Below are 57671 nucleotides of genomic sequence, written 5' to 3' on the forward strand. Positions count from 1 at the left end.
GAATTGCGCCATCTGGGCAATGAAGTCACCATTTTCCAACGGTTTGAAAGGATCCTGATTGCGTAGCTGCGCTACCATCAGATCCAGAAACTCCTGTTGCCCTAACTCTGTATTGCGTTTGGTTTCTTTTACTTGTGGCCCCAGTTCTTTATACAGTTCACTGGATTTAATATCATTTACGCTCATAGTCTCAGTTCCGTTTGCTTTTCCTTAACTGCCCTTAGGCATCACCCAGAGCCAGGGTTCGCATTAACATTTGTTTAGACGTATTTACCACTTCCACATTGGTACGGTAAGAACGAGAGGCAGAGATCATATTGGCCATTTCTTCCACCAGATTCACATTGGGGAAAAAAATGTAACCTTCCTGATTCGCCTTAGGATGGTCCGGGCGATACTCGCTACGCAGTGGTGTAGCGCTTTCCACAATACCATCCACCTTCACCCCTACTCCGCTGGAGGCGTCGCTGAAATCGTTCACTAACGCAGAAAACACCGGATGTCGGGCCCGATAGGTTTTCTCCACGCTACTACTCACACTGTTTGCATTGGAAATATTGCTGGCCGTAGTATTTAGACGCAGTGTTTGCGCACTCATACCGCTGGCAGCAATATCAAAGATTCGATACAAAGACATGTTTATTCACCTTTTAATGCGGTTTTGAGAGTTTTAATCTTGCCACTGAGGAACATAAGGCTGGCCTGATACTGCAGCGCATTCTGCAAAAACTGGGATTTTTCGACTTGGGAATCCACCGTATTGCCATCAACAGAAGGTTGCATGGGTGAGCGATACATCAACTCGGCACCATTGATGCTATCGGATGTACGGATGTGTTTCGCATGGGTTGTTTTCATACCGGATGAAATTCCGGTATCCGTCATAGCTTGTTGCATGGCCTGTTTGAAATCGAAATCGCGGGCTTTAAACCCCGGTGTGTCGGCATTGGCCAGGTTATTTGCCAGAATTTCCGCACGCTTGGAGCGTGTGGTCACCGCTGTGGCGTGTACACCCAAATAACTGTCTATATCGAATCGCATCCTATGCTCCAAACTGCGTTCTTACTTCAACCCAAACGGGTTCTCCCGGTTTGATTAGAGCAATCTCTGTGCCACTTTGTATTTGGCATATAATACAGATAGTTACGGCATTTTCTCGAGCTTAAATCGGAACCGGCGGCAACACTTATCCCTGTGAGCGGCAAACGGAGCGCCACGCTATAGCGCAGGGAAGTTAACAAGATCGGAAGTGGCATGTTGAAATCGTCTCTATATCAGCTAATATATGCAGCCTTTACCAACACCAAGGCAATACTTCCATGTGGGACCAACGTTACAGCGTCGAAGAATACATTTACGGCAAAGAGCCCAATGAATTTTTGGCCGAATCGGTAGGAAAAATACCCAAAGGTAAAGTTCTTTGTGTTGCCGAGGGCGAAGGTCGCAATGCGGTATTCCTGGCACAACAGGGTTACAATGTCCTGGCAGTGGATTCCTCGGCAGTCGGTCTGGAAAAAGCTCGTAAACTGGCTCAGGAAAAAGGAGTTGAAATCCAAACCCTGATCTGCGATTTGGCCGAGCTGAAGATTGAACCCGAGAGCTGGGACGGTGTGGTTTCTATTTTTGCCCATGTACCCCCTATGGTACGAAAGGAACTGCATACGAATATCACCAAGGGCTTACGCAGTGGCGGAGTATTGGTACTTGAGGCTTACCGTCCCAAACAACTACAGTATAAAACCGGTGGACCTCCGGTCGAAGAATTGATGATGACGTTGGACGCTCTGCAACAGGAGTTACAAGGATTACATATAGACTACGGTATGGAATTGGATCGAGATATCGTTGAAGGAGCGTTTCATACCGGCAAAGGCGCTGTCGTACAAATTATCGCTACCAAACCCTGAGTCACCAGTTCCTGAATTGTTTGGACTCAGTTCCCACAAGAATTGTGGAAATTCGTCTTTTTCGAGATAGGCGTATCTCGAAGAGTTAATGCTCACGCTTGCAATTCTTTATCAGGGTTATACCGGGTTCCTGCAGACCTTTATTCGGACTACATAACGTTGTAAACTACGCCGATTAAGTTCTTGTCGGTTCGCGCCAAACACACCGTTGCGCATTCCATCTTCTACAACAATTTTCTACAACGACAAAAGGGATTGGGTCTTCGGTATGCAATTTGCTTCTCTTAATTTTCTTGAGCCGCTTAATCTAAAATTATTTTCGTTCTGATTTTGTTTATCGACTGTGGACAGATACCGAAACAGGTTCAGAAAAATCGGAATAGTCCTGAAAAATACTGTTTTAACTGCACCAGTATGAAGATTAATCATTATTAACCAGGGGACATTGACATCCCTACTTATTACCAGTAGCTGACTATAGTGAATACGATAACTGATAACGCCACCGCAAGCCCAACCTCTTCGTTTAATCGAAAACAACTGATAGCTGCCCTGATATTTGCTGCCATCGCCATGGCCGTGGCGACGGTTGTACCCACCGTTTCCATTGCATGGGTCTGTGCCATATTATTGTTCACCATCTACCTGTTCGCCTTTGAGGTGGTGGGAGTGGATGTTGCGGCAACCACCGTCATGATCTTGCTTGGAATCACCACCTTGGCAGCTCCCATCATGGGATTGGATAAAGGTTTGGTAGACCCCAATCACTTGTTTGATGGATTTTCCTCAAATGCTGTCATATCTATCATTGCCGTGATGATCATCGGCGCCGGTCTGGATAAAACCGGCATCATGAGCCAAGTGGCTTCTTTTATCCTTAAAGTCGGTGGCGTTAGTGAAGCCCGAATCATTCCCATCATATCCAGCACAGTTGGAGTAATTTCCTCTTTTATGCAGAACGTGGGCGCTGCAGCCTTGTTTTTACCGGTCGTATCCCGAATTTCTGCACGGTCCGGTTTGCCCATGTCTCGATTGCTCATGCCCATGGGGTTTTGCGCTATTTTGGGCGGAACTCTAACCATGGTGGGTTCCAGTCCGCTGATTCTACTCAACGATTTGATCTTGACCTCCAACCAAGCCTTGCCCGCTGATCAGCAAATGCATACCTGGTCCTTGTTTTCGGTAACTCCCATAGGATTAGCTCTGGTGTCCACAGGCATTATTTATTTTGTGCTGGCGGGTAAATACGTATTGCCAAGCCACACCAATACCGCTGACGGCAGCAGCGCAGCCAACACCATGAGCTATTTCCAACAAGTGTATTCGCTAAACTATGAGCTGTATGAAGTCGTGGTTCCGGAAAACAGCCCAATTATCGGCTCACAGTTGGATGACATTGAACATTCTAATCGAATTCGAGTTATTGCCGAACATACCGGAAGTAATGATTTGCGTATTGGTCCCGGCAGTTTAGCTCGGGATTTGGGCATACAAGCCGGTACTATACTTGGGATACTGGCGGCACCAAAGAATTTAATAGCCTTTGTCGAAAAGTTCGGCTTGGAGCTTAGAAAGGATATCGAAACATTTACCGATGCTTTGGCATCAACAAAAGCGGGTATTGGTGAAATTGTTATCCCGCCCCGCTCCAGTCTCATTGGTAAAAGCGCGCGCGATTTGTGGATGCGGAAAGTCTACGGAATTGCGGTTGTGGCACTACATCGCAACGGAGAAACACTTCGAGAAGGTGATGGTATTCGGGATTTGCCCTTTCAAGCCGGCGATACCCTCATTGTGCATACCAGTTGGGATGCCTTAGCTCGATTAGAAACCGACCGCAACTTTGTGGTCATGACGACGGAATACCCTCACGAAGAATTACGTCCCCATAAAATCGGTTATGCCTTGTTCTTTTTTGGCGTTGCACTGAGCCTGATACTGATGACCGACTTGCGTTTATCCATTGCTCTATTCGTCGGGGCTATCGGTATGATTTTATCAGGTGTTCTCAGTATTGAAGAGGCCTACGATGCCGTCAGTTGGAAAACCGTTTTTCTTCTAGCCTCTCTTATACCCTTGGGCTTGGCTGTGGAAACCAGTGGTACCGCCAAGTGGATTGCTGAACAGGTTTTATTGGTGGTGGGTCACATGCCCATATGGGTCATTCAAACCGCTGTGGCGATACTGGCCACTTTTTTCACCCTGGTTATGTCCAACGTCGGAGCCACCGTACTGTTGGTTCCACTGGCAGTCAATATTGCTATCGGCGCCGGAGCCAGCCCCGCCGTTTTTGCTTTAACCGTCGCAATAGCCACATCGAATTCTTTCTTAATCCCAACCCACCAGGTGAATGCCTTGATCATGGGGCCGGCAGGCTATCGTGTCATTGACTTCATGCGTGCCGGCGGTATCATGACTGTAATGTTTTTAATTGTGGCCATGTCTGTGTTGACCTTACTGTACTAAACACATATATCTACTCAGTGCGTGTGATCATGGGCATCGGCATGGCGTATTCCCTCGCCAGCCGATTCTGACAGTGTCTTGGAATCTTGGTTTTCACTGCCGATCTGGTGTTCATCCTCCAGCACAACTCTGAAATGAATAAATACCAGGATAGTTTCAAACATCTGTTAATATTTCTCAAAACCAAAATCGCATACCGGCAACCCATTGGGTTTCCCGAGTATCTTCTCCGGCAAGCCGGGCAAAATCAGCCGATGATCCAAACGTGCCTTTCCACTGCAAACCAAGATATGGAGCCATTTCCCGGTAGAATTCATAGCGAACTCGAAACCCGGCCTGTATCAGGGATAAACCGGAGCCGATTTGCCGTGTCGCATCGTCCTTGCTCTGCAACACGACCTCAATTGTCGGTTCCAGAACCAGCTTCTGAGTCAGCAACAATTCATAGTCCAATTCCAAATTCAAAGCCACATGCCCGGATTCGCCAACATAGGCATTTGCCTCCACCTCGAACCAATAAGGGGCCAAACCTTGCAAACCCAACGCCAACCTGACTTGCGGATCGTCCCCACTTTCATACTGCAATCCCAATTGTGAGTTCCAAAATGCGGAAACTGCATGTCCCCACAATAAGTCAACATTACCTTCTTCCAACTTGTTTTTGTAAACCTCACCATCTAATTTGAGCACAACTCGATTGTAATCTCCCCCATACCACATTTGTGCATCAAGCTTGGTAGTGCGCACATTATCGTGACGTGCGACCTCCAAGCGGTCAACCCATAATGCGCCCAGCGTATGTTCGTCAGCCAAACGTAACCGCTCTGTTCCCATAAGTGCGTATTTCCCGCTGCCCCTTGAGTACCCCCCTGAATAGGCATGGGGATCACGGGCATCGGGTGGAGCAGAACCGCCTTGCATTCTGCTTTGACCGGATCCTCCCATCCCGGTCACTCCACCATGGTTCATTGATACCCCGTGATCCATATCGTGATCGATTTTATGGTCCTGGTTCTGTGAAGGGTTCCCATGATGCTCGGAATCCTGGTGCGTTCCCTCCATGTTGTGGTGCTCTTGGGACATGGCATCAGCCCCAATTTCTTCTGCAAATACGCCGGCCTGGAATATCGCGACCATTGCAGTAAACAATATAAATCTATTCATACTCTCACCTGTGTATCCTGCTCACTTACGCCACCACAACTTCGCGGAACATTCCCGCATCCATGTGGTAAAGCAAATGACAATGCCATGCCCAACGTCCAATCGCATCCGCAGTGACTAGAAAACTGATTCGCTGTGCCGGTTGAACACTAAGAGTGTGGCGTCGGGCCAGAAAATTGCCTTCAGAGTCTTCTAATTCGCTCCACATTCCGTGTAGATGCATGGGATGAGTCATCATCGTATCGTTATGTAAGATAACCCGCAGTCGTTCACGGTGACGAAAATGTATGGGGGTGGATCTACCGAATTCCAGGCCATCAATAGACCAAGTATATCGCTCCATATTGCCTGTCAGATGTAACTCCACATCTCGCTCCGGTTTCCTCTTGTCCTTAACGCTATCCACCGAACGGATGTCCGCGTACGTGAGCACTTTACGGCCGTTATTCCTCAATCCGATCCCGGGATCATCCAGATTGGTGCGTGGACTATCCACGCGCATATCCACGCTGGGTCCGTATTCAGTTTTCGCGTGTCTAACACGTACCGGTTTCTTCCCTGCGGGATTAGGGTTGTTGTGGTGCATATGATTTCCCGGATTGCTCCCCATGGTCCCCTCACCAGCCGAGTGATCCATAGCACCCATCATGTCGGTCATTTCCAACCAGATCTGTTGATCCAATTCCGGTACCGGAGCGGACAAACCGGATTTAACTGCTAAAGTGCCACGAGCGTAGCCGGTTCTATCCATGGACTGGGCGAAGATGGTATAGGCATCGTCTTTTGGTTGTACAATAACATCATAGGTTTCGCCCGGACCACAGCGAAATTCGTCAACAGTGACCGGCTCAATATCTTGACCGTCCACGTGTATTACGGTCATTTTTAATCCGGGAATTCGCACATCAAAGTAACTTTGGGTACCACCGCTGATAAATCGCAGCCGTACCTTGTCACCACGACGAAACAAACCGGTCCAATTCCCAGCCGGGGTGCTGCCATTCATTAAATAGGTATATGTGTATGCAGATATGTCGGATAGATCCACCGGACTCATGCGCATCTGATTCCACATACGACGTTTTTGAAGCGCCGCAGAAAAACCGAATTGTGACACATCGCTGACAAATCCGCCGACGGTCGGTAAATTGAAATTATAATAATCCCCTTGTGTTTTCAATTTGGCAAACACACTGGAGGGATCTTCGTCGGTCCAGTCGGACAGTAGCACTACATAATCCTTGTCTGCTTGAATAGATTTCCGAGCCGGATCAATGATAATGGCACCATACATGCCGGTTTGTTCTTGAAATCCACTGTGCGAATGGTACCAATAAGTGCCGGCTTGCTGAACCTGAAACCGATACGTAAAGGTCTGTCCCGGCGCAATTCCGCTAAAACTCACACCAGGGACACCGTCCATTTGATAGGGAAGAATCAGACCGTGCCAATGAATCGATGTTGGTACGTTCAATCGGTTGGTAACCCGAAGTGTGACGGTTTCCCCTTCACGCATGCGTAGTGTCGGTGCCGGTATGGATTGATTGATCGCCGTGGCCGTACGTATTTGTCCCGTAAAGTTGACTGGCATTTCCGTTACCGTCAAATCAAACTCAGGCCCATGCAGTACAGGGGCGGATGTTACCGGCTGACCGGCAACAGCGGTGGAAAATCGCGGTCCTGCCGCAACCAAGAGCCCACCAGCTGCTAAACCCTGAATAAAGCGCCGCCTGGAATGATCGGGCAAATATCCCTTTCCAGAGTCAATAACTTTCATACCACTTTTCCTCATCTTTAAATTCATACAGGTGCACTTCGCACAGGATAAACTGTAACCATATAAGGCTTACGATTCTGTGACCGGAACATTACATTCTTGTAATGTTCCGGTCATGTTGTTGGAATCCTACACATGTAGTGTAGAATAAATAAATAGGGTTATTTGTGATTAAGACATGAAGCTATTGATTGTTGAAGATGAGGTGAAAACCGGCGAATACCTGCGCCAGGGGCTTACCGAATCTGGATTTGTGGTCGATTTTGCCAGAAATGGAATGGATGGTTTCCATATGGCGATGACAGAATCGTACGATTTGATCATCCTGGATGTTATGTTACCCGATGTGGACGGATGGCGAATTTTGCAATCGCTGCGTGAAGCCGGGATCATAGTTCGAGTATTGTTCCTTACCGCTAAAGACAGTATAGATGACCGAGTAAGAGGTTTGGAACTGGGGGCAGATGACTATCTGATCAAACCCTTCGCGTTTGCCGAGTTACTGGCCAGAGTTCGGACTTTGGTACGGCGGAGTATCGGCCCCGACATGGATACTACACTGGTGGTCGCTGATTTGGAGCTGGATTTAATGCGCCGCCGTGCATGCCGTGCGACTCAAAAAATCAGCCTAACCGCAAAAGAATTTACACTGTTGGAACTGCTGATGCGCCGCCGCGGTGAAGTTCTACCCCGGTCATTAATCGCATCTCAGGTATGGGATATGAATTTCGACAGTGATACAAATGTCATTGATGTGGCAATTCGCCGATTGAGAGCGAAGATTGACGATGGTTTTGATAAAAAGCTGATACATACCATAAGAGGTATGGGTTACATGCTCGATGTAACGGATGAGGAATAATGCAGCCCCCCCCTTCGCTTACCTTACGATTGACTTTGTTATTTAACCTGACCTCAGCAATCGTGTTTTCAACATTCGGTTGGATAACAGAACGGTCTTTAATGATGCATTTTCAAAATGAAGACAAAATTGAACTCAAGCTTATTTCAAGAACGGTTTCCCAAGCACTGAGCGAATGGACCGACACCAAAGACAAGGGTGCCCTGGAACAAAGGTTTAATGATATTTTACTGGGTCACCATGGAGCCGTATTATATGTTTGCGACGTAAATGGTAAAGCACTATTCGCCAGTCCGGGAGGACCCAATCTTTCCGATGTCACTATGGACAATGCCTTTCACGATAAAGTGTACGACTGGAGTGATACCAAGCACACGTATCGAATTTAACCTCATCCAATAACGGTACGGTATACAGGACGTCCGTCGCTGTCGTCATTGATTATCATCTTCGTTTTCTTCAGAGTTTTCGATATACCATGTGGGTAATGATTATCGCCGGAATTTTGGTTATGGGGCTGGTAGGTTGGATTTCGGTTAGAAAGGGGCATGCCCCCTTGCGCGACATCGTCGAGCAAATTCACCGAATCAGTGCCAGTCAGCTGAATAGCCGATTATCGCCCGATAATGTACCGGTGGAGTTAACCGATCTTGCGGTTTCCTTTAACGATATGTTACAGCGGGTGGAGGAATCGTTCCTACGTCTTTCCAATTTCTCAGCAGATATTGCCCATGAATTGCGAACGCCAATGACAAATCTATTGACTCAAACCCAGGTTGCCTTGTCTCAAAATCGCTCTTCAGAGGAATATCGAGAAGTACTCTATTCCAGTATTGAAGAATACGAACGCATTACACAAATGATCAGTGATATGTTATTCCTCGCCAAAGCGGATAACGGTCTTTTTCATCTGAACAATGTTACCATCAATTTGGAAACGGAGATCAATCAACTATTCGAATTTTACGAAGCCTGGGCGGAGGAGCACGGCGTAGCCCTGACCCTGGAAGGTAGTGCCTCCGTTTCGGGAGATCAACCCATGTTGCGCCGGGCTTTAAGCAATTTAGTGTCAAATGCAATCAGACACACCCCAAGAGGAAACACCGTAAAGATTACACTGGAGCACAACGCCGAAAAGTCCATAGTCATTACTGTGGATAATCCCGGCATCAGTATTCCACCCGAACACTTGAGTAAGGTATTTGACCGCTTCTACCGGGTAGATGCCTCTCGACAACGGGAAGGAGAAGGAGCCGGTCTGGGACTGGCTATTACCAAATCCATCATCGAAATCCATCGCGGGACCGTAACATCGCTTCCAAAGGATGACGGTGCACGATTCCAAGTCATTTTGCCGGGGTAAGCACCTATGGCAAACAAGATATTCTTCAATTCTAGATAATCTATCGTATCCCGATGGATTCTCAGCAGGCGGGAAGTAGTAATGAAGCAGCTGTTTCGTTTATGTATGGTGATTACAATTTTTACTCTGGTAGCATGCGCCGAAGAACAACACAAGCAGCTATCGCCGGAAATGCAGTCGGTACATTGGCTAAACCAAGCCCATGAATATTCCACCACCGGACAACACGATAAAGCTATCCCCCTATATGAAAAAGTCCTGAACGAAGAAATCCTCCGATCGGGAAGCAATAATCCCAAAGTATCTGTGTATTGGAATAACCTGGGTATGGTATGGGAAGATAAAGGGCAATTCGACAAAGCCATTGAGTACTATAAGAAAGCGATTGATAGCGCTCTGGAGAGCTTAGGCCCCTCACATTCTCAAGTGGCCGTCTATTGGAACAATCTGGGTAAATCCTGGAAAAAAAAAGGCCGCCTGGACAAGGCCATTGAATATTTTGAAAAAGCCCTAAACAGCGATATCAATAACTACGGCCCCTTGGATTCCACAGTGAGTAATCGCTGGTCGGCTTTGGGTGAAGCATGGTTCCAAAAGAAAAACTACTCCCAAGCCAGATATTATTTTGAAAGAGCCTTAGTTGTGCGCCGTGCCATTTTTGGCGAAAACCACCCCAGTACAGTTGCAGCAAGAGAGTGGCTGGACAAGACAATCAAACATCTTGAGTAACTGTATATTGCACACAGTTACTTTAGTTGGTAAATGAGCCCGTTTTTCCAGCGTACCAATTCGAAGCGTTCAGTTAAACCACTGATTGATTCGGCCCCTCCCAGGATCAGAAAACCGCCTGGATTCAACGCTTGAGTCATGCGATTGACGATATCCACTTTAAGTTCCGGGGTAAAATAGATTAAGACGTTGCGACAAAATATTATGTCGAATTTGCCCAACAGCAAGTAACTGTCTTTCAAATTAAGTTCTCGAAAACTCACACGGCTTCTTACTTCTTCTATGACTTGTGATTTGGTTCCGGTACTTTTGAAAAAGCGTTGACGCCTTTCATCGGACAGGCCACGAATTAAGGCCAGGGATTCGTATTCCGCATTTTGCGCCTGCTTTACAACGGAGGATGAAAGATCCGTCCCCAAAATCCGTACGGAGGTTGACGACAAGGTTCCCGGGTTTCTGCTGAGAAATTCAGAAACAATCATGCTGATGGAATATGGCTCCTGGCCGGTGGAACAAGCTGCAGACCAAATCCGGATTTCGCGTTTTTTTTGTTTACCAAATTCCGCTAATAGTTTTTCATACAAAACTTCATAGGGATACTTGTCGCGAAACCAGGAAGTCTCGTTGGTGGTCATAGCATCTAAAACCAATTGACGAAAAAACTTACTGCTTTGCATTTTCGGAACAAGTTCCGAAAAACAACGAATCCCATTCTGCGACATAATACTGTTCAATCGACTGCTGACCAGGTACTCTTTATTCGCACCCAAAGTGATACCCGATTCTCTCTCCAGATAGGAACAGAATGTTGCGTAGTCTGCCGATTTTAACGTCGGGGCTTGGTTCGAGTCTTTATTAAAATTGTTTTTTGCCGGTTGCATAAAACCTTACCCTGCCTTTTTAAGTTGCATCGTGGATTCCACGCCTTCTATAATTGCTTCAGCTAATTCTCTTTGATTGAACTTTGGAATAAACTTGTTGGCCCCTACTTTTTCAACCATGATTTGATTGAACACACCGCTCAGTGAAGTATGCATAATGACATACAAGTCCTTTAATTGAGGGTGTTGCCGAATCCTGGTAGTGAGTGTGTAGCCATCCATATTGGGCATTTCCACATCGGTGATGATCAAGTCCAATTCGCCGATGGTACCGTTCTTACACTGTTCTTCCAGATACTTTAAACCATCCTGACCGTCTGTAGCTAAGGCACAGGATATGTTCAACTTCTCGAGGGTGCGTTTGATTTGATTGCGCGCTACACTGGAATCATCCACAACTAATATTTTTATCTTATCGAATCCTTTCGCGCGTTCATCCGCTACATACTCTTCCCGGTCTGCGGTTCCGGTAACTTCTTCCAGGACTTTTTCAACATCCAGAATACCAATTAGCTGATTGTCGACTTTCGTAACTGCTGTAAAGTATGAAGACCCGGCAGCGCCTTTAGGCGGCGGTAATATTTCAGACCAATTCATGTTCACTATACGTTGCACACCCTTAACCAAAAATCCTTGTGTTTTGCGGTTGTAATCTGCAACCACAACATAGCAGGCATTGTAATCTTGTTTTGGCGTGGCCGGCATTTTCAACGCTCGGGCTAAGTCAATCACGGGAATGGTTTTATCGCGCATATTGGCGATACCCACTATGGTCGGATGAGAATTGGCTACCTTGGTAAGATTTGGACAGCGGATCACTTCCTGCACTTTAAACACATTGATGCCAAATGTTTGTCGTCCATTAAGATTGAACAACAGCAGCTCCAGCCGATTCGCACCAACCATTTGGGTACGCAAATCGATTCCTTTCAACATTTGTGACATGTGTTACAACTCCAGAAACTTTTTATATATTCGGTGCTTATTGCTTATCGACATTCTTGATCTTTACTTGAATAGGATCCCGTGCCGCAGAGTTGGTACAAATATTGCTCAAATACACCTGTAGGTAGTGAACGGAGATCCGAAACCGGCACAAAGCAACTGCACCGGATACATTACCTACTTATAATCAGATACTTGCAAGCAATGCGAGCAAGTGTGAAACAGTCGGTATTTTGACTGTTGGGGGGTAAAGTGGATAATACAGGCTATTATGCAATGGAATTACTGTGTGCGTCAGGACGACCGCTATGAAATGTTTACAAATTTCATACATTCTTCGTGTAGTTGTAGCAATCCTGTCTACAAGTTTTTCCTGTTCCCCGTCAGTCCATGCGAAATCTTCTGATCCACAGTATCACAAACTTGACGATATCTCCCTGGCTGCAGAACGCGCCGTGCATCAACATATGGCCCAAGGGGGAAAAACGGATTATGAGTTTGAGATTTACAAACCCAATACCCGCTTAAAGTTACGGCTTTGCTCCAAAGCGTTAGTGGCGGAAGTTGCCGGCCGGGAGCTAACCGGAAAAGCCACTATAAAGGTGCAATGCAAGGACAATAAGCCTTGGAAGTTATTTGTCTCCGCTGAAATCGCCTACTATGAGCTCGTCCCGGTTAGTACTACCGGAATAGCCAGGGGCCAACAAATTTCTGCAGCTCAGATTGAAAACGTGCGGGTTCGACTCACAAACGCGAATAAGAATGTATTGTCGTCCGATGCTGCTATTATTGGAAAAGTAGCCAAACGATACATAGCTAAAGGCAAGACCTTCAGTCCTCAACTATTGGCGGAACCCAAGTTGGTACGGCGCGGCCAACAGGTGGTGTTGATAGCCAAAAATGCAGCTCTTGAAGTACGTATGTCAGGCAAAGCACTTGCTGATGGTGCCAGAGGCGATATTATTAAGGTACGTAATAATTCCAGCAACCGGGTTGTGGAAGGAATTGTGACTCGGTTAGGAATTGTACAAATTCAGATGTAGCTTAGGAGTGGGCTTATTGTTGTAATGGGTAGACCGAATTGGTAGTTTTTGTACGCTAAATTTGCTTCTTCTAGACGTCATTCACGAAATTGGTCTACCCATATTAAGCTTTTAACGTTCTATCCGATAAACTTATTGTCAAGCTAAGGAGATAAGGCATGGCCGTAGATACAGTGGAATCTCGGGAAGTACAGAAAGTACAGAAGGCACGAAAAAACAGCGGACTTAGCAGGACCAAACAACTGCCCGGTACGCAGGAAACCAAGCAACCCGGCAAAGTTCGCACTGATACTGTTTCAATAACCGGTTCCGCAGAACTATTGCAAACGTTGGAGCAAAAGTTGTCCGTATTGCCCGTAGTCGACAAAACAAAAGTTGAAAGCATAAAAAAGGCGATTGCATCCGGTCAGTATACCTTTAATCCGGAAAAAACTGCTGAAAAATTTATGCAATTGGAGTCGGCATTAACCCCGAAAAAGCTGTCTTAGGGGGAACACATCGCCATGAATCCTGCAAAAGCGGCTGAAATTCTCAACTTATATATCCGGCAATCTCACGAACTGCTAAACGCTTTGCGTGCCGAATACGCTTCATTTCGTGCCAATGATATCAGCGGATTTGAAGCAGCCACTAGTCTGAAACTGGATCTCAGCGCTACCATACAGACTACAGAACGCCAGCTTTATCAGACCTTGGAACAAGACGGCTACCCCGCCGATCAGGCCGGGTTAAACCAATACGTCGATGGCCTCGGTTTGCAAAATAAGTACAAAATACTAATGGCCACCGCTAAAGATTGCCAAAAACAAAATCAAATTAATGCCCGTATGGTTAATCTTGCTACAGTACAAACTCAACAGTTTCTTAATTTATTGCAAGGCCGGGAACCGGGCACCAGCTTATATTCCGCCGCTGGAAAGTTAGTGGATAACGGCTCCTGCAGCGATACAAAGACCGCTTGATCCTATTAGGGCAACTTCCGTGAGCAGCGCTTTTGAGACCATTTCCACTGCTGCCAGGATTTATACCCTGCTGAAGCCAATTACCGGAAAAGAATTGTCTATAAAAGCCCATACGGTTGCAGGACAGACAGTCGCATTTAATGCGTTGATTTTTGAAGTCGCCTACCAAAAGCAACGTCTGGTGATTCTAAAAAAATCTCCTACCAATACAGATGCCGGCGTACCGGAAATTTCCTCCGATATGAGCTTTGACATTGTTACCGAATATAACGGTGCAGAAATCCGTTTTACCACTCAAATGGCAGAACAAAATGAAGAGGACATACAGCTTCTGTTTCCAGAGTCTGTTCAGTATTTACAAAGACGCATGGCGCATCGAGAACATGTCAGCTACTCTCAAAATATTATTTTAACGCTTCCATACAAGGAAGAAACCGTCACCGCTACGGTTCGTGATATATCGGCAGGGGGTTTACGCCTATTCATTGACAAGCCCAAAGTGGAATTACATTTTAAAGATGTAGTAGAAGATTGCACTTTGACACTCAGCAGTGACCTGCAGTTGTCCTGCACCTTAGAAGTGCGACATGCACATCGTGGTAAAAATAATCAGCTAACACTTGGCGTTCGCTTTTTGAATCTGGATAAAACCGGGAAACGGATACTGGCACGTTTCATTATGGATTTGGAACGTCATCGCTTGAAAAATAAACGCAATTCCTAGCTTCTCCATTAATATTGGTTTTCTAAGCAATTAAGCTTTGTTCTAGTGCCTGCATTAGTGGCGCATCGACCTGGTTCTGCAAATACCGCCAAAGCCGGGTCACATCCTCCGGACGATCCACGTCCCAACATTCCGTTAAGCGTTGCCAATGCCATCCCAGTTGTATCAACCGCTTTTCGGTACTTTGCAGTACCGAATCCGTTCCCCAGGCTATATCTTGAAACAAAGCAGGATGCACTTGCCTCACTCCCAACAAAACATAACCGCCATCATCTGCAGGCGCCAACACCGCATCACAACCCTGCTGCAAACACCGGGCAGCATGCTGTACCAATTCCGCATCCATGGCAGGACAATCCGTACCGACAATAATTGCATTCGGATAGTGTTGTAAGGCTTGGCTCAAAGCATGCTGCATACGTTGCCCCAAGTCTTGCCCCTGCTGGCGATGCAGGGAAACCGGCCAACGTAAATGGCATTGCTTAAAAAAATCATGATTGCTGTCTGGAGCACACCACAATTGTACGGGAATAGAACAATCTCTATGTAGATGGCTCAGGGTGTGCTCCACCAGCGCCGTATGAATCTGCGCGGCGTTACGTGCTCCAAATGATGGAATCAAACGGGTCTTTACCTTTCCCGGTTGAGGGGCCTTGGCAAATACAATGACGACAGTATCTGGGTTGTGGTTCATGCGCGATTGCTGTGCCCACATCAGTTTAAGGCACCGCCACAACTACTCCCCTGCCCGGCGGTGCAGCCGTAGCAGTGATCCAATACAACAATGGACTTTCCTTCCAGGGATTCTGTTTCCAATTGCGAGATATGGGTGTGCGGCCTTGTACTCAACATGGCCGGAAGTTTTAACATCTGATTAAAGTCGCAATCGTAAACATAACCTTGCCAATCCACGCTGATCAGGCTTTTACACATGACATTCTGTAAATTGGATTCTGAGTAAGATTGTCGCAACAAATCCATATAGTCATTAAATTGTCCCTTGGAAACTAAGGTGCTGCCGAAACGTTGTATTGGCATGTTTGTAATCGTTAGCAGCGAATTAAATTCAACTCCGAAATCTTCATGCAATTTTTGCTTATAATCAGCCTCCAAGACATGCTGTGGCGGCGGCAAAAAGGGTCCGGTTGGATTGTACACCAAATTCAATATCAGTCCGCTGTTGGGTTTACCGTAGCCCAAGCGGTTCAGTTGCTGCAAACCTTCTATACTTTTGGCAAAGACTCCTTTGCCTCTTTGTTGGTCCACATTGTCTTGCGTATAACAGGGTAAGGATGCCACTACCTCTACTTGCTGCTGTGCTAAAAACGTTGCCAAATCTTCTTGTCCGGGTTCACAGAGTATTGTTAAGTTGCACCGGTCGATGACTTTTGCTCCCGCCTGCCTCGCCTCGCTCACTAACTCACGAAAATGAGGGTTGAGCTCCGGTGCACCCCCGGTGAGATCGACTACCTGTGCGTGCGACCGCTTTAAAAATGTCAGTACCGCCTGAATATTTTCCCAACTCATGATCTCAGTGCGTTTTGGGCCGGCGTTAACATGGCAATGTAGACATTGTTGATTGCAACGATAGCCCAAATTGACCTGAATGGTGGTCAAAGATGTCCGGGTCAGTTCGGGAAAATCTGATTTCTGTAGTAATGGCAAAGTTTCTATCATTTATTGATCCTGTTCATTTATTACTCAATCCGTGGATTCGCTAAACTATTGACTAATAGTAGATTATTTTACAAAAAGCTCATAAAATTCTTACCTTAAAATCCGGCCTTGTGGTATTGAGTCCCGCTACCGCCGTTTGTTACAGCAAGCACGCAAGTTTTGTTATCATTTTTAAATGATAAAAGTACAGCTTTAGAACAAAAACCGTAAGTTGAAGGCTGAACAAGGAATATAATTAAGTGGCAGAACTGCCTCCTGACCATGAACTCATTCCCCAATTACTTGCCGGGGATGAAACTACTTTTGTGCAGCTGGTAAAAGCCTATCACGGTCTCATGGTGCACTTAGCCAAAGCCATAATAGGCGAAGCCATCGCAGAAGAGGTGGTACAGGATGCCTGGATGGCTGCGATTAAAGCCCTACCCAAATTTGAACGCCGTTCCAGTTTGAAAACATGGATTTTGCGCATCGTCAGCAATTGTGCAAAAAGTCGACTGCGGCACGAGTCTCGCACGGTAAATTTTGATGATATGGGAAATGCCTTAGGGGAGCTGCCTCCTCAAAACTTCAAAAATGATGGTCACTGGCAATTAGCTCCCCACGTATGGAACAAAGATACGCCGGACGCATTATTGGCCTCGCAGGAATTGAAACAGTGCATTGATACGGCCATTTCCACCTTGTCAGTACCTCAACAAGCGATTTTAGCGCTACGAGACATGCATGGACTTTCTATGGAGGAAATTTGTAAGGTTTTGGAGGTTTCTGAGTCTAATGCAAGAGTACTGTTACATCGTGCCCGCAGTCACGTGAGATTAGCGATTGATAAGTATCAATCTGCGGAAATACAATGAGTTAGCGATTAAGGTTCAGCCGATATGTTAAGTTGCAAGGATATAACCCACAAAGCCGATGAATTCTTGGATATGAAGCTGCCTTGGCGTACCCGTGTGGCTTTCAAAATCCATTTATTCATGTGCGTTAACTGTCGTCGCTACATCTCACAAATTCAATTAACAATCAAAACCTTAGCAGGCATGTCCAAACCGGCTGAACCGGATGAGAGCTTTATCTCCAATTTGACTCAAATGTACCGCGATAATAATAAGAAATAATTATATAAATATCACTATTTCGCATTATAATGGGTAATATTTACCTACCCACGGCCTACGAGCCACCCTAAACTTACGGGTAAATAAAACATTGGCAGATAGCACTATGAATACATACAAAGGCCCTGAAAGACGTGTTTGGCATCGTCGCCAAACAAAAGACCGTCGGGAAATGGTTCGTTTTGAGTTAGATAAAGAACCGCGCCGTTCCGGCAAAGACCGCAGAGAAGCTCTGGAAATTTGGAAAGGCGCGCATATTTGATCCCTAAGCCCAAGCTTTCCTTGGAAGCTCACCGAGGTTTGCGGTAATATAGACCCAATAACGATAAAGTGTTTTGAGGGTATTTATGGGGATCAAAACTTTCGCACTGGCCTCCTTGCTGGTGCTCAGCCAACTGACTTTTGCCGACGAACTTGCCGTAGGGCTAGCAACACCCAGCCCTACCGGTATTTCCGTTAAACTTTGGAATTCAGACGAGATTGCTTATGACATGCTTGGCGCCTGGGATGCCGCCAACGAGGAAGTCTATCTGCATTTCGATTATCTCATCCACGACAATAATAAATACAATCTGGACGGCAATCCTATGCCTTTTTACTATGGCTATGGCGTGCGTTTTAAAGAAGAACGCAACGCAGATACCATACTTGGATTGCGGATTCCTCTTGGTATCAGTTATTTCATCCAGGATGCACCCTTCGAAGTTTTCGGGGAATTAGCACCCCGGGTAGATGTCGCACCCAGCACTAATTTTGGTTTGGATGTGATGATCGGTGTTCGTTTCCGTATTAACGAACTGCAAAAACGTAACCGCGCCAATCGTGGTGAGCGTAGCGACCGCAGAGAGACGGACACGGGACAGCAAGAGCAATACGATTCTCGCGACTACCGCTCACAGGAGTACAACAGTCGCGAACCGGAACAAGATGCTCCACCGCCCGTTCCCAACGCACCTCCCGGGTACCGCGGCTACTAAATCACGGATTCCTGGATTACCGGGCGTGTCTCGCATACGCCCCGGATTCAATTCCTGTCTATAAATGGCAGACACGCTCAAGTAACGAAAGGACCTCGACCTTGACTCAAGATATCCATTTTGACGTAATTGTAATCGGCAGTGGCTTTGGTGGTGCCGTCAGCGCCTGTCGCCTGGCGCAAAGAGGCCTGTCGGTCTGCGTCCTGGAACGGGGACGCCGCTGGAAACCGCAAGACTACCCTCGCTCGCCACAAGACTCTTGGTTATGGTCACACCATGAGCCGGAAAAACGCAATGGTTGGATCGACCTGAGAGTCTACAATGATATGGCGGTCGCACAAGGTAGTGGCGTGGGTGGCGGCTCCCTCATCTACGCCAATGTGTCTATAGAGGCTCAACCTTTTGTATTCCAATCCGGCTGGCCTGAAGCCATCACCTATGAGTCACTTAAGCCCTATTATGAAAAAACCGGGGAAATGCTCAATCTACAAACCCTTCCCGACAATCAGCTGACCGAGCGTTACAAGCTCATGCAGACGGCCGCCACGGCCGCCGGTTACGGTGATCGATTTACCAAAGTACCTTTGGCGGTGAGCTTTAGCGACAGTTACAGCTATGCCTTGGAAGATCCTCACAATGAAAAGCATTCAACGATGTACACCAACGCCCAGGGACAAGTTCAAGGCACATGCATCCATTGCGGCAATTGCGACATCGGTTGCAGCGTCCAAGCCAAGAATACACTGGATTTAAATTACCTGCCCTTGGCTGAGAAACACGGTGCAGAAATATTACCGTTGCATTTGGTGCGCAAAATAACCCCCAAAATCGATCATTACCGGGTCGATTTCGACCGTATAGACCAAAGCAATGAACGCCTGCTCCCGGGGCATTTTAACGCCCGTAAGGTTGTTGTGGCAGCCGGCACAATGGGCACCAATGAACTGTTATTAAAATGTCGCGACGACTATGGCACTCTACCGAGAATCAGTCGGCAATTGGGGTACGGATGGAGCTGTAATGGTGACTTTGTGACCCCCGCTTTTTATCCCGGACGCGACGTCTCCCCTACACGGGGTCCGACCGTCTCGGCGGCCATCGACTTCTTGGATGGCTCCGTTGAAGGCCAACGCTTCTTTATCGAAGACGGCGGTTTTCCCGACATGCTGGGCAATGCTCTGGAACAATTCAGCAATAAAACCCAGCTGGGTTTGTTGTTCAGCGGTTTGGATCAGGCGATACGCAATCGCGATTCCCTCTCCTGTATCATGCCATGGTTCGGCCAAGGGATAGATGCGGCCGATGGCCGATTACATCTGCGCCGCAGCTGGTGGCCACCGTTTAAGAAAAAAATGGATCTGGATTGGAACATTGAAAAATCCAAAGCGACGATTCAAGCCTTGATCAACATGCACAAAAAATTAGCGAAAATCACCGGCGGTACTCCTTGTGTCCCCCCCAGTTGGAACTGGTTCAAAGACCTGGCCACGCCCCACCCCATGGGTGGTTGCCGTATGGCCGACAGTAAAGCAAATGGTGTAGTAGATCACAAGGGCGAAGTGTATTCCTATCCGGGACTTTATGTGGCTGACGGTTCTATCCTCCCAAGAAGCATCGGTTTAAATCCCTCTCGGACGATTGCTGCGCTGGCAGAAAGAATTGCGGAGTTTATCAGCTAGTGAAACCGCGATTCGGAGACCGGCTGTAACACCAGAGAGATTCCCAGCTGTCACTGCTGGTTTACGCTTAATGCTCTTTGGGTAAGAAATCTTCCACCACCACTTTAGCCACATTGATCCCATAAGAGCCCGGAGGCAATATGGTGGTAATATTGGTTTCGCTCCAGTCCATGTTGGCCAGATTCATCAGCTTTCGGACTTCATAGGGCTTTTTGTCCATATCCAAAACCAATAGAACGACAGGGCGTAATTTTACGGTTTGATTGACACTCATAACCACAGCGACATCGCCGCGTTCCAGTTCAACCAAACTACCGATAGGATAAATACCCAGGCATTGAATAAATTTTTCCACTAGGTCAGGACCAAAGTTTTCCTTAGCGGTGACATACATTTCTTTCAGAACTTCGTGAGGGGAGGTTCCTTTGCGATAATGGTTATCACTTCTGGCCGTTTCATACATATCCACCAAGGCTACCAATCGAGTTAAGTAGGCGTTGTCCTCCCCCACTAATTTATCTGGGTAACCGGAACCGTTGTAACGTTCGTGATGGTGCAAGACAATATCCAATACTTCCTTGGTAATATATTCTTTTCCGCGCAAGGCCTCCCAACCCAGCTTGGGGTGTTGTTGCATACGCTCATACTCCTGCGTCGTCAATGCAGAGGTTTTTTGTACGATGTTCGTGGGTACTTTCATGGTACCGATATCGTGCAGTATGGCTCCCAAGCCCAAGGTCTGTAATTGCGAGCGATCCAAACCCAGCCAATGACCAAAACTCAGCGTCAGAATGCATACGTTAATACTGTGATACAAGGTAAAATCGTCATGGTCTTTCAGATAGGTCAACCAGATCATGGTGCTGGGGTGACGGGACACCACATTGATCATATCTTCCACCATGGCTTTGGTTTTAACCGTATCTACAGTCTCACCCAGACTTATGTTTTGCATCATTTTTTTAATAATGTTACTGGTTTTATTATAGAGAAAACGGGCGCTGTGAAACTGATCTGCCAGTTTCATAAATTCCATGTCCACACCTTGTGAAACTGTGGGTTTTTCATGTTCCCGGTGTTGTTCCAATACAGATTGCACATCGCGGCTGGATTTTTCCGTGTCCACATATACATATTTACAGGTATCAGATACTTGTCCCATTAATTCATTATTATCCAGAATAAAACCTTGAAATAAAAATGGGGATTCCAACCAGGGGCGATCAATTTCAGTGACGTACATGCCCAGCTGCAGTTCACTAATATCCAGTTTGATTATGCTCATCAAATTTTCCCTATTGTAATCTATATACTATGATCGGTACCCATGCGGGTTTTTTGAGCTGGTATCCAACAGTTTGTTAACATTTTTTGCACCAAGTCTGTGCATAGCCACATTAAAATTTACCTACAATATTGATAAAGAATCCTTGACTGTCGAAATCCAGATCCGTCAGATCATCGGAGAAGTCCGTAAAGTTGTAACCCACACCCAGTTTTACAAATTCGTTCACATGTCGGTACAGCCCCGCTAATATGCCGTGACGTCGGTCACCCACTTGGGGTAACTCCAATAGACGCTCTTCCAGCAGGGCATCCCAACTATGCGTAAGGTGCCAGTCCAGACGCAGTATATATAGTGCCGCATCACTTCGAAAAAATACGGGATTAACCCGATCCTGACTGATTTGTCCATAACGGTATGCATACTTGGCACCAATTCCCAAGCTTCGACTCAGATCATAGGAAAAGTCCAAGGAGAGGATGTCACTTTTTTGAATATATTCAGCCGCAGTATTATTAATAGTGACTTGATCAGTCGCCGGAACATTGTAAAAGTGGGTGAACTTGAACAGTGCATTCAGACCACTGCCGGCCACCGGTCGGTAAGCGTATCCAAAAACCGCTTCGGTGAAATTTCCGTCATAAAATTCTCCCATTGAGCTTTCGCTGAAAGAGTAATTTAGTTTACCCAGAAAATTCCAATCCGCGCTCATCGTGTATTTAAAGCTGTTTTTAGCCAACCAGGTAGTTCGGGTGCTCAAACTAAGATTGGGTTGTTGGGTTTCGTCACGACGATATTCTATGGCACCGGCATAGGTGATCAAATCCATTTTGTATCCCAGGCTTAGGCCCATTGCATTGCGTTCTATCTCGGCTCCGGTGTTGCTATCACGCAATTTGCCGCTATCCAGACTGGCACCAAAGTTCCAGCTGTCGGTGGGTGCCAGATCAAACCCCATGGAATGGGTTAAGCCGGTAGGCGTATCGCCGTGGCTGTATTTTTCTTCAAGATAGATACTGCTACTATCCGAGTAGCGGGTTTTGAAACCTGAGGCCATGTTGCCTTTACGAGCCCGAACTCCGTTGTCACTGCGCTCGTTCTCCAGCGTATAACTGCTATAGATATTTGTGGTATCCGTCATTTTGTAATCGGCACCTAATGTGGCACCATGCCCCAAATGTCCGGTGGACAGTTCACTGTTAAACGTCAAGCGATCGCCGCTGCGATAATCACCGCCCACACCCACGCGCGTATTACGTTCGCGTGTACCGATGATTTGCAAGGTTTCCTGATAGTAACCGTACGCAGACCAATTGGCATTGGAGTCAAACCCGAGTTTTAAGGCAGCATCATTGCGTTTCCCTTCTTTTTGAGTCGCTGGAACAACCGGTGAATTGTCGCTGCGTTCATCGGCTCGCACGGCAAACGACATATTCCAGTAAGCGTCTATCTTGCGATCCAGGTTTAATTCCGAGGCACGGGTTTCCAGGCCGTCTTTCTGTACTTTGGCATCAGATTTCACTTTAATTTTTGTGTACGCATCAAATGGCAGCTCCAGACTACCACCTGTTTGTATTGTGCTTTTGTTGGTAATAATACCGGGTGCCGCATACCCGGCTTCCAAGTCTTGTCGATAGTAATTTAAACTACCCTCTAAGCCAGGGATAAACTCTTGCACTCGAACAGCGGCATCCAGTCGCTGGCCATTCGCACTGTCGCTAAATCCGTTGTTGTTTACGCTTTGAAAATCAAAACCACCATCGGCCGACAAAGCGGCAGTGGCCACGGCGCCCTTGCTAATGGAATATTCGTACTTAATCCAGGTTCCCGGACTCATGCGAAACATAACGTCCATCGCATTCAGCGTACTTTTAGATGCACTGATGTCGTTCTTATCGGCCGTTATACCCAGTTTCAAGGTGTCACCCATCCAGTAATGCGCCCTCCCCCCCATTGCCAGATCATTCATATCGTCAAACCCGGGAGTGTACTCATAGCGCACGATTAAATATTGGTGGCTACCGCTAAAATCTCCCGTATCTATCAACATCCCATTGTCACTGGAAGGTGACAGCGCTTGATTCAGCATAACCCGACCTTGAATGTAGTCAACGGTATAATCCAGACCATAGGCGAGATTTTTTACACTCAGCACCATTCCGGACAGAGCATCACGCACTTCAATGCGCGCCCGCTCAGATCCGCTCATGAGATCCTGATGTTGCAGAAAGTATAAAGAACCTCCCGTGCCACGAAACTCATCTCGACCCGCCACCGTTCCCGGTTGAGCGGCAAACACATCCCAGCTGTAACGTCGTTCACCGAATGAAGTAGTGGAATCGGACTCGAAGTGAGTATTAAATCCATACAGGCGTCTATCCACATGCGCTAAATTGTTATCGGTGTAATCTATACTGAAATTGCCCCACAGCACGTGATCTTTGTTTTTGTACAGCTTGGTATAAAATTTACCGGAGGTCGGCGCGTCTTCTTCTACGCTGCTATCGTCACCGTAGGTGGGGTAGTAGTAATCAGGGTTGATACGGCGAAACACGGAATCGGGTGACTTGTTCATAAAGTTGTTAAACAAGTCTTCCAGTGGACCTTCACGGGTATCGGCACTGGCTTTTAAACTCCAGCCGTTTTGGAAACGCCCTCGGGTATAAAATGCCAAACGACCGTCTACACTGAGATCATTGTCGTAATGAGATTGATCGCCCGTCGCCAAAGCTGCCGGACCGTTGGTTTGGTCACGAGATAGGGTCACATCGGCAATACCCACGTAAAACCAATCCTTCTGACCTAACTGCACTTCACGCAGATACACATCACCATTACCATTGCCATCAGTCACTGCAACTTCGACACTGTGGAGGCCTTGTGGCAATATCAGCTCGCTGATAAATTGGCCATCCTGACTGACCGGAATTTCGTTTCCAGCAAACCATACCTTGTGTCCGGGTGGAATGTGTTGTCCGCGAGCCCAGACACTGGCACCCTGTAAAGGGATATTGTTACGGGCCAGACGATTTTCACCGTATCCCAACAGCATTTGTTCTTGTTTATCCACCACACTGATATCGGTTTGCAGTTTATCGACGACGCGGATACTCTGTTCTGCCGTTTCGTCAAACTGCTTGTCCTTGTTGTATACCCTAAGCACGTATTTGAGGGTAATACCGGGTGTGCTATAGCGATTCAACAAATCTTCCGGATTCAATCGCCAAAAACCTCTACCATCCGTGTCCAAAGGTACGATATAGGCCGGAGTATCTCCAACAGATTGCGAAGAGTAAAAGATGCGTACTTCTGCAGACGTAATAAACGAGGGATAGTTACTGTAGAGCGCAAAATCGACCTGGTTCTCCCGTATCTCAGTGGCGGCTTTATCCAGCAAAGATATTACGTTGGGCCAAGCGGTAACATTGAGTCGCGGTTTAACGGACAGGTTGTCAAACTTAAACTGGATTTTTGCTTTATCCAGTGCGACATCGGTACAACGTTGCACGTCAGGGATATTTTTGTTGGGATCGTTAATCGGTTGTCCGTCAACTGAGATACGCATCAGGTTCAATTCATAGGGATTCTTGGGCTGTACTGCACGTGTCAGGCGTTTAATTTCCAGCCCTTCACTGTCATCCAAATACGCCAACTCATCATAGACAATCCGGACCTCCACCCGCGACTCTTCCATTTCCACGAAGCCGGTGTTGGCAACATCACTGGACTGCACATAACCTCGGCCTTCAAACTCCGCCTGCTTGTCCTTGAGTTGCATTTCTTGTTTTACCGAATCCATGACTCGTCGCGCCCGGGCTGTGGATAAGCCTATATCGTCTCCATACACCATAGCCGTACGTCGGTCTAAACGTTCATTGCTGATGTAGCCGATAAAGCGTAAGCGTACATTACCTTTATCTTTTATATCTTCCATGGCGCGGGCTAGACGCCGAGTGTAACCCACAGGAAACACCGGCTGACCTTTTTCAAACACTACAGCTTTAATTTCTCCTTCCGGAGGATTGTAGATTCGTTCCACCGTTTCAGCAGCATCGGCTTCGGGACAGATTTGGGGTTCATCCGGAAGTTCTTCCAATGGATCGTCGTGCCAGAATTCCACTTCGATACGCCGGTTTAAGGCTCGGCCGCGTTCGGAGTTATTTGATGCAATAGGGGCACCGGTACCTTTACCATCACTGTCCACTGCGCTGGAGGGCAATTTCATGACTTCCTGCACTGCCACAGCAAAACGCCTTGCTCGGGACTTGGATAAGCCTACATGATCACCATATATGCGTGCTTCTCGTCCCATTAAAGGAACATTGTCCGTGTGCGCAATAAAACGCATTTTCACGTTTTCTTTGTCGCGAAGATTGTGCAGAGCCTGGCGTAATTGCTTTACATATTGCTCCGGAATAGTGAACTCGTCGGCCTCATAAGGAAACGGTTGTACCAGATTTTTAAGTTTGGCTCGTTTGGAATGCCCTACTTTGTAGCGAATCTTACAGACGGTTTCCACTCGACATACTTGAATCCGTTTGATTTTCTGATCCAGTTCCACCTCACGGTCCACACTGACCTCTTCCACTTCGTCGTACCACACTTGAACTTCCACTCGACGATTTTGCGCTTTACCGGCAGCAGTACTATTGTCCGCAACGGGTTTGGTCTCGCCCAATCCCTCATAGGATATGGCTTCCGGTGGTAACCCGAGAGCCCGTTGAAAGTATTCCGCGGTGGTTCCTGCCCGTTCACGAGACAGCCCCATATTGTCCTTATATTTGTCCATAGCACGACCGCGCAGTTTGACGTTGTCCGTATGGCCGATGAAATGCAAACGCACGTTAATACGGTCTTTCATGCTGTGGAGAATTTCCCGCAATTTGTCGATGAACTCCTCAGGAATATCAGCCTTGCCGGATTTAAATCGAATGGGAGGAACCAGTCCTTTGAGTTTTTTAGTGGTGACTTTTTTCTCCAGTACTTTTTGTATGCCCTTTTCGACTTCACCATCATCGTCGGCGAATTTCTTGCGCCATTGAGCGAATTCCCCCGAAGGATCCAGTTGTTGTTCCGTGTTTTCACCAATTAGATTGGTTTCCTCCACACCGTGGCCGCCGGTTTCCACGGATTGTTGCGACTCCTGCGCGAAAATTGGCGACAAAGGGTTCCCCACCATCAACAGCAGTGCAAGTAACCATTTGTTTTTATGCAATATTTGCATCATTTTCCATTCTTTCACAGGGCTTTACGGTATCGCTTCACCGTGACGCCAATACAGTTTGGTTTCCAGTTTCAGTCTGTATGTGCTATTTTTTTGCCAAAATTTGTAAATTCGCTGTTTTATCAATCTGATCCGCTTTCTCACCAAATCCTCAGACTCCACATCCGCCAGGTAATTGATCCGCAATAACGCCGGGCCTAATAACAACTGTTGCTGCAACACGTCAAAACGCGGTTCCCATTGCTGCCGCACTTTGGCTGTATTGGGTTCAAATACACCGTCTCCCACATCCAAACTCACTAATCGATACAAGGACGCACCAAAATTGAAACTATGGAGTTTGCCGCGAGTAATACGCTGAACTCTGGGATTTTCCGTGGTCATACGGAATCCGCTGGGAAGGGTACGATCGTCCAGTTTTAATATGAAATTGCTACCTCTTCGTTCATCCGGCGCCATGGCACAACTGATGTGAAAACGGCCGTACGCATCTGTAGTCAGCAATAAGCCGTTGGCCGTTGCCAGGCGCACACCAGCCAACCCCGGCTCCGATCCGTCCTGAATGCCATTTTGATTGCTGTCATCAAAAACCTTACCAATTATGTCAGAACAATCTAAAGTAGCATCGGGTACAACCCGAACCGTTGCAGAGGCCTCCTCGGAGATGTTATCGGCCAGTAAACTACTTATTACACGGGCACGGTTAACATATTTCCCCTCTATCAGCGCTCCTCCCACGGCGAATAACAACTGAATTCGGTGTTTTGCGTTCACCTGCACGGTAGACAGGTCCCAGCTCAGTCGATTTCCATTCACTTGCGGCTCTACGGCAACGCCATCCAAACGCGCCGAACCTTTGACATATTTAAAACCCGCCGGAAAATCGTCTTCCACAACCACCTGTGTCATTGTCACCGGCAAGGTATTGGTAATGGTGATGGTGTAAGGAACCAGATCACCCCGAGATACTGTCACTCGTGAGCTCACTTTCGTGATTGCTACGGCTTGCTCCAACTCCGGGTCCAGAGGAATATGGTTGTTAAAAATCTGGCTATGACCCGGAATTAAGCTGTTGCTCAGAGTCAAATGCAGGTGGTATTCCGTACCCACCGCACGCGCTGCAATGCTGGGTGGCGGTGCTGTGGCAAAGGTCTGAACCTCACAGTGCTGTCCTGTAGCCATAACCGCATCTTGGCCTGTTCCCGGACAAGTGGGTAAAACAAATGCCACCGTGACTGTATTGCTCTGAGCCGGTATGGCTATGGATTCGCCTGCGTTGAAACCACTGGGGGGCGTCACGCGAATTAGATAGTTGGCACCAGGTGGACACTGTACCTGGCTGAAATTTAGATCAAATTTGTAGTAACCGTCGGCCAGCGTGCGTTGATCCTGCTGAGCGGGATCGTCAAAACAAGCGGCCGGTACGGCTTGACCATTGGCAGCATGTACCAGCGTCAATACAGCTCCGGCTATGGGGGTGCGGACAATGGAATCATAAACCACGCCGTTAGGATCTATGGGCAGATTAAGATCCTGTAGGTTATTACCGGAGGCGACGATAATATCCCGGATATGCTGCAAACCATCGTTGAAAGCGGAACTGGTCAGACCCAGCTTGGCACTGTTAACTCCGGCCCCCGGAGCGACAAACCGTAGTTCATAGCGATCCGCACTCAAATAATTGGGCATAAGCCCACTCAGTCGGTAATGTCCACCGCTATCAGTCAAGGTGCTTGCCAGCAAAGTACCGCGAAAATACACTTGCACGGTCCAGGCTTCTAAAGGACGCTCACCACTGTCGGCGACGTCATTAAAATTGCTGTCGTGCCACAACTGACCGTTCAGAGCGCCTTGTCCCGGAGCACCACCAATATCCACCGAGACAGTCGCTTCGGCAAAACGGTTGATATCCCAATCTACGCGTGCAATGTTAGTCACCCGCGTGCCCATAGACAAAGTCGGGTTTAGGTTCACCAGAAAACGCAATGTGGCGCTTTGCCCCGGTGCCAGATATCCGTATGTATTCCAGTAATCTGCGCCAATCGTTCCGGCTGTTACACTGATTCCGCTGCTCTGACCGTTTAGGGTAGCCGAACCTACTACATAGGTTTTCTGCCCTACCAACGGCATATCCAGGTTATCGCTGATAACCACATTAGCGGCAGGCACCGCTCCGATATTGGTTACGGTAACCCGGTATTCCAATTGACCACCCGCTGTGGCTACCCCGCCGCCAACCACGTTCACTTGTTTGGTAATGGATAATTGTTGGGCATTTCCTACTACAATCAATGTGGGTTGATCACCATTGCTGTCGATACCATCGGCATCGGTGGGTTCCAGCGGTAATTCCAGACTGTAGATAAATCCTTGGTTGCTGATCACGGTCCCTGGTGCGACTCCGGCGTTGACTTCCACATCAAAAGTTACTCCGGCACTGGCACCCGGAGAGATATAACCCACCTCCGGTACCGGCGGCGTCAGATCGGAAGAACTGAGAGCAACTCCCGCAATAAGCGGCGACACACCAGCGTCCGGTTGACCAACCGGTAACCCGTTCAGGGTGACCGTGTTCGCTACATAGGTCGTATTGAGCGGTACAGCATCTCGTAGGATTACGTTCGTCGCAGGTACCGCCCCATAGTTGGTGGTGATGATGGTGTAACGCAAGACATCACCAGGGTCTACAAATCCCGGAGCACCATTGTCCACCACCAAACTCACTGTCTTTTGTGAATCCACAAACGGCAGGTTACCCACCACATCCAAGGTTGGATCATCGGGCAATGCCGTATTGGGATCATCTGACGGTTGCTCCGCTGTCAATGGGCCACTGCCAACGCCGTAAGCGTTTACATAAGCCTGATTGGAAATGATGCTGCCGTTGATCGCATCCATATTGATGCGTACGTCAAAGTGAATCACGGCCATATAGGTGGAATCCGTTGCCGCGCCCACGGGTAGGTAACCGGGTGTTGGGCTCACGGGAGCATGGATCATCAGTCCACTTTGCAAGGGTGACACACCGGTTGCGGGATCAGGGACGGCTATGCCGTTGAGTCGGGTCGAATCCGTCACATAAGTCGTATTCGCCGGTACCTGGTCACGCATCATTACATTCACCGCGTTTTCCGTGCCCAGATTACGCACCGTGATGGTATAACGCAAAATATCGCCAGGCATTAACTCCGTCGCTAAGCCGGTAATATCATCTGATATCTTTTGCACTTGCAGCCAGGGGCTGGAAACAATAGCCACTGGCGTAGGGTCTTCATCACCAAGGACATTGGGATCATCGCTACCGTTCACGTTGGGGTCGTCACTGGGTATGATGGGCCAATTGGGATACAGTAACTGTGCTTGGTTCAAGACTACCCTGGCACTTTCCAATACCGGTGCCAGGACCGCTTCAAACTCAATGATCAACGATTCGTCCACCTCTCCCATAGCCCCCAAGGACAGGTTACGCACATCCAAAAGCCCACTGCCCTGAGCCCCGCCAATGGAATTAGTATTGGAAATGTCAGAACCTGTGGGCACGCTGACAATGGTCAGGCTACCCGGTACAAACGCGGCCGGTATATTGAGCCGATCCAATTCATCCTGGATGGAAAACCCATTAAGCGCCACCGTGCTTTGATTGTATGCACTAATCCGATAGCGCAGACGGTCGCCCGGCGAAGCCGTCAGCGCCGGATTTTCTCCGGTACTGACGTTAGCAACAGTTTTCTGTAAGACAATGACGGCCGCTTCTGTAATGGTGGTATAAATATCTTCGTGATCCAGCACGGTCGGGGTTCCATCCGTGATCACACGACTGTAGGTTCGGATTGGTCCCATAGCACCGCCGCCAACAATTGCATTATCCGTATCACCACTGAACCACTGCGTGACACCGGCAATATTACTCAAACTGATATTATTCAGACTGTCCTGGTCCAAATAAGCGTCGTACAGAATGACCAGTCGATGATCTGCAGGAATGGCCGCGGCGCTGGAGACAGCGATAAAACTGAAACGACAAACGGGAGTACCGGGTACCCACTCCAGGCGATAATCTGTATTTTCCATCAACAACGGGCTGACGGGTGTTATTCCATCTGCCTGGAACACTTGCGCATTGACGATTACCGGTGCCGTGTCGTCACACATACCGCCTGGAACCGGGTTGGGCAGCAGGTCGGTGACAGTGGCATCCCAGGCCGTTGCCGTACCGGTGTTGTGAATATCCAAGCGATATTGTGCCGCTACACCGACACGAATTTGCGCCGGACCGCTTTTTTGTAAAGTCAGATTATCCGGGCCGACGATTTGCATATCGGCTGTAGTATCAGGCGCTCCATTGGCTTGAGTGGTTACATCATCATTCACCCGGTTGTAGGTATATGTGGCTGTATTGTTAAAAAATAAACCACTGATATTCACCGCCGAGTTGTTCAAGACCACAACTAATTCAATTTCAATTTGTTCCCCGGCAGGAATATAGATACCGCCGTTCACATCCTCGATGACCACATTAACAGCTGTACCTGTGTTAACCGGATTCCAGGTTTGGGAACCGGATATGCGGCTGACGCTGACAAATGACATATCCGCACTGGAAGCACTTAAGTCGTCCAATATGCGCACATCGTGTAATGCAGTGGTCATGGGACTCGCGGGCACAATGATACGATAACTAAACGGCACACCCACGGCTGCCGTGGTTACCGTATTTTGTTTATCCAGTGGATTAGCCGCTGCTGTACTTAAACCGGCGATTGCGGTGTTACTGGGACCATAGATCTGTGCTACACCGGTAGTATTACCCAATACAGGGGTGGCATCATTATCGAAGGAGTAGTATCGCTGCGCCCGTACTTGGTTATTTAGAGTTAATCCAGGCGCTAAATCCGCATCTGCCTGTACCTGATAAATGATTTGCAGCGTATCACCGACTGGAATACTGTAAGCGTCACTGACTCCCACATCCAGGTTCCAGGTGGCGGTTCCGCTTTGGTCATCGTATACTGCCTGCATTACAGGCAGCACTGTGCCGCTGGTAAGTAGTTGCATGCTTAGGGTAGTAATACCGTTGACACGCATTCCTTGCGGGATGATGTCTACAACCGAGGTATCGTAGGCGGGTGACGCGCCGTTATTTGCTATGTTAACAGTGTAAGTTACCACTTCATTGGCATCCAACACTGTATCGCCATTGTTGGGAGCTGCCGTTTTACTCAGATTCAAAAGCGGTTGTTGCAGAACTAATGTGTCACTCGCACCGTGGCTCGCCGTAGCGATAACGTCGGTGTAACTCAGGCTCGCTGTATTTATTAATGCTATAGACGGTAAATGCGGAAAGACATCCTCCAACACCAGGGCTCGATAACTAACAACTATTTCATTGTTAGTGAGAATATTGTCTCCGGGATTGAGCACCGTTCCAAAATTCAAACTAAAACTCGTCGCTCCTACACGTGGGTCACCGATTGGCAGCACTTCCACTACATCATCGTGGATCAATGGAGCCGCTGCGCTATATGGAGCCAGTGTATCTCCATTGATACTTACGACACCGGCAAAGGCAAGCCCCTGCGGTAAGGTGTCGGTAATCACCACATCAGGGCTGGTACCCTCGTGCAGTTGTATGCGCAATTCAAACTCGACAACATCCCCGATGCGAACTTGGTTATCTAAAGCGCCGTATGTGTCAGTTAGTCGAGTTTTTTGAATATTGTTCGCCGGTACTGATACGGACGCCGATGCCGGTGTGGTGAAATAATCGTTTTCCGGTGGTGACCCACTGCCATTGCGTTCGTAATTTGAATCGCCCGGCAGGCTGCTCCATTGCGCGACCGCTTGGTTTAGCAAGACCTGACTCGACAATACGTTATCTAACACTTTCACGTCGTAGCTTAGAACGACCGTACTCCCTTCGGACACATGAATCTGTGCATTACTTTCCGGTGCACTCCAGGATAACGTTTGTGCGGAATTCACACCGTCCCCATTGTTCAGTATGGGATCGCTGACGCTGTTGGCCGTGGCGTTGTAAACCCCGGTTACTACAGAGGTTCCAGGTATATACTGTAATCCCAGGCTTAAATTGTCCTGCACGGTGATGTCAAAGGCGTCGGCGAAGTTATCTGCCGCCACGCCACCGGACGCTGTCAGGGTCAGACTGAATCGTAATACATCACCGGCGTCAGCGACCAAGCCGGGATTGGTGACATTGCTTACCGTTTTACTGAGGCTGAGCAGAGGCTCTATAATCCTGAGCGGTGCTGCACCGGCAGTACCACCACTGACTACAGGGCCTGCACTGCTTAATGCATAACTGTAGGATACCGAATTGAGCACACTTTGCCCGGCATTGGTCTGGGCGTTATTGGCAACCCGAGTGCGTAATTGAATCACGGCTTGACTGCCGGCCGGAATGGTATCCAGGCTCAGGCTGACATTGCCGGGCGCAACGCTGTTGTTGACCAGCACGAAACCGGATCCGCTGACCTCTATTGCTGTCACAAATTCCAAATATGGAGGCAGCACATCGCTGACCACCACATCGTATAGGACGGCATTGGCTGCTGTACCCGGTACACGTATTTCATATATCACTTCCTCACCGATTGAAGCCTCACCGGAAGCTGGTTGCACTAGAGTTTTCAACGGAGGATCGATGATTACCATACCGTTTGTCATGGCAAAGGTAGCTGGACCTACGGGAGCATAGCGCTGCCCGGACGCATTGGGTAATGACCAGTACTCCTGCAACAAAACACTATTGTTCCAAGTTTGATTCGAGGCAATATCGGTATGAAAACCCAAATCGTAATCCACTTGAATACACTGACCGGCGTGCATGGGAGCCAATGTGAGAATATTAAAGCTGCCCCCACGGACCACTGGAGCCGTGTATACATAATCAACACCTGCCACTGCCATAGCACCGTTTAGATACACATCCGGTTGTCCTGCACCGTTCATTGGGCCTGAGATACTGGTTTCATCCAGTTCCATGGCCAGAGTATCACTGAAACTGAGACTGTAAGCCGGAGCCAAACCAGTGGTATTACAAGCTTCCACACGGAAGTTCATAATATCCGAACCCAGACTGACGTTGGCCACACTGGTCCGACCACTCCGGTCCACTTTAGTCAGTGTGGGGATGATGGGTTGCCATACAGTAATAGACGCACCGCTTTGTAAACGAGCCGGATCCACCACCGCGACTCCGGCGGCATCCAGATAATTTAGGGTAGCAAGGTTATCCAGGGAGACTGAGGCTTGATGCGCCAGAGTATCGGGCATAACCTGAGTCCTGTATTCAATCACCAGGGTATCGGTCCCCGCGTCGCCCAATGGGTTGTTATACACATCCCCCAAATTAAACTGAAGGTTACCGGTTTGTCCCATAGTCGGTAGAGCCGTGGTGACAACGGGGTTATACACAAAATTGGAACCGAGTCCCAACAGCGGTGATTCGTAATCGACTGTCGTGTCGCCGTTAATAGAGACCACATCGTAAAATGCCATGCCGGGAGGTAATATGTCTTCGATGCTTACCGCGCGAGTCATCCCCGGTTGCAGGTTTAACTCCAGACGATAGGTCACCAAGTCGCCCACACGAACAATGCCATCCGTCGCCGAACTACCGGCGTCGACAAAAGTGTCCGCAATCACCATTTTGCTCAAACGGTTACTATCACCGGCAACACTTTGAGCCGAAGCCGGTCCAACACAGTAATCGTTGGGGGCAACAATGGCGGGACAACCGTTACCATGACGTTCATAAACGCTATCGCCCTGCAATGATGTCCAATCCACTAATACACTGTTACTGAAACTGGCATTGGGTTGAGCTATAGTAACAACAGCGCGATAAGTCAATAACAGTACGCCACCCGGAGGTATATCCAAGGTTTCGTCTGCATTACCCCGTCCCCAAATCAAGGGACCGGATGGCGACCCGCCTGGCGTGGCAACAAAACCGGGAATCGGTACGGCGTCCAGGTACGCGGTGGGTGTAAAGTTGTTATCCAACTGTAATTGTGGTGGTAAGGTATCAACAATGTTGACATCATAAGCCACAGCGTTGCCAACATTGCTAATGGTTAAGGTGTAGACGGGCGTATCTCCGCCAATGAGTGGTGTGGTGGGGTTTACGCTTTTGCTCAAGGTCAACAAGGGCTCTACCACGGTCACCACTGCAGTCGTATCCCCGACACTTTGTACAGCGCCGGTCTGTCCGTGTCGATAGGTAATGCCGGCTGCGTTTTGCAGCGTATCTCCCACATTTGTATTCAGATCATTATTAATGCGGACGAAATAGTCAATGAGTATATAGGGATTCACCAATGCTGCAGTTGCGGTGTCATCCTCCATCACAGTTGTAACTGTGCCCACGTTCCAATCGATATTCCCTGTGGTACCGTCCGCGGGTACTGCCAATAAAGCGGATTCCTGCGGAGTCTGTCCGTTAATCAAGTCGATGTCATTAAATGTATAGCTGATAGCGTAATCACTGTTGTGTGACAAAACGTAGCTTAAACCGGTCACATCCAATTGATCCCTAATACTCAATTGTTGGGTAGTACCTTCCGGCAAATTAATACGAAGTTGGAAATGTTTGTGCCTGCCGATTTGTGCCGGATCTGCAGCATCCACATCGGTTTTCGTGATACTCAATGGTGGTACACTGAATTGCGCTGATGCGAAGGTTTCGTAATCGTTAATGGGGTTCGCAGCGTTTGGTAGCGCACCGATTCTCATCCCGTCGGCGCTGCCGTTGGCCCCAATCAATGAGGAACTGTTAAGGGCGGTATCCTGTCCCGGCAATGAGGTCCAATCTGCCTGTACCGTGTTCTCCAGTATTTGTAAGGGTTGAGCACTCAAGTCAACGAGTACTTCAAATCGAAAACTGATGCTCTGCCCCGGAGCTATAGCATGGTTTGGGTTTGTCCTATTCCAACGGAACACCGGTTGATTCGCACCAAACAAGGTCGTATCAACAATATCCGGAGGATCGGTACCGCTGACATTGTTAAGAAATGTCTGGTGACGACCGGTCAAATCATCCAATACACGTAAATTGTACGCTGTCGCAGTACCGGTATTTTGCGCCGTTATAGTCACCGTCAACACATCTCCCGCATCCGCACTGATGGTTTCATAGGTTTTACTCAGAACAATATTCGGTTCGCGAACCAATAGATCATGCTGGGAAAAATCCAGATTGACATCAGTACCCGCATCATTCAAGTAATGTAGCAATGTTGATGTCGCCGGCATTCCGTTGCTAACCGTTCCACCATCGTTATTGCTTGCATTATTATCCAGCCTGGCAATAAAGCGCACATAAAAATCAAATCGGGACCGTGCATCAGGTGCCGTGGTTAGTTCCTGGTTACCAAAGTACCAATAGACCTGATTTTCATTGCAACTGGGGGTGATCTGCCCACCGGGGAAAAACCCGGCATCGCTATATGGGGGCGCATCCAAATTCACCACCGGGGCTTCCACACAACTTAAACCGGCGGGCAATACATCGCGAATATAGAAGTCCTGCAAATTGGCCACGGGTATGGATGCGCGTAATTCATATTCCACTTCTTCACCAATGGAAACAGGCTGTGGTTGTACCCCGTTTAGTGCTGTATTGGACAATCGCAAAACCGTTTTGGGATAAGTCTGCAAAGGAAGGATCTGCACCGTCGCCGATGCCACCGCTGAGCTATAGACTCTGGCACCACCAAGCGTACTATTGGCGGACAGCACCACCGTCTGGTTACCGTAATTGCCTTCCAGTGAATCATAAACCGCACTGACATTGTTCACCAATTGCTGTGCCGGTGCTACCGAATCATCGGGATCTATGCGATAGTACATCACAATGGATGCGCCGGGATTAAGCCGTTGTAGGGCCACACTGTGGGTGTGGGAGGCGATGATGGTGGGTGCCAAACCATTTTGCACGGTATTGTCGCTGATGCTGCCTTCACCATCTGTATCCGCAGCATCGATAAGACCATCACCATCATTATCCAAGCCATCGTTGCCAAACGGCAGAACATACACCATATCACTGGGGTCCAGCACGTCAGTAGTGATAATATTGTAGGCTGGCGCGCGGTCCACAGCGGAAGCAATGGCTTCATTGCTTAATGTGATACGGTAGATGTAGGAGTCCTGAGTATCTCCATCATTCGCCAAAGTAACGAAGTTACTACAACTGGTACCAACACCGTATAAAGTTTCGTTACAAACTTCTTTTACCATGGCAATCAGTGGTTCAGTCACAGTTAAGTCGACCCGACGCAGAGACTCCCTTGGATAACCAATGGTATTTTCACCCAGGTTGAAAACCTCTTCTGCACCCAATACGTCATTGTAAAAAACTGCCTGAAACGTCGAATTCAATACATTTGTACTTAGCGCTGCGTGTTGATTCGGTGCAGACCGGTCGTCCACCGGATCGTTCAGTAACCGCGTTGTGACATTAACATCAAACCATTGATCACGCACAGTGATGCGCTCGTTGACCGTATCTTGATTAAAGCTCCAGGTAAACCAGCCTTCATCCAAAGGCAGTAAAGGCGGTGTCGCCACGGGCGCCAAGGCAATACTGAGGATGGCAGGATCGCTGGTGAGATAAGGATCACTGGAAGAAATGTAAGCCTGACCATTTGGTAACTCGTCCGTTACCGTAATGGCCTGTACGGCGATATAAGTGAACCCCGGTGTTTGGAATCCGAACCATCCACCGGTATGGATATTATAAGTACATTCTTCACCGATTTGATTCAAACGATCGGGCAATATGGCCGGAGGATTGTTTTCCGAGCAGGTTCCCAGTAAATCTTTTTCAAGATTAAACCCAATCACGCGGGCACGAATACCATCAAAGGAATAGTTATTAGCCCGATTCACTATGGGATCAATCCTCGCGATGGGGTTTTGTGGCGTTGGAAACCACAATAAGCTGCCATCTGCCAACGTAATTTCACCGATGACATCGGCACGAAAAGATAGATCATCGGCGGCCAGGTCAGCAGAATCACTGCTTTTGATTACCTCAAAATTTAAATTGCGTGTTTGCCCCGGCGCTATACTTCCAACTCCACTGCTGCGGCATTCGTATATCGTTGCATTTGCAGGTAGATCTGCCGGGTCATCCCAGACTTCCAAGGGGTTCGTCGTCACGCTGCAAGCCCCCGGTGCGCTGACTACATCCATGGTCGCACCAAAGGTGACATAGGCCGTAAAATCATCCGCTGTATGCCCGCCGCGATTTCGTAACGCTACCTGTAGTGGCAGTGGAGTGCTGGTATCGTTGGTTAGAATGAAAATCAGCTCGGTGCCGCTTATATCAATATCCAAGTCTTCAGGGTTCGAATTGAATACATCAATGTAAGGAAAAGAAGAGGCTTGTTGGGTGATACCCGGATTACAAAACTGCTCAAAGGTAACCCAAAGGCGATTGGTAATCGCAGCGGCATTATTGGGATCGGTAAGATCCGCCGTGACTTCTTCGCGCAAATCCAAGTTAGCCCGCAAGTCATAAGGATCATATCCGGGTTGAGGAATCATGACGACACCAAAACGAATCTCTGCAACATCTCCATGACGTAGGAGATTGCGTTGATCGCTATGATCCGGGTGGACCGAGGAACTGATCAAATCAAACTCCGGTTGCGTATTAGCCAGCGGTTCTGCTGGATTGGTGCTGGTTAAGGGTAAGGTGTTGGCTGCGGGATTGGCCCACACAATACGATCCACCATACCGGGATATACATTTCCGTAGGCAGGAGTCACATTAATCGTGGCGCCGTTAGCCGGGTCGTAAGTAGGGTCCATGATATACTCAGGCGGTAGCAGATCACGTAGATGAATGTTCTTAACCGTACCACCGGTGTTATTGGTAATGGTGATGGTCACCACTCCTTTGCTCCCTGCCGGTTGCCCCGGGTTTGTTCCACTGATACTGCGACTGATATTCAGTCCCCCATTGTTGACACGGGAGCTCAAAGTGGTAGTGGATGTTCCGGCGGTAGTGCCTGTGGAGGTTTGGCTGATACCTCCATCCGGGTTATCCACCTCGCAACCCCATTCCACATTACGGACCGTATTGTTACTGTTGGGGTCGCACGAGTTAAGTATCTTGCCTACCAAAAACACATCGGTAAACCCCCCGGCGGGGACGTCGACGAATGTCGCATTCTCATCGTTGGCGGGATTTCCAAAAGGATCATCCACAGGAAAATTATTGATGTTATTGGACGCAGTAATACAGTTTCCCACCGGACCTACCCCATCCGCGGTAGCAATAGCGTTGGCTTCACCCTGTGACGGGCAGGCAAAATTGATTTGAAAATTACTGCCACTCATCAAATCATCAAATGTCAGATCCTCGAGATCGGCACGACCTGAGTTTCTGATTCGAATCCGCCAAATTACATCGTCGTTGGTATTACCATATACAGTGGCGGTGTAATTGTTTTGTCCTGCATCAACATTACGGCCACGCTTAATAACACTAGGCTGTGGTTCCCACAGCGGTAACACAATCCGGTCCGTATTTAGCTCGTTGGATTCCCATACCGTTCCCGGACAAAAAGTGTATGCTGCGCCGGCTTCGACATCACGAGTAACGTTGACGAGATTTTCTTCTGTACCGGAACGGCTTCTCACCTGGAATGTGATCTCAACCGTATCGTAGTTGTGATTGGGCGACCGAGGTACCAACGCCAGAGCGGGAATATCCCCCGCGTCCCATGTGAGTATACGGCCGGATGCTGTCAGCGTGGGATTACCGCCGGGCCCGCCGCCACCTCCATTAACTGTGTAAGTGGTGGAACCGGGAATATATTCCAAATCGGTATTGCGAAAATCATGGTTTACTGTAAAATTTTCCATGTTTCCGGTTGAGGAATTAGTAATGATTATTTTAATTTGTCCGATACCGCATAGTAGGCAGTAACTTTCTGTGACGGAGCTATCATACCGGACAACGGAAGGTGAAAAATTGGCAGTGTTTTCGCCACAATCCTGATGATTGGCGAACAGAGGACCGCTGCTCAATAAAAACAAGGCAATAAAGAGCCCTGCCCTTTTTACGAGCACTGCAAATCCTGACAAGTACGTCCTTACTGCCATTATTACAACTATCCTCAATTGTCAGTTTCTGGAACCAATCTCTAATTCGACCGCAAGGCTCTGGCCTCGTCTATACGTAAAGTCTCAAATTTGACAGACACTGGTTCACATTTTTTTATTTAAGCTCTACAAACCTTTCGCTCTCCTGTTTTTCTTTCCAGTTGAAATAAACCTCGATTCGCCTAAGATGCAGGCAGAAAATCGATGGGATATAGTATGGTAATGGTGGGCACGCCGTCTTTAGCCCCAAAATTGAACTTCTTAACCCGTTCGACTATTTTGTCCAGTAGTTTCTTCGAATCCATATCCGTAGTTTCCACCTTACATTTTGTTACACTGCCGTCGGGCGCTATGGTTATTCTCAACACGACTTTACCCTGTAGTGTTGGGTTACTGCGCAGTTCACGGTTATAAATGCGGTACAACGCCGCTTTATACCGGTCAAACACAATTTGGATTTCCTCATCGGTACGGGCCGGTCCCGGTCCGTCGCTCAAGGGTCGGTCTTCTGCGGCTGCAGTTCCAATAGCGCTTTCTACACGAGAGAAGGCCACAGCACTGAGTTTATCGCCCGCACCTGCAACACTGCGACTTAGACTGGAACTTTTAATACCACCACTGCCACTGGCGGCTTGGGAGGTCAAAATATTGCGACTTTGTTGTCGTGCTGTAGCACCGCTGGTATTCAAACTCGCTTCGGCGCCCAATTTGACATCATTCATATCATCTAACAAGTCTGCCAGATTGTTCTTAAACGCTAAGACACCTTTGTTTTCCACTTTTTTACGGGCGTCTTTACGGTCTTTTTCTGTCGGTTTTTTCTTTAGTTCTTCAATCTTTTCCGGTTTCGGTTGCTGTTTCGGTTGCGGCTTAGGCTTGGGCTTTTTAATAAACTTCGCCAAACGTTCGGGAACTTTAATATTTTTTTTGTCCTGAATCGGAATGGTAATCATTGGAATCAATGCACCAAACAACAAAGATAACAGTAGAGCAATTATTACGAAGTTTCGTGCTTTTTTCTCGTCTTCACCCTTTTTAGTCCAGGGCATGACCATTACGCGATAAGGTATCTCCCTGACTTCGCGCGTGACGACATATTCATATTTGCTTTGTTCCTCCTGTTCCAATAACTCTTCGATGTCTTCCAGGAGAAAATTAACTGTAGTATTTTTTTCCTTTATTTGTTCAAGTATGGCTTCATGCTTATCCGTGACTTTTTTGATTCTACGTTCAAAAAAATCGGCTTTTTCGCGAAGATTCTGTAGATAACCTTTAACTTGTTCTTCGGTGGCAATACCGTCCCAGAACAAATCACTGGCGCCTAACTCATTCAACTCATCCAGATTTCGGCATATATCGCTGACCAACTGAAACTTTTTGCGCTCGTCCTGAAAATCATCCAGCTCATGATCGACGTTTTGAAGGTCCCCTTCAAGACGTATTATTTCTTCTTGATGCAGATGGACTTTATCGCGCAGCGCAGCGATTCGTTCTTCAAAATTTGTGCGTTGTTGTTGTAAAGCGCTCACTCAAATTACCCGAATCAACTCTGTTTGCCTTTTTGCAAAACCGCCATGGAAATTTTCTCATAACCGGCATAGGTACTGCTGGACATTATCTTTTTCAATATCTTAAAGGGAATGGTTTTGTGTGCCAGTATGGTCACCTCGCTGCTCTCTGATATGGCTTTTGTGCTTGTCCCGATTACATTTCCCTTTATTTCCATGAGTTTTTCACGCAGCGCTATAACAATTTCTTTACTGGCAATGACCTCACTCATCGCCACCACCTGCTCACCCTGCACAATAACGAAGTCCGGTGTTACTAAAATGACTACTGTTTCCCTAGGTTTGGTTTCAACAACGGAATCGGGTAAGGTAATTTGTTTAGGTGGCTCCAACACTTCACTGCTGCCGGAGTTCACCAATAGAAAGAATACCAAAATAGTAAACACATCCATCAAGGATGTAAGATTCATGCCCGGAATACCTTTCTTATGGTTGCGGGCCATGCGTTTCATGCGCCGGGTATTTTTCATGGCGCCTCGCCTATAGACATATCCGGAAACAGGGCTATTTTCTGCGTTTCGGCCGACTCCGCTCCTTCCGCCGGCGGTATCTCGTAACTTCTCACCACATCCATTATGCGAACCATTTTTTCGTATTCAATATCAGGTTCCAGCATGATGGTAGCATCGGTTTTATCGGGGTAGTTGTTCTTTATTTTTTGCAAATAATCGGATAAGCGTTGCACATCATATTTTTCTTCTTCCACATTGGGCAACACGGCAACAATACCTTTACCGTTACCAATTTCCAGTTTTTTTGCTCTGACGATGACCTCTATGGTGACTTTGGCTTTGTCATCCGAGCCGGCAGCCGCTCCCGCCGGAAGATTGAGTTCCATAATAGTGATTCGAGAAAACACGGCGGAAATGAGCAAAAATGGAATTAACACAACCATCAAGTTGAGGAAGGTTGTGATGTCCATTTCCGGTGGCTCTTTACTCTTAGCCTTGTAATGATGTCTTCGTGACATAGTCTATTGTCCGCCTTTCTAAGGCCTCAACCTGATGGGCCTAAAACATATAGCGTTGTTAACACAGTTATTGCTGCGTAGATTACGCGGCGTCGCGTTTTGCCATTTTAGAAATAACACTTAGAGTTTTAACAGACGCCATTTCCAGACTGTCAACGATTTCACCGGTTTTGGCAGTCAAAACCACGTAAAAAACCAATAAAGGAATACCTGACATCAAGCCAAAGGCTGTGGTGTTCATTGCCACGGAAATACTGGCGGACAACAAGTCGGCCTTCTCGGCAGGATTGGCATTAGCCACCGCCGTAAACGCTTCAATCAACCCCATGATGGTACCTAACAGACCCAACAAAGTGGAAATATTGGAAAACAACGCCACGTAAGGTGTGCGTTTTTCTAACTGAGGAATAATCTCCATCATGGTTTCTTCCATCGCTATTTCAATATCGTCACGACGGCGAACCGCACCCTGCATCTCCAATCCGGCGTTGAGCAAATGACTGATTGTGGAATTATTGTTTTCAGTCATGGTACGAGCCTGATCAAAATCGCCTTTCATCAGTACGGGATGTAATTCTTCCCACATTGAACGATTGGCTTTTTTCACCATACTCAATTTTAGATAGCGTTCGATCGCGATGGCTAAACCCAACGCAAAAACAATCAAGATGGGATACATAAATAACCCACCGGTTTGAAAAAATTTGATTATCGCCAATAAAAAATCCATTGCCCGCTCCTACTCGACCACTGAAATTGAATAAAAATCCAGTTCGCGCTCGAATACTTCTTTGTCCACTGGTTTCATTTTTTCGTTTAACAAACTAGAGGAAAGACTGTTCTCTACTCCAATTTCGGAACTTTTCCATGGCACAATAAACAACGATTTGGGTGCTTCCTTGTTTCCCACAATGGAAATACCGGACAATGATTTAGCCTCGGCCTCTTTTTTTGGTTTTTTGTCTTTGGCAAAAACCGATGAACTCATAATGGCTGTTGCTAACAGCGTGATGAGCACCCATGCTGCTGTATTAAATACTGTGTTGTTTTTATGTTTCGCCACTTCACTCTGCCTTTACATTCTGCTTTTTACGTCCGCGATCCAGATTTTCATCTTGTCATCTTCCGGTTTGGCGCTAGCGTAAATCTCATAGTTTTCCAATGCACACGCCAAATCGTTGAGGTAAATATCACATAAAACACCCAAATTCCGATTAGCCGGCCAGAAACCCGGGAAATTTTCTAATAACTTTTCATACACTTTCCTGGCTTCTGCGTATTTGCCCAACTGACGATAAACGATCGCTAACTCATTATTGGCGACCGGATGGATATCATTCAGTTTTAATGCCTGTTCAAAGCTCTCCAATGCTTTTTCCATTTCACCTAATTTGGCATACGCTATTCCCAAATTAATGTACGGTGCCGTGAATCCGTTCAACTTTGTCAGCAGTCCTTCAATTAGTACAATGGCTTCTTGATACTTTTCCTGCTGTAACAAGCTTGTAGCCGTTTCAAACTGGCGTTTTACTGCTGCATCCACAGATAGATTTTCGGCAATTTGTATAATTCCTTTAGGTACACATTCCTGTCCAACAGCTTGATCAGATACATTATTTTTACCTACACCCGTGGCAGGGTTTTGGTTTGCAGCGGAGGCTTGATCCAGGTGCCTTTGTGTACTTACAGTTGGGTTGGGTCGGACATTGGTGTCTGTAGGCGGAGTCGCCACATTTACTCCTGGTGCAGTCGTTCCATTGGTTTTATTACCATTCACATCCACTCCCGGAACCTGACCCGGTACAGCGGCAGTTGCGGTTGGTACCACGTCTGGACATTCCGGTGTCACGTTCAGTTTTTTTGGATTTTCATCCGTCGCTTCCTGCAGCGGCACTTGGACAACAGCCTTCTTTACCGGTACCACAGGAGCACTGATACACGACCACAAACTGACTGTTACCGAAATAATCATTACAGCTCGGGCGTAAACTTTTATCTTTGTCCAGTAACTGATGTCTGTCTTAATACTCATACTTACTCACCTGGGAACGACCGGATTACCATTGAATCCGTATTTCCCATTAGTTCCCCTTATCAATCCGTCTCGATTACTTTTTTCAAGACATATCATCGGCCTGTTGCTATTACCGCAACATCTCGCGCTTTGCTCCGGGATTCAGTGCTGCCTGCTGCCGTTATTCCGTAACGGTGTTTTTTTCTACCGCATCCTGCGACTTGACTGGCTCAACATCGGCTTCCGTATTACCGTCAGACACCTTGGCAGGGGCGGTCTCAGCCGCTGCCGGGTTCTCACTGGAAACCGAGGTCGCCCCCTCGCTGCCCCCAACACCGGCCTGTGCTTTCGCAGGTGCGGCTGGTTCACTCGCAGCGTTGGATTCCACCGGATTAATGACTCCGGCTTCACCAGGGTTTTCCTGAACTGTCTCACCCGATGGTTGCGCTACCGCTTCTGGCGGTGTTACGCCGGAACCGGCTGACTTATCAGGATTTTCGGCGGGGTTTGACTGCTGCTTTAAGACTTTCTTTGGCTTTTGTGACACATATCGAAAAACGTTTAGATCTGCGATAAATCCGGTACTTTCTTCCGGTTTTCCGTAACGAGCCGGTAAGAGTTTTGCTAATTTGGAAATACTATTATCGATCCAACGACTGTAGATACCTATACGAAGCAATTCGATATTTTTTTCATGTACGGATATTGCCTTTTCTTCAAATGGAAAGGCTTGTTCTTCCAGAGCCAATACAAACTCTTCCATCTCCAACTCATTTAGCCCTTTAGGTTTTTCGGATTCCAGCAAGGAGCGACTAAAATTGTAATAGATCTCTCCTATATAGAAAGTGGAAGCTGCAGTCACATCAGCCACCTGATAATCGGTTAACCGCGAAAAGGTACTGACCAATCGTTTCATGAATTTTTGCTTGTTCTTCATACTGGTTTTCAAAGGATTGGTCAGTTTGATGGCAGCAAACTCGTCAAACTCCGGCTCTGTCAATATCAGCGAGGCCGTAGCGGCCAGATATTTGGTACGGTCAGTGCGTTCATCACCCGATCGCGCATCGGTCGTTATGATGGTTTTGAGTGTCTTATGATAATTGCTTATATCGTTTCTTAATTTGTATATAAGAGCGATTTTATTCCACGTCTCCAGCGCAAATTCCACCGGCTTGGGAAATTTGTCCACAAAAGCTTGATACAAGCGCAATGTGTTGTTTTGATCCTGGGCTTTTTCATACATTTCAGCCGCAATCAACCAGGCTTCTCGAATCAATTCCGGATCTTCCGTATCCGCTGCAACTTGCTCAAATTCTTTTGCTGCCAGATCGTATTTGTTCAGCTCTTTATAAACAAATGCGATTTTCTTAGTGACATCTTTCTGTAACTCATGCTTGGGGAAGTTCTTTCGAAACGCCAATAGCACCTGTGAGGCCTGTTCGTAGTTTTTGATTTGTATTAACACGGCAGCGGCATCGTATTCGGCGGACTCCCGAATCTTGGAATCGGGTGCCACAGCGGCAATTCGCAGAAAATGACGTACCGCTTCCGTGAACAGTTCTTTTTCCTTTGCCTGCTCACCTTGCTTGTAAATGGATGCCGCAAGGTTGTCCAACAGTTTGGGGCGGTCCTTGTGTTTGCTGTCAGTGGATTTTAGTACGGCTACATAACCTTCTTCCGCATCGACGAAGTTACCCAAATCAAAAGAAGCGTGTGCCACCACCAACCAGGCACCGCGAACTAAACTGGTTTCGGCTTTGGGATACTCCTTAATTAAGCGTCGTCCCACTTTGACAGCAAGCGGTAAATCGCGCATTTGAAAAAGATCATCGGTTGCTGCCGCCAAAACCAAAGTGGCTTTTTCATGCTTGGGAAAGACATCAACCATACGCAGTGAACTGCGGATAATTTCCCGTTTGACGACACCAATTTGCGCCGGAGGAGCAACCTTTAGGTATTCTCGGTGTGAAAATATGGCCGCATAGGCCGCTTTATGCGACTTCGTGTTTTGTGGATAATCATACGCGGTTCGTTCATACTCCGTTGCAGCCAGATTGAAGTCTTTGTTTTCCAAATACAAATCCGCCAACTGATAGTTGATCTCCGGTGATTTTTCGTCTTTTGGAAAAGACTGCAAGAATTCCTGGTACCAACGCGATGCCTCGGCGAAATTCTCAGCCTGATTTTTCTTAAATTTCTTGTTTTGATACAGCGAATGGTAATGATTGGCCAAATCCACCAAGTTGGTTTTCAAATAACCCAATACATCAGGATATTCTTCTCGGTTAAAGTAGTTCCAATATTCTGCCTTTAACCCGTAAGTCGATGCAAATTGCTTTTTCGCATCAATAACCAGACGCGGAAATCCGCCTTTCATATACACGTCTATCACCCGCATGCTAAAGTGCGGCGATACCCTGTGAAAGGGATTGGATTCAATAAAAGCGTTGTAAGTAGCCGCAGCGTCGCTATATCGTCTTTTTCCAAAATAGAACTCGGCCAGATGTTTGTATACGCCATCTTCGTACTCACGCGAGCCGAATTTGGCAAAGTAGTCCTTGATGGCCTCAGCGCCACCCAGATTGGAAAAGCTTAAACTGATTACTCGAAATGTATCCTCTACACGCTTTTTCTCAATTTTGTCATTCGTCTGATCAAAATCATAACCAATAGATACTTTGTAGTCTAAAAGTGCAATAAACTTTCGCAGCGCCTCTTCGTACATATCCTGCTTATAGAAAGTCCATCCCATCTTATACAAGGCACGTTCGTAGTAAACCGTTCCAACGCCCATTTTTAAAACCAAACCATAGGCATCTTCGGCATCCAGAAATTTTTTGCGAGTAAAATAGTACTCGCCTCTGCGGAAGTGAACTTCATCGTTGTAACGGGAGTTGGGAAACTGCTTTACCAGGCGGTTCATCACTTCCATAGCTTCATCCACCTTACCCACTTCTTCGTAAGCTCGCGATAATTGATAGAGCACTTGGTCGTTACGTTCGTACAAGGGATATTTTTTCAGCAGTTTCTTGTACAGAGCAATCGCCTGCTCCGCACTGGAATTTTGCAAATCCACACCGGCCTCTCCCTTGGGCAACACCTCATTGGGATTCAACTTGGACGGAGGAAGTTTTTCACTGGCCGTGGCGCTCTTCTCAAAGGCTTTTTCTGCCTTAGAATCTTTGCGAGGCTGTTTCGGTTTAGAAATTTGTTCGGAGTCCGTAATAGACTGTGCACGGGTGGTTACACTGGGTGCATCTTTCTCCAACTCCGCGGTAGCCCCAAAGTCCTTCTCAATTTTTAAGTCGGCCAGACGCCGCAATGCTTCCGGAGTCATGGCAGATTCAGGAGTCTGTTCTAAAAACTTTTTATACCCCTCCATGGCTTTTTCCAAGCCACCTTCCACCTTTACATCTTGTAGTTCTAGACGTATAGACGCCAATTCAGCAATGGTTCCTTGTTCTTCAACAGTGGCGCAGGAAGACAGGAATGCAGCCAACAAGGCAATAACAGGAAGACAGCGTAATGTCTTGATTGAATTCTCCACCTATTCAGTCCCTGTTTGCGGAATCGGGTTGTTTGCGCCCTTTTCTTTTACTTGTGCCCCGGACGGCGTGTTTCCAACCAACGGTGGCTTATTGGGATCGGATTTTTTGTCTTCCTTTTCGTCCTTCATGGTCTCTGTGGTGTTTTGATCTTCTTTTTCACTTTCTTTTTGTCCGTTCAATTTCTGCGCTTCTTGTTGCTCTACCTCGTCCGCTATCTGTTTCTGAAGTTGCTCATCCGTTTGTTTTCTTGCTGCTCGGTCATAACTTTCCGCCAATGCGAATCTGGCCTTTACCTGATACTCTTCCAAACGCTGTCGGCGCGTTTCCAGTTCCTTGATAGCCATCGCTTCAATGAGATTACCCTGGCGGGCGAGCAAAGTTTTCACCTTACCTTTCGCTTGACGAATTTTAATGCTGACATGACGCAAGGGTTTTTCATAGCCACGATAGCTTTGAGTGGCTGTTTGGCGAGTTCTCACAAATGACTCGTAGATCTCAGTCAACTTTTCCACATGTTGATCCAACTGGCGCAAGTTCTTGTGAGCCTTGGTGAATCGATCATCGTATTGTGTGACCACGTTCCAATGAATCACACCCTTAAGACGATCAATGCGGTGTTTGGTATTGGCATCCAACTTACCGGCTTTGTTAAGACGTATACTTTCCTGTTCCAGTATATTTAAAACAGTTCGTTCTTCCACATTGATAAGAACTTCGGGTCGCGGAGCAATCAACATTTTTTTCAGACGTTTGTCCAGACTGTTTCGTTGTTCCACTCGTAACTTCATTTTTGAGTCCAAAGACCGGAACTCCGCCTCCATGCCCGGCAGCATGGGTTCGTAATAGGCTTTTCGAACGGCAATGATTTCTTCAAACGAACTGAGATTTCCCTCCCAGGTATCCAGTTTGGATTGCAGTTCTACCAAATCAAAATAATTCTTCAGCGCTTCTTGAAAATCATGTGAAGCCATCATTTGCATTAAATAGTAGGTTTCAGGTGTATCGGGAAGATCCCGGAGTTTCACCAACCAGTTTTTGTCCTTCTTTAGTTCTTCGCGTACAACCGCCTCAAGAAATTTACCTTCCCTGATGGTCTTTACCGATGCGTCCAGACGTTCGATTTCCTTACTATAAGCCTCCAAGGCTTTTCCATACAGAATGGCCGCTCTGCCGAATAGCTCCAATTTTCCATATGCGTATGGAACCGCCATCAAAGCCTCTTGCACCGAGGCATTAGTGACATTGCGTTTGGCTAACATAGTCCAAGGAACCAATGCACGATCAAATTTATTTTGCCCTGCTGACGCCCAACCGGAACCTAACAGCGCTTTGTTGGAAAACGGCCCTTTGATGCGTACCCGGTTTAAATATTTGACGGCTTGTTCGCCTTGCTGCGCATCAAGCAAGCGATAGCCCAACACCAAATTGGCTTTATCGCGCATACCTAAAAAATTTCGTCCTTTCCCCGGAGTATTTCCCACTTTCTCTAGTTGCAAATAGCCCTGGATCTCTTCCCCACCCAGAATTTGAGCAATTCCAAGATTGTATCCGGAGAATCCCAGCAATTCCGGTTGGGTTTCTATACTTTGTAATAGTGCGATAGCTTCAGTAAATTTGCCGTTAGCAATATAGATTTGTCCGCGCAAATAGGGTTCTTCATTAATGAGCTTTTCAGGTATCGGGCCTTTTATTCTTTCTATGGTATGCAGTGCATTGAGAGGTTGCTGTTTCTGGTAGTACATTTTCGCCAAACGATACAAAGCCTCATTGCGCACGCTTTCTTCCACGTTACCCTCAATCACCGCTTTTATGGCACGTCCGGCACGGTTGTGCATACGATAGAATAATTCAAAGTCGCCAACCGAAAATTCTGCGTGATCAATATGGTAATACAGGGAATTTAATTGAGGTTCGTCTAAACCATAATACTGTGCCAATTCGGTATCCAGACGTGAGATCGCTTCGAAAAAGTCCTGCTGATAAGCATAAAAAAGCGCCTCACCGAAATACAAATCTTTCAGCGGCCCTTCGGTTTTACCCGCCCACACCAGCGTTGTGGTAAACAGCAGGCAAAGTATTAATGCCAAGCGGTGAAACATCACCAATCCTTGAATTCAATTCCTGATCCGGACACCCTGATCTCAACGAATTGAGGTCCAACCCCTTTTTTAACGGTATGGCTCACGGTTTTGTTGGTTTTATTAATACCTTGTTTCCCAACAACCTTTACCTGGATCTTATGTTCTCCGGTCCGAACATTTCCGGTAAACAATCGTTGAACGCCACCTTTTTGCAAGGCCTTCAACTCTTTGAAGCTGTAGATATAGTGCGCCACATCTTTGTCATCCAACACCAATTTGACGGCATCCAGCTGAAATGTATCCGCTAAGGACACAAAAAAGGACACTTGTGTATTAGAGGGGTATAGCAGCTTCTCTTCCAGCCGGTTTAACTCAGCAGAAATGGCCAAAACATCCTTCTTGATGGACTGGACCTGCTCGTCCAACCCTCGAAGTTGTTGCTTGTTAATGTCATCCTCCGCCAGAGTGCTGCTCGACCCAAGGAGACTAATAATCACAAATAATTTAAATGTATATCGCATAAGCTGACTTCGCGTTAATTGCCCCGATGTAGGCTGTTAAACCTTTGAATTTTCAACATGATATGAAAGGTTATTTTAGAAAACCTAATGATGCTGAACTTTATCGGCACCGGCGCCATGATTCTGAATGTTGGATCCAAAAGCTAAGACAATGCGCCACTTCACTGTGTGACGCAGTGCCCAGTTTTCCTATGCAGGTTTTGTGCAGATAATTGCGATTTGAGAAAAATTACTCTGAGGACGTATTCGTGCCTTTGAATTTTTCCTGATTGCGGGATTTCCAGACGCCTTGAGCTGAAAAACAACCCCAGCCCCATTTTAACCATTTGACCAAGGACAATGCCAGCCAAAGGGCCCAAGCCAACATCAGTAAGCGGTAAACCATAATAGAAACACTGATCACCCAACTTTGCGTCATTTGGTTCATACCCCGATCCTGATACCAGATCATTTGGTATGCACTGGATTGATTCCCGCGAACCATCATATTGGGTATGCCCAAAAGACCTTGTTGAATGGCATAGACCAATGTCGCTAACGCCAATAGGGTGAGCACAGCATACGCTATCTGAATCAGATTAAAGCGAACGGCCGACAGAGCTGCAATGGATGCCTGCCGCTGCCGATAAGCCAAGCCCAGCAACCACGCAATGACCAAAACGACCGAAAATTCTGAAGCTTGGCTCAGACCGATACTCAGTAAAATCCAGTCGTGAATTCTTAAAGGGGTCCAGTTGAGCTTGCCGAGACCAATGGAAATTATAATCAGCACGATCATTACGCCCCATATGAGTACCGCAGGGCCCAAGGACGGCCCTCCCACTAACAACACCCACCGATCGTACCCCAAAGATAAGCGTAAGGTTTGATTCACATGCCCCAAGCCCAGATCCACTTGCGGGGTTTTAAACCAAGTACCTATGCTATCCGGCATACGCCATTGCACATTGATGTTTTGGCTACCCGGATGAACCGGAAACGTCAATATTCGTTCTTTGAGGCGAATGGGTTGTTGTATCCGGTCAATGCTGATGGCGAGTAACTCAGCTCCCTCGGGTAATACAAAACTGTGTTGCTGTCCTTGAGAGGATCGCAACTCGACATTTAGAGTCACATCCGTGGCGCGTTTGCCCGGTTCGATGTTAAGTTCACTGCTCTCAATGGTGACCGTGGTACCCGCTACCCCCTCGGGACGACTGACGCTTATCGTAATAGACTCTCCCGGCCAGGGTTGCCACAGAGGCACTCGGTTAAACTGCGCATCTTTGTGATGAATCGGAGCCAAACCGCTATGACTCACATGCCAAAGTGGAGCCGCGTTTAGACGCCATATTTCCGTCCAAGTACTGCTGTCGGGCGCCGTCATTTCAATCCGATCGCTTAGTGCAAGCGTAGACCGCCACTCCAATGAATGCTGCTGTCCACCCAAACTGACTAAAGCCTTACCGTCTTTGATACGAACGCCTTCGGTTATAACCGCTTCTCCTTGGAGCAAGGGAATTTCCAACACCGCTGCGGTTCCTGACGGTGAAGCCCGGCGCACTTGTGTGACCACATTCCAATCCAGACCCAATTCCAAGGTTCGGGTTACATGCACAAACGCCGGTAGGGCTCCGGGTTCCAATTGGGCTACGGACGCACTGGCGTTACTACGGTTCAAACGCGTTAGCTGCAATTGGCTATCCACACGCCCATTCTCATGAACCCCATCCACCTGCCAACCTTTGGCATTCACTTGCACATAACGTGGTACCAGGGGCAAATGCAGCTGTACATTATTTCGCTGCGGTAACGTTCCGGAGAATTGCACGGTATGATTTCCTTTAGGCAGCGATAGCCACAGATGATTGTGCAAAAGACGGCTGCCGCTTTGAACTTTACCATCGATTACAATGCGCTGAGGCCACCAATGCTTGTTGTGTGACGGCAGAGGTATTGCCGTGTCTTCCTCTGCATGTACCTGTAAAACACCGCTTATTCTCTGTGCCTCAATATCCAGGCGTAATCGGCTAACATCAGCACAACGCGGTTGACACTCCGGTGGTGCCAGTAATCGTTGTTGTAACTCACGCAACAATTCTTTATCAGGATACTCAGCACCAAAAACCGCTGCAGGGAAGACGATTGCTATCAACAATGTAGCCGACATGACACTACTGACAGAGGCAAAATAGAAGCCTTTGGATTCACCCTTCGACGTTTTACTACCGCTCTTATCCTGGTCTTTATTTCCAAAGCGTACACCGGCAAAATGCAAGGCCATAAGTAAAATACAAAACGCTCGCAATATTCCCAACACTTTATTGACCCCTGGTGAAAGGTAAATAATGCGCAATTGCTGTTCTTTCTGCACCGGCCCGTTCCATGACAAATCCAATTGGTTCCACTGCCATTTGGGTAGTCCGGGCCCTGTCTGCACCATCGCATTCGGGTCAACCTGTTGCATACGAGAAGAGACCAATGACTGTTTTGATGTGTTTCCAGACAACATTTTTTTGGGCCTGGATTTAGAAAAACCACCCAGCGTATTCTGGTCAATCTCCTGGTCTTCCAGCTTACGCTGTTCCATTGGGGATTCTTCAAAAACCTGGGGTGCCGATGCCACCCTGGATACCGTGTCTTCAAAATAAACCGGAGCATGACGATCTAACTGGGGATAAAGGCCGGTTCTCACCTCTGTCACCATAAACGGTAATACAATTATCGCCAAGGCAAGCAAAGAAAGATAATAATAGCGCCGCAACCATTGTGCAAAGCTATTCTTAGGGACCACTCGAAGCAAGGCAATAACAATCAATAGATTCACCCAGATCGTTTGTGGAGCACCCGGTTCGTGCCAAATCAACAACAAAACCACACATACCAGCACACCGGTTTTTTTGTTCCACAAACGCATGGAAACCACGCTTATGATCAATACCATAAACAAATCCAGTAAAGACCAGCGTTGCAGCCAGGTATTCGGAACATTATCCGTCCCCCACAGAGCAAAAACATCCCAACCGGGTGGATAGTGCAACACTCCGGAAACCGACTGAAAATCATGATTCCAACCCACCACGGACACCTGGCTGACCGAACTACCATCGGTGGATCGACTATCGGCACTCACATCCAACTGACCTTGCCGAACCTCCACACCCTGGTTTTTTGATCCCGGCAACCGTGTAATGAACTGTGCTTCGCCATTAACATGTACCTGACCCAACAGTAAATCCGGCCCTCCCTCCAAACGCCAAGCTTGACTCATAGTGCCACTGATACGATCTTGAACCGTGTACGCACCACCGTTAAAATCCAACCATAGGGTTCGCATCAAGTTCAATTTATCCGGTACCGGATCAGAATCGCCACGCCGGATCACCCTCAATTGCATGGTATCGTCCCTGCCGATTTGATACGCGGGCAGATTATGCCACTGCCCCGGAAGTTTGGTTTGCCTGGGATCTAAAGCTTGCAAGCCCTGCACCTCCACCAAACGTATATGGTTGCGTGCATCAAACACCCATACTTCCTGCTCAGGCCAGGGTGCCTGGGCTTTGGGTCTGACCAGGGACAGCAGGTCGGTTTTGGACCGGGCTCGGAGCTCCACCACCCACGTTCCCGGACGTATTTGCAAGCGCAAATAGCCGTTTGGCTCCCAACGCGCCGGTAAAGCACTGGTGACCGACAGTGCCAAAAACGCTTCGGATTGCACCGGCCCCAATCGGATTTCTCGTTGCTGCCCGGATACCTCCAACTCCAACCGTATGTGTTGAACCATAGGAATGTCATCGGTGATGCGACGACTGACATCCAGCTCCAGGCGATCTTGTATGGTTTCCGGGCTAACTTCCTCGGCGCGTAACCACACGCGACCTTGATCATCGCGTTGCACCTGGGAGACGACTTTGCTGTTCACATTCAATGTCACCAAACCCGTTTCTTCAGGTATTTGCAATGATTTGGGTAACTTGTCCCAGATAAAACGACCACTGACCGTGTGATCACCGGGAGGAATAACTAATACCGGTTGCTGGTTTTTCTCTACGACTACCACCGGTTTGCCGTTAAGTTTAACCTCTTGCGGCCAATGATCACTGTTACCGGGCAAAGGAATTGTTGTTTTTGTGACCACATGCCATTGCTGAGTAAAAGTACTACTGGAATTACTCAAATTTAACTCCAGTTCTCCACCCCAGGCACAAAATGTTTGTTGGGATTGATTGTAAAGAAAGGGACAGAGGCGATGTTCTTTCCCGTGTAGAGACCACGGCACCCAAGGTTTGAGAGGCTCCGGTACTTCCTTCACGGGTAAGCGCGCCATTACCACTTGAGGCAACACTATCAACAGGATTATTAACGAGTGTATCAACGAATTATTGATTTTATGCTTTAGGTTCATTGCACTGGTCTGAGTTCTTATGATTTGGTCATTATAGACCAAACTACCGTGATTGCCTTGCTTGGCCTGCCAGTGTGGTAGGATTCTGCAGCACGAGTCCCTGGGCGTTGATGACGGCAGAACCTATCTGTTATTGCCATCCTTAATCATTGCGCGGCTGAATATAGATGCAGTACAGATCCGTCTGCTTATCTGCGCTACAAGTATATTCATATTCCATCAGACCGTCAGTAATACGACGCCCTTACACTGAGTTTGACAACCTCACTGACAAAAACAAGTCACCGACATAGACAGCGAGATTAAACCTGGTCGGGATTTATTCATTCCAAGCCAAAGACCTCTCTATTACCCTTTACGAGAGTTTATACACAACATTATCCACAGTTTTTGTGCATTGTCGTGAAACCTCGGCAGGAATTCACGGTTTCACGGTATTACCTGGACAAGGTCTTGGTTGGGAGCGGATGGCGCCAATGCCACCAGAATTTGTGCAGTTCCATTAGCAAAAGTAAGCTCAAAGCATATAGAAGTAAGGTAGACCATAGTTCCATGCTCACTACTTGCAAACTTAGCACTTGAGCAAACCAGGGGGTAAACATAGCCCCAATATGAATTAATTGTGCGCTCAAGGTACCCAGTAACAAAATTGGGTTTGAAAACAGTTTTTGTTGAGTAACTGAGAGCGTCTCAGATCGGCAATTGAAAACGTGTACGTTTTCAAACAATACCATAAGCAGCAAAGTACCATTGCGTGCTGCATCGAGGCTATAACCTGCGTTCAACAAGGATTGAAAAACAATAAAGGCTACGACACCGATATACAGGGCGGAAACCAACACGCGCTCAATCATTAAACGATTGAACACCGGCTCCTTCGGAGAACGGGGCGGACGCTTTAGCTCATTCCCTTCGGCAGGCTCAAATGCCAAAGCCACATCCTGTATTCCATTGGTTACCAGGTTCAACCACAACAGTTGTACCGCTGTCAGAGGCAACGGAAACCCGGTAACCAATGCCAACGTGAACAACACCAGTTCCGCCGCACCCGTGGAAATGAGCAAAAAAATCACCTTCCGAACGTTGGCATACGCGGTCCTACCCTCTTCGATACCGGCAACAATAGAGGCGAAATTATCGTCGGTGATAATTAAGTCCGCTGTTTCTCTGGCCACATCGGTGCCGTTTTTTCCCATTGCCACACCGACCTGGGCGCTGCGCAAAGCCGGTGCATCGTTGGCACCATCACCGCTGACTGCTACAAAATGCCCGTTTCGCTGCAGCGATTGGACGATGTCCAGTTTTTGATGCGGACCTACCCTGGCATAAACCAAGGCGTGATCACTGAGTTCGTCCATACGATTATTTTGTGCAGCTTGACTCAACTCGGGACCGCAAACCACATGAGCCATGTCCTGAGTCAAACCCAATTCTGAGGCAATGGCTAAGGCAGTCGCCGGATGATCCCCCGTGATCATGACTACCCTGATACCAGCCTGTTGGCACGCCAATACTGCAGATTTAGATTCCACCCGCAGTGGATCGATGATTCCCACCAAACCCAAAAACACCAAGTGGTGCAAGTGTTCCTCAGAAAATGTCTCTCCTTGGCTTAGCTGCATGTTCCCGGCTGCCAACGCCAAAACCCGATAACCTTGATGGGCCAGAGACTCGGCCTGTTGTACCAGCAGTACCGGATCCAAGGGTATATCGCCTTGCACGCACATCATTGAGTCACACATAGGCAAGAGTCGTTCATAAGCTCCTTTCACAAAGGCAACTTGAGTATCTCCAACCTGATTCAAACTACCCGAAAAGGCACGTTCCGATTCGAAATCAATCGTTGCCAATTCAGTAAAGGCATTACTGGTCTCCGCCTTCACAATTCCGGCTTTGTGAGCCATGACCAATAAAGCAATATCCACTGCATCGCCGTGAGCGCTCCAACCGCCTTGAGATTTTCCCAAAAAACCCTCATTGGCCAATACCGCTGCCTGACACAGGCGCTCCAACATTAGCTCTTCCCTACTGTCCGGCGTACCTTTGTCTGTAACTATAACCCCATCCGGATCCAGTCCTTCGCCACTGATTTCCCATGCGGTAGAGTCGGGGAACAACAACCGCGATGCGGTCAATTGATTCACGGTTAGAGTGCCGGTTTTATCCGTAGCAATGCATGTGCAAGAACCCAAGGCTTCCACTGCCATCAACTTACGCACAATCACATTGCGGCGCGCCATCCTATGCATACCAATGGCGAGAGCCACAGTCAATGCCACCGGCAAACCCTCAGGAATCACGGACACAGCCAAAGCCACCGCCAACATAAACGTTTCCGCCAGCGGCATACCTTTAACTGCCACTACCGCAAACATTGTCGCCGCTGCAAATCCGACAAATATGGCAACCCAGTGGGTAAAACTATCCATTCTAACTTGCAAGGGAGCTTTAGGGGGTTCATTAAACAACACATCGGCAGCAATGCTGCCTAAAGATGTATCAAAACCCGTATACACTACAACGCCTCGAGCACGTCCCCGACTCACTAAGGTAGCAGCAAACCCCATATTGAGCTGATCCCCCAACACCGTCTCCGGATCCAATTCCAATGCCGCATTTTTCAGCACCGGCAAAGACTCACCCGTCAATAGTGACTCGTCGCATTCCA

At 47.6% G+C, this 57671-nt stretch carries 38 protein-coding genes and 1 pseudogene (2 of these 39 only partly in view); 15 read left to right on the plus strand and 24 right to left on the minus strand.

The genetic code is table 11. The features are described from left to right. The 3 genes in view from OEY58_05820 to flgB are tightly spaced (at most 34 nt apart) and all read right to left on the minus strand, a layout consistent with a single transcriptional unit that may run on beyond the window. Window positions 1-186, minus strand: partial view of a flagellar hook assembly protein FlgD gene (locus tag OEY58_05820; GenBank protein MDH5324961.1) — the start only. The gene continues 489 nt to the left of window position 1, outside the view; the window shows 186 of its 675 coding nt (coding positions 1-186); it begins with the start codon at window positions 184-186; its stop codon lies off the left edge, out of view. 34 nt (window positions 187-220) lie between these two features. Next, the gene (gene flgC / locus OEY58_05825; protein MDH5324962.1) at window positions 221-637 is read right to left on the minus strand and encodes a flagellar basal body rod protein FlgC; all 417 of its coding nucleotides are present in this window, start codon (window positions 635-637) and stop codon (window positions 221-223) included. 2 nt (window positions 638-639) lie between these two features. Continuing rightward, complete coding sequence (gene flgB, locus OEY58_05830; GenBank protein MDH5324963.1) at window positions 640-1041, minus strand: flagellar basal body rod protein FlgB; 402 nt, start codon at window positions 1039-1041, stop codon at window positions 640-642. A 278-nt stretch (window positions 1042-1319) separates the two neighbouring features. Here flgB and OEY58_05835 point away from each other — a divergent pair, with 278 nt between their 5' ends. Both OEY58_05835 and OEY58_05840 read left to right on the plus strand, forming a co-directional pair. Beyond that, a complete protein-coding gene (locus tag OEY58_05835; protein ID MDH5324964.1) occupies window positions 1320-1907 on the plus strand; it encodes a class I SAM-dependent methyltransferase in 588 nt (195 codons plus the stop codon). A 573-nt stretch (window positions 1908-2480) separates the two neighbouring features. Continuing rightward, entirely contained in the window at window positions 2481-4373 is a 1893-nt protein-coding gene (locus OEY58_05840) for an SLC13 family permease (protein ID MDH5324965.1), read from the plus strand. Window positions 4374-4387: 14 nt separating this feature from the next. Here the strand turns inward: OEY58_05840 and OEY58_05845 are convergent, their stop codons facing one another. From OEY58_05845 to OEY58_05855, 3 genes are read right to left on the minus strand one after another with little or no spacing between them, the layout of a single operon-like run. Next, entirely contained in the window at window positions 4388-4537 is a 150-nt protein-coding gene (locus tag OEY58_05845; protein ID MDH5324966.1) for a hypothetical protein, read from the minus strand. Window positions 4538-4550: 13 nt separating this feature from the next. Beyond that, entirely contained in the window at window positions 4551-5537 is a 987-nt protein-coding gene (locus OEY58_05850) for a copper resistance protein B (GenBank protein ID MDH5324967.1), read from the minus strand. A gap of 25 nt (window positions 5538-5562) precedes the next feature. Further along, window positions 5563-7314: a copper resistance system multicopper oxidase gene (locus OEY58_05855; GenBank protein ID MDH5324968.1), complete on the minus strand. Its 1752-nt coding sequence runs from the start codon at window positions 7312-7314 to the stop codon at window positions 5563-5565. A gap of 178 nt (window positions 7315-7492) precedes the next feature. On the opposite strand from OEY58_05855, the gene OEY58_05860 reads away from it, so the two are divergent. The 4 genes and pseudogenes from OEY58_05860 to OEY58_05875 all read left to right on the plus strand — a co-directional run bounded on the left by OEY58_05860 (window position 7493) and on the right by OEY58_05875 (window position 10268). Further along, the gene (locus OEY58_05860; protein MDH5324969.1) at window positions 7493-8176 is read left to right on the plus strand and encodes a heavy metal response regulator transcription factor; all 684 of its coding nucleotides are present in this window, start codon (window positions 7493-7495) and stop codon (window positions 8174-8176) included. A 101-nt stretch (window positions 8177-8277) separates the two neighbouring features. Continuing rightward, a complete protein-coding gene (locus OEY58_05865; protein ID MDH5324970.1) occupies window positions 8278-8565 on the plus strand; it encodes a hypothetical protein in 288 nt (95 codons plus the stop codon). Between the two features lie 14 nt (window positions 8566-8579). Continuing rightward, a pseudogene (locus OEY58_05870) lies at window positions 8580-9539 on the plus strand (heavy metal sensor histidine kinase). A gap of 81 nt (window positions 9540-9620) precedes the next feature. Next, window positions 9621-10268, plus strand: a complete 648-nt coding sequence (locus OEY58_05875) for a tetratricopeptide repeat protein (protein MDH5324971.1) — start codon at window positions 9621-9623, stop codon at window positions 10266-10268. 17 nt (window positions 10269-10285) lie between these two features. Here OEY58_05875 and OEY58_05880 read toward each other — a convergent pair whose 3' ends face one another. Next, window positions 10286-11149, minus strand: coding sequence for a protein-glutamate O-methyltransferase CheR (locus OEY58_05880; protein MDH5324972.1), 864 nt, complete (start codon window positions 11147-11149; stop codon window positions 10286-10288). Window positions 11150-11155: 6 nt separating this feature from the next. After that, window positions 11156-12094, minus strand: a complete 939-nt coding sequence (locus OEY58_05885; protein MDH5324973.1) for a chemotaxis protein CheV — start codon at window positions 12092-12094, stop codon at window positions 11156-11158. Between the two features lie 308 nt (window positions 12095-12402). Between OEY58_05885 and flgA the strand changes: the two genes are divergently transcribed. The 4 genes from flgA (at window position 12403) to OEY58_05905 (ending at window position 14823) form a co-directional block, all read left to right on the plus strand. Then, window positions 12403-13137 (plus strand): flagellar basal body P-ring formation chaperone FlgA, encoded by a 735-nt coding sequence (gene flgA, locus OEY58_05890; protein ID MDH5324974.1) that lies wholly within the window; start codon window positions 12403-12405, stop codon window positions 13135-13137. Window positions 13138-13295: 158 nt separating this feature from the next. Further along, window positions 13296-13625: a flagellar biosynthesis anti-sigma factor FlgM gene (gene flgM, locus OEY58_05895; protein MDH5324975.1), complete on the plus strand. Its 330-nt coding sequence runs from the start codon at window positions 13296-13298 to the stop codon at window positions 13623-13625. Between the two features lie 15 nt (window positions 13626-13640). Beyond that, entirely contained in the window at window positions 13641-14099 is a 459-nt protein-coding gene (locus tag OEY58_05900) for a flagellar protein FlgN (GenBank protein MDH5324976.1), read from the plus strand. Window positions 14100-14118: 19 nt separating this feature from the next. Further along, complete coding sequence (locus tag OEY58_05905; GenBank protein MDH5324977.1) at window positions 14119-14823, plus strand: PilZ domain-containing protein; 705 nt, start codon at window positions 14119-14121, stop codon at window positions 14821-14823. Between the two features lie 22 nt (window positions 14824-14845). Here OEY58_05905 and OEY58_05910 read toward each other — a convergent pair whose 3' ends face one another. Both OEY58_05910 and arsS read right to left on the minus strand, forming a co-directional pair. Next, window positions 14846-15517: a TIGR04282 family arsenosugar biosynthesis glycosyltransferase gene (locus tag OEY58_05910; protein MDH5324978.1), complete on the minus strand. Its 672-nt coding sequence runs from the start codon at window positions 15515-15517 to the stop codon at window positions 14846-14848. 20 nt (window positions 15518-15537) lie between these two features. Next, window positions 15538-16500, minus strand: a complete 963-nt coding sequence (gene arsS / locus OEY58_05915) for an arsenosugar biosynthesis radical SAM protein ArsS (protein MDH5324979.1) — start codon at window positions 16498-16500, stop codon at window positions 15538-15540. Between the two features lie 239 nt (window positions 16501-16739). Between arsS and OEY58_05920 the strand changes: the two genes are divergently transcribed. The 5 genes from OEY58_05920 (at window position 16740) to OEY58_05940 (ending at window position 20271) form a co-directional block, all read left to right on the plus strand. After that, on the plus strand, window positions 16740-17354 hold the full coding sequence (locus OEY58_05920) for a sigma-70 family RNA polymerase sigma factor (protein MDH5324980.1): 615 nt from the start codon (window positions 16740-16742) through the stop codon (window positions 17352-17354). Between the two features lie 24 nt (window positions 17355-17378). Continuing rightward, on the plus strand, window positions 17379-17615 hold the full coding sequence (locus OEY58_05925) for a zf-HC2 domain-containing protein (GenBank protein ID MDH5324981.1): 237 nt from the start codon (window positions 17379-17381) through the stop codon (window positions 17613-17615). A 106-nt stretch (window positions 17616-17721) separates the two neighbouring features. Continuing rightward, complete coding sequence (locus OEY58_05930; GenBank protein ID MDH5324982.1) at window positions 17722-17877, plus strand: hypothetical protein; 156 nt, start codon at window positions 17722-17724, stop codon at window positions 17875-17877. A gap of 85 nt (window positions 17878-17962) precedes the next feature. Then, complete coding sequence (locus OEY58_05935; GenBank protein ID MDH5324983.1) at window positions 17963-18592, plus strand: hypothetical protein; 630 nt, start codon at window positions 17963-17965, stop codon at window positions 18590-18592. A 101-nt stretch (window positions 18593-18693) separates the two neighbouring features. Continuing rightward, window positions 18694-20271 (plus strand): GMC family oxidoreductase, encoded by a 1578-nt coding sequence (locus tag OEY58_05940; protein MDH5324984.1) that lies wholly within the window; start codon window positions 18694-18696, stop codon window positions 20269-20271. Window positions 20272-20338: 67 nt separating this feature from the next. On the opposite strand, the gene OEY58_05945 is transcribed toward OEY58_05940, so the two are convergent. The 14 genes from OEY58_05945 to OEY58_06010 form a co-directional block, all read right to left on the minus strand. Continuing rightward, entirely contained in the window at window positions 20339-21556 is a 1218-nt protein-coding gene (locus OEY58_05945) for an HD-GYP domain-containing protein (protein ID MDH5324985.1), read from the minus strand. Window positions 21557-21668: 112 nt separating this feature from the next. Next, on the minus strand, window positions 21669-26783 hold the full coding sequence (locus OEY58_05950) for an OmpA family protein (GenBank protein MDH5324986.1): 5115 nt from the start codon (window positions 26781-26783) through the stop codon (window positions 21669-21671). 21 nt (window positions 26784-26804) lie between these two features. After that, window positions 26805-39677 carry a hypothetical protein gene (locus OEY58_05955; protein ID MDH5324987.1) on the minus strand — a complete coding sequence of 4291 codons (12873 nt, stop codon included), beginning with the start codon at window positions 39675-39677 and terminating at the stop codon, window positions 26805-26807. 422 nt (window positions 39678-40099) lie between these two features. Beyond that, window positions 40100-41446 carry an AgmX/PglI C-terminal domain-containing protein gene (locus OEY58_05960; GenBank protein MDH5324988.1) on the minus strand — a complete coding sequence of 449 codons (1347 nt, stop codon included), beginning with the start codon at window positions 41444-41446 and terminating at the stop codon, window positions 40100-40102. A gap of 14 nt (window positions 41447-41460) precedes the next feature. After that, window positions 41461-41955 carry a biopolymer transporter ExbD gene (locus tag OEY58_05965; GenBank protein ID MDH5324989.1) on the minus strand — a complete coding sequence of 165 codons (495 nt, stop codon included), beginning with the start codon at window positions 41953-41955 and terminating at the stop codon, window positions 41461-41463. After that, window positions 41952-42455: a biopolymer transporter ExbD gene (locus OEY58_05970; GenBank protein ID MDH5324990.1), complete on the minus strand. Its 504-nt coding sequence runs from the start codon at window positions 42453-42455 to the stop codon at window positions 41952-41954. The genes OEY58_05965 and OEY58_05970 overlap by 4 nt, the downstream gene beginning before the upstream one ends. Window positions 42456-42537: 82 nt before the next feature. Continuing rightward, window positions 42538-43185, minus strand: a complete 648-nt coding sequence (locus OEY58_05975; GenBank protein MDH5324991.1) for a MotA/TolQ/ExbB proton channel family protein — start codon at window positions 43183-43185, stop codon at window positions 42538-42540. 9 nt (window positions 43186-43194) lie between these two features. Continuing rightward, entirely contained in the window at window positions 43195-43518 is a 324-nt protein-coding gene (locus OEY58_05980; GenBank protein MDH5324992.1) for a hypothetical protein, read from the minus strand. Window positions 43519-43530: 12 nt separating this feature from the next. Further along, complete coding sequence (locus OEY58_05985) at window positions 43531-44487, minus strand: tetratricopeptide repeat protein (protein ID MDH5324993.1); 957 nt, start codon at window positions 44485-44487, stop codon at window positions 43531-43533. Between the two features lie 163 nt (window positions 44488-44650). Further along, complete coding sequence (locus OEY58_05990) at window positions 44651-48016, minus strand: tetratricopeptide repeat protein (GenBank protein MDH5324994.1); 3366 nt, start codon at window positions 48014-48016, stop codon at window positions 44651-44653. Beyond that, window positions 48017-50116 (minus strand): tetratricopeptide repeat protein, encoded by a 2100-nt coding sequence (locus tag OEY58_05995; GenBank protein MDH5324995.1) that lies wholly within the window; start codon window positions 50114-50116, stop codon window positions 48017-48019. Then, window positions 50116-50619 carry a hypothetical protein gene (locus OEY58_06000; GenBank protein MDH5324996.1) on the minus strand — a complete coding sequence of 168 codons (504 nt, stop codon included), beginning with the start codon at window positions 50617-50619 and terminating at the stop codon, window positions 50116-50118. Before OEY58_06000 ends, OEY58_05995 begins: the two co-directional genes overlap by 1 nt. Before the next feature lie 229 nt (window positions 50620-50848). Continuing rightward, the gene (locus OEY58_06005; protein ID MDH5324997.1) at window positions 50849-55003 is read right to left on the minus strand and encodes a hypothetical protein; all 4155 of its coding nucleotides are present in this window, start codon (window positions 55001-55003) and stop codon (window positions 50849-50851) included. Window positions 55004-55440: 437 nt separating this feature from the next. Continuing rightward, window positions 55441-57671: part of an HAD-IC family P-type ATPase coding region (locus OEY58_06010; GenBank protein MDH5324998.1), annotated on the minus strand (this coding region is incomplete at its 5' end). The annotated region continues 143 nt past the right edge of the window; the window shows 2231 of its 2374 annotated nt.

The sequence above is a fragment of the Gammaproteobacteria bacterium genome (assembly GCA_029882975.1).
GTDB lineage: Bacteria > Pseudomonadota > Gammaproteobacteria > SZUA-152 > SZUA-152 > JAJDNG01.

Bases quoted from the DNA above. Each gene is read 5' to 3' on its own strand.
- flgC (MDH5324962.1), bottom strand. From the start codon at position 637: ATGTCTTTGTATCGAATCTTTGATATTGCTGCCAGCGGTATGAGTGCG.
- flgB (MDH5324963.1), bottom strand. From the start codon at position 1,041: ATGCGATTCGATATAGACAGTTATTTGGGTGTACACGCCACAGCGGTG.
- OEY58_05835 (MDH5324964.1), top strand. From the start codon at position 1,320: ATGTGGGACCAACGTTACAGCGTCGAAGAATACATTTACGGCAAAGAG.
- OEY58_05840 (MDH5324965.1), top strand. From the start codon at position 2,481: ATGGCCGTGGCGACGGTTGTACCCACCGTTTCCATTGCATGGGTCTGT.
- OEY58_05845 (MDH5324966.1), bottom strand. From the start codon at position 4,537: ATGTTTGAAACTATCCTGGTATTTATTCATTTCAGAGTTGTGCTGGAG.
- OEY58_05850 (MDH5324967.1), bottom strand. From the start codon at position 5,537: ATGAATAGATTTATATTGTTTACTGCAATGGTCGCGATATTCCAGGCC.
- OEY58_05855 (MDH5324968.1), bottom strand. From the start codon at position 7,314: ATGAAAGTTATTGACTCTGGAAAGGGATATTTGCCCGATCATTCCAGG.
- OEY58_05860 (MDH5324969.1), top strand. From the start codon at position 7,493: ATGAAGCTATTGATTGTTGAAGATGAGGTGAAAACCGGCGAATACCTG.
- OEY58_05865 (MDH5324970.1), top strand. From the start codon at position 8,278: ATGATGCATTTTCAAAATGAAGACAAAATTGAACTCAAGCTTATTTCA.
- OEY58_05875 (MDH5324971.1), top strand. From the start codon at position 9,621: ATGAAGCAGCTGTTTCGTTTATGTATGGTGATTACAATTTTTACTCTG.
- OEY58_05880 (MDH5324972.1), bottom strand. From the start codon at position 11,149: ATGCAACCGGCAAAAAACAATTTTAATAAAGACTCGAACCAAGCCCCG.
- OEY58_05885 (MDH5324973.1), bottom strand. From the start codon at position 12,094: ATGTCACAAATGTTGAAAGGAATCGATTTGCGTACCCAAATGGTTGGT.
- flgA (MDH5324974.1), top strand. From the start codon at position 12,403: ATGAAATGTTTACAAATTTCATACATTCTTCGTGTAGTTGTAGCAATC.
- flgM (MDH5324975.1), top strand. From the start codon at position 13,296: ATGGCCGTAGATACAGTGGAATCTCGGGAAGTACAGAAAGTACAGAAG.
- OEY58_05900 (MDH5324976.1), top strand. From the start codon at position 13,641: ATGAATCCTGCAAAAGCGGCTGAAATTCTCAACTTATATATCCGGCAA.
- OEY58_05910 (MDH5324978.1), bottom strand. From the start codon at position 15,517: ATGAACCACAACCCAGATACTGTCGTCATTGTATTTGCCAAGGCCCCT.
- arsS (MDH5324979.1), bottom strand. From the start codon at position 16,500: ATGATAGAAACTTTGCCATTACTACAGAAATCAGATTTTCCCGAACTG.
- OEY58_05925 (MDH5324981.1), top strand. From the start codon at position 17,379: ATGTTAAGTTGCAAGGATATAACCCACAAAGCCGATGAATTCTTGGAT.
- OEY58_05930 (MDH5324982.1), top strand. From the start codon at position 17,722: ATGAATACATACAAAGGCCCTGAAAGACGTGTTTGGCATCGTCGCCAA.
- OEY58_05935 (MDH5324983.1), top strand. From the start codon at position 17,963: ATGGGGATCAAAACTTTCGCACTGGCCTCCTTGCTGGTGCTCAGCCAA.
- OEY58_05945 (MDH5324985.1), bottom strand. From the start codon at position 21,556: ATGAGCATAATCAAACTGGATATTAGTGAACTGCAGCTGGGCATGTAC.
- OEY58_05950 (MDH5324986.1), bottom strand. From the start codon at position 26,783: ATGATGCAAATATTGCATAAAAACAAATGGTTACTTGCACTGCTGTTG.
- OEY58_05955 (MDH5324987.1), bottom strand. From the start codon at position 39,677: ATGGAAAATTTTACAGTAAACCATGATTTTCGCAATACCGATTTGGAA.
- OEY58_05965 (MDH5324989.1), bottom strand. From the start codon at position 41,955: ATGAAAAATACCCGGCGCATGAAACGCATGGCCCGCAACCATAAGAAA.
- OEY58_05970 (MDH5324990.1), bottom strand. From the start codon at position 42,455: ATGTCACGAAGACATCATTACAAGGCTAAGAGTAAAGAGCCACCGGAA.
- OEY58_05975 (MDH5324991.1), bottom strand. From the start codon at position 43,185: ATGGATTTTTTATTGGCGATAATCAAATTTTTTCAAACCGGTGGGTTA.
- OEY58_05985 (MDH5324993.1), bottom strand. From the start codon at position 44,487: ATGAGTATTAAGACAGACATCAGTTACTGGACAAAGATAAAAGTTTAC.
- OEY58_05995 (MDH5324995.1), bottom strand. From the start codon at position 50,116: ATGTTTCACCGCTTGGCATTAATACTTTGCCTGCTGTTTACCACAACG.
- OEY58_06000 (MDH5324996.1), bottom strand. From the start codon at position 50,619: ATGCGATATACATTTAAATTATTTGTGATTATTAGTCTCCTTGGGTCG.
- OEY58_06005 (MDH5324997.1), bottom strand. From the start codon at position 55,003: ATGAACCTAAAGCATAAAATCAATAATTCGTTGATACACTCGTTAATA.